At 38.5% G+C, this 47628-nt stretch carries 41 protein-coding genes and 1 pseudogene; 16 read left to right on the top strand and 26 right to left on the bottom strand.

Features of this window, described 5'->3' with window-relative positions:
* Window positions 1–472: 472 nt before the first annotated feature.
* From ltrA to VP98_RS15155, 5 genes are all read left to right on the top strand, one after another.
* Window positions 473–2293 (top strand): group II intron reverse transcriptase/maturase, encoded by a 1821-nt coding sequence (gene ltrA, locus VP98_RS15170; RefSeq protein ID WP_046176251.1) that lies wholly within the window; start codon window positions 473–475, stop codon window positions 2291–2293.
* Window positions 2294–2409: 116 nt separating this feature from the next.
* Window positions 2410–2868 carry a Y-family DNA polymerase gene (locus tag VP98_RS19290; protein WP_052712265.1) on the top strand — a complete coding sequence of 153 codons (459 nt, stop codon included), beginning with the start codon at window positions 2410–2412 and terminating at the stop codon, window positions 2866–2868.
* 24 nt (window positions 2869–2892) lie between these two features.
* Window positions 2893–3612, top strand: a complete 720-nt coding sequence (locus VP98_RS19285; RefSeq protein WP_156151411.1) for a DinB/UmuC family translesion DNA polymerase — start codon at window positions 2893–2895, stop codon at window positions 3610–3612.
* A 343-nt stretch (window positions 3613–3955) separates the two neighbouring features.
* Complete coding sequence (locus VP98_RS15160; protein ID WP_046176250.1) at window positions 3956–5344, top strand: aminotransferase-like domain-containing protein; 1389 nt, start codon at window positions 3956–3958, stop codon at window positions 5342–5344.
* A 117-nt stretch (window positions 5345–5461) separates the two neighbouring features.
* Complete coding sequence (locus VP98_RS15155; RefSeq protein WP_046176249.1) at window positions 5462–6766, top strand: MFS transporter; 1305 nt, start codon at window positions 5462–5464, stop codon at window positions 6764–6766.
* A gap of 126 nt (window positions 6767–6892) precedes the next feature.
* On the opposite strand, the gene VP98_RS15150 is transcribed toward VP98_RS15155, so the two are convergent.
* From VP98_RS15150 to VP98_RS15135, 4 genes are all read right to left on the bottom strand, one after another.
* On the bottom strand, window positions 6893–7576 hold the full coding sequence (locus VP98_RS15150; RefSeq protein ID WP_046176248.1) for a DUF4956 domain-containing protein: 684 nt from the start codon (window positions 7574–7576) through the stop codon (window positions 6893–6895).
* 41 nt (window positions 7577–7617) lie between these two features.
* Window positions 7618–8316, bottom strand: a complete 699-nt coding sequence (locus tag VP98_RS15145) for a polyphosphate polymerase domain-containing protein (RefSeq protein ID WP_046176247.1) — start codon at window positions 8314–8316, stop codon at window positions 7618–7620.
* 116 nt (window positions 8317–8432) lie between these two features.
* The gene (locus VP98_RS15140; RefSeq protein WP_231584195.1) at window positions 8433–9677 is read right to left on the bottom strand and encodes a sensor histidine kinase; all 1245 of its coding nucleotides are present in this window, start codon (window positions 9675–9677) and stop codon (window positions 8433–8435) included.
* 34 nt (window positions 9678–9711) lie between these two features.
* Window positions 9712–10398 (bottom strand): response regulator transcription factor, encoded by a 687-nt coding sequence (locus VP98_RS15135; RefSeq protein ID WP_046176245.1) that lies wholly within the window; start codon window positions 10396–10398, stop codon window positions 9712–9714.
* A gap of 197 nt (window positions 10399–10595) precedes the next feature.
* On the opposite strand from VP98_RS15135, the gene VP98_RS15130 reads away from it, so the two are divergent.
* The 5 genes from VP98_RS15130 (at window position 10596) to VP98_RS15100 (ending at window position 18802) form a co-directional block, all read left to right on the top strand.
* Window positions 10596–12677 carry a carbohydrate-binding domain-containing protein gene (locus VP98_RS15130; RefSeq protein WP_046176244.1) on the top strand — a complete coding sequence of 694 codons (2082 nt, stop codon included), beginning with the start codon at window positions 10596–10598 and terminating at the stop codon, window positions 12675–12677.
* Window positions 12678–15233: 2556 nt separating this feature from the next.
* Entirely contained in the window at window positions 15234–15728 is a 495-nt protein-coding gene (locus VP98_RS15115) for a ribbon-helix-helix protein, CopG family (RefSeq protein WP_046176241.1), read from the top strand.
* Between the two features lie 393 nt (window positions 15729–16121).
* Window positions 16122–16730 (top strand): RsfA family transcriptional regulator, encoded by a 609-nt coding sequence (locus tag VP98_RS15110; RefSeq protein ID WP_046176240.1) that lies wholly within the window; start codon window positions 16122–16124, stop codon window positions 16728–16730.
* A gap of 366 nt (window positions 16731–17096) precedes the next feature.
* Window positions 17097–17912 carry a hypothetical protein gene (locus VP98_RS15105; protein WP_046176239.1) on the top strand — a complete coding sequence of 272 codons (816 nt, stop codon included), beginning with the start codon at window positions 17097–17099 and terminating at the stop codon, window positions 17910–17912.
* A gap of 50 nt (window positions 17913–17962) precedes the next feature.
* Window positions 17963–18802 (top strand): hypothetical protein, encoded by an 840-nt coding sequence (locus VP98_RS15100; RefSeq protein WP_046176238.1) that lies wholly within the window; start codon window positions 17963–17965, stop codon window positions 18800–18802.
* 88 nt (window positions 18803–18890) lie between these two features.
* On the opposite strand, the gene VP98_RS15095 is transcribed toward VP98_RS15100, so the two are convergent.
* The 3 genes from VP98_RS15095 to VP98_RS15085 form a co-directional block, all read right to left on the bottom strand.
* Entirely contained in the window at window positions 18891–19487 is a 597-nt protein-coding gene (locus VP98_RS15095; RefSeq protein ID WP_046176237.1) for a hypothetical protein, read from the bottom strand.
* Between the two features lie 41 nt (window positions 19488–19528).
* The gene (locus VP98_RS15090; RefSeq protein ID WP_156151410.1) at window positions 19529–19972 is read right to left on the bottom strand and encodes a hypothetical protein; all 444 of its coding nucleotides are present in this window, start codon (window positions 19970–19972) and stop codon (window positions 19529–19531) included.
* A 715-nt stretch (window positions 19973–20687) separates the two neighbouring features.
* Window positions 20688–21122 (bottom strand): beta/alpha barrel domain-containing protein, encoded by a 435-nt coding sequence (locus VP98_RS15085; protein WP_269431508.1) that lies wholly within the window; start codon window positions 21120–21122, stop codon window positions 20688–20690.
* 449 nt (window positions 21123–21571) lie between these two features.
* Here VP98_RS15085 and VP98_RS15075 point away from each other — a divergent pair, with 449 nt between their 5' ends.
* A complete protein-coding gene (locus tag VP98_RS15075; RefSeq protein ID WP_046176233.1) occupies window positions 21572–22270 on the top strand; it encodes a hypothetical protein in 699 nt (232 codons plus the stop codon).
* 117 nt (window positions 22271–22387) lie between these two features.
* Here VP98_RS15075 and VP98_RS15070 read toward each other — a convergent pair whose 3' ends face one another.
* The 9 genes and pseudogenes from VP98_RS15070 to VP98_RS15030 form a co-directional block, all read right to left on the bottom strand.
* Window positions 22388–23116 carry a Fic family protein gene (locus tag VP98_RS15070; RefSeq protein WP_046176232.1) on the bottom strand — a complete coding sequence of 243 codons (729 nt, stop codon included), beginning with the start codon at window positions 23114–23116 and terminating at the stop codon, window positions 22388–22390.
* A 238-nt stretch (window positions 23117–23354) separates the two neighbouring features.
* Window positions 23355–23588, bottom strand: a complete 234-nt coding sequence (locus VP98_RS15065; protein ID WP_269431509.1) for an AbrB/MazE/SpoVT family DNA-binding domain-containing protein — start codon at window positions 23586–23588, stop codon at window positions 23355–23357.
* Between the two features lie 199 nt (window positions 23589–23787).
* Complete coding sequence (locus VP98_RS15060; RefSeq protein ID WP_046176230.1) at window positions 23788–24633, bottom strand: ArdC family protein; 846 nt, start codon at window positions 24631–24633, stop codon at window positions 23788–23790.
* A 105-nt stretch (window positions 24634–24738) separates the two neighbouring features.
* Complete coding sequence (locus VP98_RS15055) at window positions 24739–25386, bottom strand: JAB domain-containing protein (protein WP_231584193.1); 648 nt, start codon at window positions 25384–25386, stop codon at window positions 24739–24741.
* A 111-nt stretch (window positions 25387–25497) separates the two neighbouring features.
* On the bottom strand, window positions 25498–25863 hold the full coding sequence (locus tag VP98_RS15050) for a hypothetical protein (RefSeq protein WP_046176229.1): 366 nt from the start codon (window positions 25861–25863) through the stop codon (window positions 25498–25500).
* Between the two features lie 236 nt (window positions 25864–26099).
* Complete coding sequence (locus VP98_RS15045; RefSeq protein ID WP_046176228.1) at window positions 26100–26771, bottom strand: hypothetical protein; 672 nt, start codon at window positions 26769–26771, stop codon at window positions 26100–26102.
* A complete protein-coding gene (locus VP98_RS15040) occupies window positions 26740–27090 on the bottom strand; it encodes a hypothetical protein (RefSeq protein ID WP_046176227.1) in 351 nt (116 codons plus the stop codon). The genes VP98_RS15045 and VP98_RS15040 overlap by 32 nt, the downstream gene beginning before the upstream one ends.
* Window positions 27087–28208 (bottom strand): recombinase RecT, encoded by a 1122-nt coding sequence (locus VP98_RS15035; protein WP_046176226.1) that lies wholly within the window; start codon window positions 28206–28208, stop codon window positions 27087–27089. Before VP98_RS15035 ends, VP98_RS15040 begins: the two co-directional genes overlap by 4 nt.
* A 512-nt stretch (window positions 28209–28720) precedes the next feature.
* Window positions 28721–29872 (bottom strand): annotated as a pseudogene (locus VP98_RS15030) (IS3 family transposase).
* Between the two features lie 344 nt (window positions 29873–30216).
* Between VP98_RS15030 and VP98_RS15020 the strand changes: the two are divergent.
* Window positions 30217–30903 carry a hypothetical protein gene (locus tag VP98_RS15020; RefSeq protein WP_052712263.1) on the top strand — a complete coding sequence of 229 codons (687 nt, stop codon included), beginning with the start codon at window positions 30217–30219 and terminating at the stop codon, window positions 30901–30903.
* Between the two features lie 45 nt (window positions 30904–30948).
* Here the strand turns inward: VP98_RS15020 and VP98_RS15015 are convergent, their stop codons facing one another.
* From VP98_RS15015 to VP98_RS14985, 7 genes are all read right to left on the bottom strand, one after another.
* Window positions 30949–32205 (bottom strand): DNA cytosine methyltransferase, encoded by a 1257-nt coding sequence (locus tag VP98_RS15015; RefSeq protein ID WP_046176224.1) that lies wholly within the window; start codon window positions 32203–32205, stop codon window positions 30949–30951.
* A gap of 243 nt (window positions 32206–32448) precedes the next feature.
* Complete coding sequence (locus VP98_RS15010) at window positions 32449–33051, bottom strand: recombinase family protein (RefSeq protein ID WP_046176223.1); 603 nt, start codon at window positions 33049–33051, stop codon at window positions 32449–32451.
* A gap of 35 nt (window positions 33052–33086) precedes the next feature.
* Window positions 33087–33434, bottom strand: a complete 348-nt coding sequence (locus tag VP98_RS18630) for a helix-turn-helix domain-containing protein (RefSeq protein ID WP_231584196.1) — start codon at window positions 33432–33434, stop codon at window positions 33087–33089.
* 472 nt (window positions 33435–33906) lie between these two features.
* Window positions 33907–35847, bottom strand: coding sequence for a DrmB family protein (drmB, locus tag VP98_RS15000; protein WP_046176222.1), 1941 nt, complete (start codon window positions 35845–35847; stop codon window positions 33907–33909).
* Window positions 35844–39350 carry a helicase-related protein gene (locus VP98_RS14995; RefSeq protein WP_046176221.1) on the bottom strand — a complete coding sequence of 1169 codons (3507 nt, stop codon included), beginning with the start codon at window positions 39348–39350 and terminating at the stop codon, window positions 35844–35846. The genes drmB and VP98_RS14995 overlap by 4 nt, the downstream gene beginning before the upstream one ends.
* 15 nt (window positions 39351–39365) lie before the next feature.
* Window positions 39366–40886 carry a hypothetical protein gene (locus VP98_RS14990; protein ID WP_052712262.1) on the bottom strand — a complete coding sequence of 507 codons (1521 nt, stop codon included), beginning with the start codon at window positions 40884–40886 and terminating at the stop codon, window positions 39366–39368.
* Complete coding sequence (locus tag VP98_RS14985; RefSeq protein ID WP_046176219.1) at window positions 40883–41887, bottom strand: hypothetical protein; 1005 nt, start codon at window positions 41885–41887, stop codon at window positions 40883–40885. The genes VP98_RS14990 and VP98_RS14985 overlap by 4 nt, the downstream gene beginning before the upstream one ends.
* 469 nt (window positions 41888–42356) lie before the next feature.
* On the opposite strand from VP98_RS14985, the gene VP98_RS18990 reads away from it, so the two are divergent.
* Both VP98_RS18990 and VP98_RS14980 read left to right on the top strand, forming a co-directional pair.
* Window positions 42357–42500 (top strand): hypothetical protein, encoded by a 144-nt coding sequence (locus VP98_RS18990; protein WP_156151409.1) that lies wholly within the window; start codon window positions 42357–42359, stop codon window positions 42498–42500.
* A 106-nt stretch (window positions 42501–42606) separates the two neighbouring features.
* Window positions 42607–43017 carry a hypothetical protein gene (locus tag VP98_RS14980; protein ID WP_156151408.1) on the top strand — a complete coding sequence of 137 codons (411 nt, stop codon included), beginning with the start codon at window positions 42607–42609 and terminating at the stop codon, window positions 43015–43017.
* 343 nt (window positions 43018–43360) lie between these two features.
* Here VP98_RS14980 and VP98_RS14975 read toward each other — a convergent pair whose 3' ends face one another.
* Window positions 43361–43810: a DUF3846 domain-containing protein gene (locus tag VP98_RS14975; protein WP_156151407.1), complete on the bottom strand. Its 450-nt coding sequence runs from the start codon at window positions 43808–43810 to the stop codon at window positions 43361–43363.
* A gap of 268 nt (window positions 43811–44078) precedes the next feature.
* Between VP98_RS14975 and VP98_RS14970 the strand changes: the two genes are divergently transcribed.
* A complete protein-coding gene (locus VP98_RS14970; RefSeq protein WP_046176216.1) occupies window positions 44079–44501 on the top strand; it encodes a very short patch repair endonuclease in 423 nt (140 codons plus the stop codon).
* Between the two features lie 159 nt (window positions 44502–44660).
* On the opposite strand, the gene VP98_RS14965 is transcribed toward VP98_RS14970, so the two are convergent.
* Together VP98_RS14965 and VP98_RS14960 are read right to left on the bottom strand one after the other, a co-directional pair.
* Window positions 44661–45464, bottom strand: coding sequence for a TdeIII family type II restriction endonuclease (locus VP98_RS14965; RefSeq protein WP_046176215.1), 804 nt, complete (start codon window positions 45462–45464; stop codon window positions 44661–44663).
* Window positions 45465–45487: 23 nt separating this feature from the next.
* Window positions 45488–46162 (bottom strand): cold-shock protein, encoded by a 675-nt coding sequence (locus VP98_RS14960; RefSeq protein ID WP_046176214.1) that lies wholly within the window; start codon window positions 46160–46162, stop codon window positions 45488–45490.
* A 575-nt stretch (window positions 46163–46737) separates the two neighbouring features.
* On the opposite strand from VP98_RS14960, the gene VP98_RS18345 reads away from it, so the two are divergent.
* A complete protein-coding gene (locus VP98_RS18345) occupies window positions 46738–47493 on the top strand; it encodes a SinI family restriction endonuclease (RefSeq protein WP_052712261.1) in 756 nt (251 codons plus the stop codon).
* Window positions 47494–47628: the final 135 nt, after the last annotated feature.

Here is a 47628-nt window from a genome sequence, read left to right as displayed (position 1 = left end):
TTTCACTTGACGGTTACAGACCAGCAAGGTCATTTGTGACATGGTCAAGGCTAAACTGCTTTAAATCCAGTTTCTTAGCTTGATAAGGTGAGGTATACGGAATTGCAGAAATTATGTGATTAAAGGCTAATTGACGCGTATACGAAAGGTATTAGAAAAGTTAGAGGCGAAGACTTTTCTACTCTTTATAACTTTCCTGCGTACTAGATAGTACGTTAAAGAAACGAACGGAAACCTAAATCACAATAATAGTACTAATTTAACTAAATGGGGATTACCTAAGCTGGAATGCTTAATAAGCTATGTGCAATGCCGCAAGGTGAGAAATTTCAAGGGAAGGACTCCCAAGAAAGATGGCACTGAATATCCAGTATGGTAACGGAGTTATCGTAGTAATCTGAGCAAGGGAAAGCCTTGTACATGGTGAAGGATAACAGGCTATTTGATTGATAAAAGAATGGAGGTATGCGAAATGCAGAACGCCGATACAATTTTATCGATATTGGAGAAACAAACAATTAATAACAAGGATTTTGAATACAAACGCTTATATCGAAACTTATTTAATGCAGACCTTTTTGTTAGTGCCTATGGCAATATTCAATCTAAACCAGGAAATATGACACCTGGGGTAGATAACAAGACTATAGATGGGTTCAAAATGCAATGGATAGAAGATACAATAAATCTCCTCAAAGAAGAAAAATACTATCCGTTGCCTGCTAGAAGAGTATATATTCCAAAAAAGAATGGTGGAAAAAGACCGTTAGGTATTCCTACCTTCATGGATAAATTAGTACAAGAAGTACTGCGCATGATACTTGAAAAAATTTATGAGCCGACTTTCGATGCTAATTCTCATGGTTTTCGACCAAAACGTAGTTGCCATACAGCCCTTTACCAAATTAAAAAATCATGTAAAGGTACAAACTGGATTATAGAAGGTGACATCACAGGCTGCTTTGATAATATCGACCATGAAATACTCATGAAAATCCTTTCAAAAAGAATCAAGGATGGCAGGTTTTTGGAATTAATACGACGATTCTTAAAAGCAGGTTATTTTGAGTTTCAGAAAAAAAGAAATTCAATATCTGGAACCCCACAAGGCGGAATACTCAGCCCATTATTGGCTAATATCTATCTTAACGAACTAGATATATATATGAATAAAGTGTGCACACAATATAACAAGGGAGCAAGGCGAAAACAAAGTCTCGAATACCATAGGATGGTTTGTAATAGACACAATTACCTCAAACGAGGTAAGAAGAAAGAAGCAAAAAGATTGCATAGAAAGATACTCCAGACCAATCCTGCTGACAGCTTTGATACTAACTACATCCGGGTAAAGTATGTTCGTTATGCCGATGATTTTTTGGTATGTATCATAGGAAGCAAGAAACTAGCAGAAGAGATTAAGCTCAGAATCACAGAATACCTAAAAAATAATCTAAAACTGGAGTTAAACCAACAAAAAACGTTTATTACGAACCTTAAAAACGAAAAAGTTAAATTCCTTGGATACGAGATAACTAAAAGTCAGGAAAATTCCTTGCAAACACGTGATGTTACAGGTCGGAAAAAGAGACATATAAACGGGTCTATACAACTTCTGGTTCCATGGCAAGTAATTACAGATAAATTAAAGCCCTTCAAAAAAGGAAAAAAAGCCATAGGATTTCCAGCCAGAAGAAATTTACCTGTCCTTGATATCATACAAACCTATAATGCGGAAATTAGAGGTCTATATCAATACTACTGTCTCGCGACAAATGTATCTAGGGAGCTTGCCAGATTTCAATATTATCACTACTATAGCTTGGCCAAAACGATAGCTGGCAAGGAAAATATTAGCGTAAAAAAGGTACATGATAAATATGGCGTCGAGATAGAACGAAAAGACAGAACCGGAACAAGGAAAATCATTGGATACACGTACCCTACTTACAAAGGTAAACGTACTATCACCTATTACAATGGTGGATTAAAAAAAGTTGACCGGCCTATCTCCGATATGTCTGACACCTTTGGGAACCATTTTAAAAGCGGGCAATTATTACAGAAGCTTGCAAGTGATTGTTGTGAATTATGCGGAACAAAAACCGAAAGGTTAGAAGTGCACCATATTAAGAAGTTAAAAGATATAAAGCGTAAGTATTCAAAACATGGGAAAAGAGTACCGGATTGGGTATTGCTCATGAGCGTTATTAATAGAAAAACTCTTGTAGTTTGTGAAGAATGCCATAAGAAAATACACAATGGCACTTTGAAAAAAAAGTTTCCCAAATAAATAGCTGGAAAGCCGTATACATTGAAAAGTGTACGTACGGTTTGGAGGGGAGTTCACAGAAACCTGCTAACGAAATTTAGTAAGGCGCTGGGTGCTTACCCTACAGTGTAGAGGCGGTGCGCCGCAGGATCCACCCGCTGCATGCCTATGTCATTGTGATCGCCCATAAAGAACGGTCCGGCTCTGTTGTATTGGCTGCCTCACCGCGGGTAAAAAAAGAATTCGGCATTCAGACGGGATCACGGAATTATGAAATACCCAAAGATCCACGCTTACTCATTGTCGAACCTTCAATGGCGCTTTATCTAAAAGTAAATAAAATGATCCTGGATATTTTTCGCCGCTTTGTAGCCGAAGAAGATCTGCATTGCTATTCCATCGATGAAGCGTTTCTAGATGTAACGGCTTCAAAAAGGCTCTTTGGAGACAAATTCACGATTGCCCGAACCATTCAGCGTACAGTCTGGCAGGAGCTGCGCCTGGTTGTCACCATAGGGATTGGTGACAATCCCCTGCTTGCGAAGCTGGCTCTTGATAACGAAGGGAAAAATGCCCCTAATGGGATTTCGTACTGATCGTATGATGATGTCTCAACGAAGGTGTGGGCGATTGACCCGATAACAGATATGTGGGGAATTTCCAACGGCTACGCCAGGGCCCTTTACAATATCGGAATTGAATCGGTAAAAGACCTTGCCCACGCAGACAAGTGGAAACTCAAGCGGAAATTTGGTGTGCTTGGGGAGCAGCTCTATTATCATGCCTGGGGAATTGATTACAGTATTATTTCTGAAAAAGTGGGAGCACGTGAAAAATCCTTTTCCAAGGGGCAGATTCTGCTGCGGGATTACGAAAGGGAAGAGGAGCTTATCATTGTCATTAAAGAAATGACAGAGGATGTAGCGATGCGTCTGCGCCAGCATGGGACTGCTGCAGCGGGGATTGCGCTTGACATATCGTATAGCCGGGATATCGAGGAACGTGGCTTCAGGCATCAAATACTCCTTCCGAGGAGCACAAATAAGACAGCTGAGCTGTGTGAACACTTTGTGCGGCTGTTTAAACGGTATTGGGACGGGCAGCCGGTGCGCCAAATCCATGTCGTGTGCAGTAAATTGCAGCCTGCCGCACATGAACAAATGGATTTATTTACACGCCCTGAACTCGATGAAAGGCGCTACATTCTAGATGAAACCATCGATCAAATACGTGGCCGTTTTGGCAAAAAAGCGATTTTTCATGCGTACAGCCTGATGAAAGGCGGTACGTATCTTCAGCGAGCCGGGCATATTGGAGGGCATAAAGGAGTTTCTACTTAATTCCACATAAGGGTACTAGCATTTAGCTAGCACCTTCTTTTGGTCGTTACATATATACTTACATTTGCTGTTTAAACGCCTTGTTAAAAATTTATTGATAAAAAAACAATTCCTAGAAAAAATGATGTATCGTTATTAAGTAGCCGAGACACTTTTTTACTAGTCTTTAAAGAAACTGAGGGATTTTGTACTAAAGAGTGAAAAACTTGTGAAGAAATACACTTAAACGAACGGGCGGGTTTGTTCAATAAGAGTAATTAGCAACATCTATATACTACGCGAGAATCATAATTGCTTTTATAAATAAAGTAATCATATAATTTGTTTAAAAAAGGTGTTATCTATGCCGATTAATTCTTTTGAAAACTATCCGATGAGCTGGAAGCCATCCATTGATAAAACCAAAAAGCCAATTTATCAAGTACTCGCAAGGCATTTGGAACAAGATATTATAAACGGGGTTTTATTACCTGGAACAAAACTTCCTCCACAGCGAGAATTGGCCGATTATTTAGATTTAAATTTGAGTACCATTTCAAAAGCGTTTAAAGTGTGTGAGTTAAAGGGCTTATTAAGTGCAACTGTTGGAAGTGGCACATTTGTATCGTATGATGCGCTATCGAATGCGTATTTACTTGAAGATACAAAGCCGAAGCATTTAATTGAAATGGGAGCCACACTGCCAGATAATGGTTCTTACGAGCCACTATTACTCCAGCTAAAAAGTATGCTGCAGGAGACAGATTATGAAAAATGGTTTGGTTATGACCGGGCAGGCGAAAGCCTTTGGCAAAAGGATGCAGCGATAAAGCTAATCCGAAGAGGTGGATTTGAAACAACTGTTGATCACATTTTATTTGCAAATGGGGGTCAAAATGCGATTGCTGCCACACTGGCAAGTCTTTGTAAGCCTGGAGACCGCATTGTTGTTGACCAGCATACGTATCCAGGCCTGAAAACTGTTGCGGCGATGCTTAATGTTCAAATAGTACCGATAAAATCAGAGAACTATGAAATGAGTCCAACGTCTTTTGAATATGCGTGTAAAAATGAAAATATTAAAGGTATTTACTTGATTCCAGATTATCATAATCCGACAGCTTCCTTTATGTCGGTCGAGAATCGCAAGATGGTGGCAGCCATTGCCAAAAAGTATAATCAGTTCATTATTGAAGATGGGTCGTACCACCTTCTGAGCGAAAAACCAATGCCAGCAGTCGCATCGTTTGCACCGGAACAGGTTATCTACATCGCAAGTTTATCTAAATCATTAGCGCCGGGCTTACGACTAGCCTATGTAGTAGTGCCGAGTCAATTCAAGGAGCCCATTTCAAAGGCACTTTATAACTTAAATATAACAGTGTCTCCATTATTAGCTGAACTGACAGCGCGCACGATTGTATCAAATCAATTTGAAGCCTTAATTAAGGGTCATCGGGAACAAACCATTCGCAGAAACCAAGTCGTAAATCGATATTTGGGTGACTATACGTGTTTAGGTATTGAAACAGGTATCTTTCGCTGGCTGTTATTACCGGGCAGGATTACAGGTGCTGAATTTGAAAGGTTAGCTGCACAGCAGGGGGTGCAAGTTTACGCAGCTGAACGTTTTGTAGTTGGAAATAGTTGTCCAGAGCGGGCGGTAAGGGTTGCTGTCTGTGCACCAAAAACGCTCGAAGAGCTTGAGCAGGGACTGATGATCCTTAAACGTTTGCTGAACGATCTTACCTGATATTGTTTGCCATACAATTATAATATTGTATGGCTTTTTTGTGCGTGTTATGATGATTCAAATCTAGTTGAAGGAGTATAAGAAATAGGATTAGCTTTTAAAAAGGGAGGTTAAATGATGTTGCATAAAGAGAATGTAAAAGCAGTAGACGCTCAATCAGCTTGGCTACAAAGCTACATTGGCTCTTCAGAAAAACAACAACAATTATATAAAAGAACATTAATGGTTGTGATCATATCCCAAATTTTTGGAGGAGCAGGACTCGCAGCAGGAATAACAGTGGGAGCACTTCTAGCCCAGGACATGTTAGGGACAGATAGTGTAACCGGTATTCCAACGGCGTTGTTTACTTTAGGATCTGCAGCGGCCGCACTGATTGTGGGAAGACTTTCTCAGCGATTTGGACGCCGTTCTGGACTTGCGGCTGGATTTTTGGCTGGAGGGATCGGTGCCATTGGAGTAGTCGTTTCAGCATTAACAAATAGCATTTTGCTTTTATTTATTTCACTTCTTATCTATGGGGCTGGATCGGCTACAAACTTACAAGCACGATATGCAGGAACTGACTTGGCCAGCTCCACACAAAGGGCAAAGGCTGTGAGTATAGCCATGGTTTCCACTACATTCGGTGCTGTTGCAGGGCCAAACCTGGTGGGTGTAATGGGTGAGTTTGCTGTATCCATAGGAATTCCTGCTTTAGCGGGTCCATTTATATTAGCTGCTGCAGCTTATATACTTGCTGGTTTGGTTCTATTCATTTTCCTTCGTCCTGATCCCTATATAGTAGCAAAAGCTATAGCAGATGCTCAAAGAATAACCCGTAATGTACTTTCAGAGGAAAACTCTCATTTGGCATCGATAAACAAGCGAGGCATTTTTGCAGGAGCTGCAGTCATGATTCTAACTCAATTTGTGATGACTGCCATTATGACGATGACACCTATACATATGAGGCACCATGGACATGGTTTGAATGAAGCAGGACTTGTCATTGGATTTCATATAGGGGCCATGTTTTTACCTTCGTTAGTAACGGGTTATCTTGTTGATAAAATTGGCCGTGTTGTTATGGCTGTTGCTTCTGCCATTACACTGCTTGTTTCTGGCATTCTAGCCGCTATGGGCCCTGCTGATTCGATAGCAGTACTCATTGCAGCACTTGCTTTGCTTGGTCTTGGCTGGAATTTTGGTTTAATTAGTGGCACAGCCATTCTTGTAGACGCAACCCCGCTATCTACCCGGGCTAAAACACAGGGTTCTGTAGATGTTTGGATTGCTTTGTCAGGAGCATTGGGAGGCGGCTTATCTGGCATGGTTGTAGCACATTCTAGTTATGCAATCCTCTCGATTACTGGCGCTGCTCTTTCATTACTGCTCATTCCAATTGTTGTTTGGGCCTCTAACAATCAGAATAAAGTTTAATAAAATAAGGAAAGCTGAAAATCCAAGGTGTTTTTAGAGTAAAGTAGATTTGAGTCAATAATTTTTCGTGTCCAAATTATTGACTCAAATACACACCTTTTTTGAAACACTTATTTTTCTCTTTGATTACGCTGTAAAGTTTCCATCATAACTTAACATCACGGCGGACTTTACTCCAGCCATGTCTGAGATGCTGGTAATAAAATTCATATCGGTTTCCTTTACGCGCACTTCATAAGTAATTTCATAATCATATCCGTTGATGACGGATTTTGACTTAACAAAATATTTTTTTACACTGGCAGAAATAACATGATCCAGTGATTTTTCAATGGCATTGTCTTGATACTTTACGATTAATAAATAAGGATTCTCAATCTTGATCCGATTAATAAAGATAACTAATACCAATCCAATTAAAAGAGAACCGAATACGGCTAGAAGAATAAAGCCTGCTCCGCATAATATCCCCGCAACGATTGTCCAAAAAAGATACACAATATCCATAGGGTCTTTAATAGGCGTCCGAAACCGTACAATCGATAATGCGCCAACCATACCAAGCGACAGAAGAACATTTGAAGAAATCCCGATAATAATTAAAGCTGTGGCCATGGACATGACAATCAGTGAAATATTAAATGTATGTGAGTAAATAACACCCGAGAAGGTTTTTTTGTAAACAAAGTAAATAAACAGCCCAATGCTGAATGCTGCCAGCAAGCCGATCAGTGAATCGACAAGGGAAAAGCTGCTTGTATTCTCCAAAAACTTAGATTTAAAAATATCACTAAAATTAGTGGTTTCCATTTTTTATTCCTCCAATAATGTAAATTGCTTGATCGGGCAGGTTACCCGTACATTCTGCTGATTTGATATTTTGAATAAGCGCCTGCTTTCATGTCGCTTACTTGCAGCAGCTGCTTAATGACAGTGGGCAGAAACTCATCAAATTTGACTTCAAGGACCACAACGTCTGGATTGGTTTCCACCATCACAATATCCGAATTTAAAACATCGTTATTCCGAAGGCTCGTTTTAATGGAACTGTCAAAAGTGACCCGGACGTTGCCGTATTTGTATATAAATACTTCTCTCTCATAATCTACGACGGTAATGGGCTTTAATTGAAGCAGGTTCATTTGCCAGTAAAGGTCGCGGATCAAAGATCTTGCGTCATTTTCCATCCAGGAGATGTCCCCATGCCTGATTTGCTCATACTCTTCGGCGGTGATTGGGCATTTTTGTTTGTACGTCAGGTTATTGCGCTTGCTCTTTTTTTCTAAATTTAAGTAATCCGTATTGAAGTCATACAGCCTGACCCGGAATTTATCACGTTCAAATAATCCTTCTTTTTTTTGGATCAACACTTTATTATCAAGGTTGTCAAAATACACACTGCGGATTAAATAGGTCCCATTTTCCCCGGCGTGAGGATCCACTTCCATGTAATGCTTTAATTTATTGCGAAGAAGGTAGCAGTCTGCTTTTGACATCTCATGCTTTAATTCCCTTCGTCCCTTTACATTGTTCAAACTCATCGCTTCCATATGCCTGTTCTCCTTTGCTGTTCAACTTCCTTGAAGCCTATTATTCGAGAAGAACCTTAAACAAACCTTAAAATAGTTAATTAAAATAAAAAAAGAGATCACACATCGGTGATCTCCTACTTTGGAAGCTTAACTTTAAAGGTGGTTCCCTTGTTTTGATTCTTTATCACTTTAATACTCCCGTTGTGCTTGGTTACAATCCATTGGGCAATCGATAATCCCAGCCCCATACCGCCGGTTTCTCTGGATCTGGCCTTGTCTTCACGGTAAAACCGTTCAAAAATATAGGGAATATTCTCTTCTTTGATTCCCATTCCTGTATCACTGACTTCAACGATAACCTTATGATCTTCTCTGTATGTCTTCACACCAATACTGTCGCTTTCACTTGTGTATTTTAAAGCATTATCCAGTAAAATAACCAGCAGCTGATGAAGCCGTGTTTCATCAGCTTCTATAGTAGAAGGGCAATTTAAATTCAGCCAAAAATGCTTGTCCTGAGACTCGGCAATTTCCCTATAAGGAGCACATACCTTCTCCACAAAAGAATCCACTTCAACCGGCTGCTTCACAAGCTGCGTTTCCGCTGAATCAGCTCGTGCCAGGGTTAACAGGTCTGAAGTAAGTTTTGACAATCGCCTTGTTTCAGACAGGCTTAAGGCGATATTTTCAAATTTGTCTGCGATTCTTTCCTGCGGGGCAGTCAGCAGCAGTTCCAGCTTATTTTGAATGATTGTGAGCGGAGTCCTCAGTTCATGCGAAGCATTTTCAACAAATTCTGCCTGCTTATTCCATGATTGAATGATTGGCTTTATCATCTTCCCTGATAAAATAAAACTGGCTAAGATAGAGAGAACAATAAAGACGATTGAGCAGATCGTGATCAATCTTTCGAAATTAGAAATGATGGTCTGTTCGGCGTCCACATTGATCATAAGCTGTGTATAAGCAATGTCATCCCCCTCATTGTTATCCTTAAAAAGAAGATACCGGAAAGGATAAAGGTTATGAATGGTCGTCATCGTGATGTTGTCTATTGTTGTTTTGTCTAATGTATAGTCTTGAAGATAGTTTTCATAAAACAATGTTCCGAGTTCATTTTCATTTAGAATATTTCCATCACGATCCCAATGAATCGTGATGATTCTGGGATTGAGATTACCTCTTTGTCTTTCATTGAAGCCGGGCTCTTCTTTTCTCACAGCAGGCTTAAAGCCGGTAACAGTATCGTCCGTCATCCTTTCTTTAAGCAACAACAGCTCTTCGTCTGTTTTAGAGAATAAGGTGCTTTGAACCTCGCTGAAAATGATAATGCTAAAAATCGTAAAAATAACAGTAAAAGCCATCAAGTTGAATAGCATGAATTTTAGCTGCTGTTTTTTGAAAATGGTTTTATTAAACATTTCCTTCACCAGTGTCGGTCAGCATATACCCCAGGCCGCGAAATGTTTTGATATATTGATCATATCCAAACGTTTTAAGGCTTTTTCGTAAATTGCTGGCATACACTTCGACCACGGTGGTAGAAGTATCGGATTCAAAGCCCCAAATCCTATCAAAAATCTGCTCTTTTGTTAAAATTGTATTTTTATTGTTGATCAAATACTCCAGCAGGTCGAATTGTTTTCCGTTTAACTTAATTGGTTCCCCGCCCAATTCTGCCTTCTTGTTTTTAATATTTAATTTTAAGTCTTTAAAAGTAATAACATTCTCTTTCAGAAACCCGCCGGATCTCCTCACCATGGCCTCGAGACGCAGCAGCAGCTCTTCCCGGTGGAACGGCTTTACTAAATAGTCATCGGCACCAACTTTAAAGCCCTGAATTTTATCATCAATCCCATCCTTTGCTGTCAGCATAATGACAGGAGTCGTAATGTTTTGTTTTCTTAATGCCTTCAGTACGTCATAGCCGTTCATATGTGGCAGCATGATATCTAAAATAATGACATCGAAGATATTCTGCTCTGCAAGAAATAACCCTTCTTCGCCATCAAATGCCTGCTCCGTTTCGAATATTTCTTTCGTTGTTTCACAAATGGACTGGGAGAGATACTTGTCATCTTCAATAATTAATAATTTCATATTCTGTTCTCCTTTTTATCTATCTCCTGTTAAACAGATACGTTAGATTATAGAGTCAATTCAAACAAAAGCAACTATTTCTTTTTCTGCCCTTTTTTAAGGTTTGTTTAAGGTTCATTCTCAATAATGGGACTCACAAGACCATTACAAACTTAAAAAACATTAGCCAAAATGTTTATTTAAAAAAGGAGCTACCCATGAAGAAACGTGATTCTAAATTTATAAAAGTAACAGCTTCTCTTATGTGTACGGCAATTTTATTTGCCTGCAGCAATGGAGAAGACAAGGCGACTCCAACCAATGACTCACTCGCAAAAGCCGAGAGCTTAAGTACGATTGGCAATCAGGATATAGCCAGTGTAATCAGTGAGAAGGTAACCTACTCTGATGAGGATCTTTACAGCAAATGGGACAATGCCACATCCATTAAATTAGATGGGAGCAGCGCAAGCTTTGAGGGCGATGGCGGTGTGGTGATTGATGGAAATATCATCACGATCAGAACTTCTGGTGTGTACACGATCAGCGGGAAACTGGATGATGGACAAATTATCGTAGATGCAGAAGATGAAGGGGCTGTCAGGCTCATTTTGAATGGAGCAGAAATTAACTCTTCTTCCAGTTCACCTGTCTATGTAAAGAAAGCTGAAAAAACAATTGTGTCTCTTGAGGAAGGTACAGAAAACCTTTTAACAGATGGAGAAAAATATGTTTATGAGGATTCAGAGGAAGATGAACCGAGTGCTGCCTTGTTCAGTAAAGGCAACCTGACGATCAACGGCAGCGGGAAGTTAGTGATTCGCGGTAATTATAATGACGGGATTGCCTCTAAAGACGAACTGAAAATTACAGGCGGAACGATCGAGATTGAAGCTGTTGATGATGGAGTGATAGGCCGGGACCTTCTAGCCGTTAAAGAAGGAAATATCAGCATTAAAGCGGGCGGAGACGGTATGAAATCCACAAATGACGAAGATACTTCAAAGGCAGTCATTGCCATTGAAGGAGGGACCTTCAACATCACGGCAGCTAACGACGGAATCCAGGCGGAGACTTCGCTATTGGTCGCAGATGGAAATTTTACTGTTTCATCCGGCGGAGGAAGCCCGGAAAGCATAGCCACCAAGGAAGAAAGTAAGCAGGCTCCGGGAGAAACAAGTACAAGCACAGCTAGCTCTGCAACTGAGACAGAAAGCACGAAAGGATTGAAAGCGGCTGTGGAAGTGGCCATCGGAGGTGGAAGCTTTAACCTGAATTCATCTGATGATGCCATTCACAGCAATAATTCCATTACCATTACAGGTGGAGACATAAAAGTAGCCTCGGGTGACGATGGAATCCATGCGGATACCTCCATTCTCACGAAGGGCGGAAACATCAATATTACAAAAAGCTACGAGGGAATGGAAAGTAAAACCATTACGATTGCAGATGGCAAAATTCACGTAAAAGCGAGTGATGACGGTATCAACATCGGCGGCGGCAATGATGGTTCAGGCATGGATATGGCACAGACAGATGCTGAAGATAACCTCCTTTCCATCAATGGCGGCTATGTGTATGTTGACAGCGATGGCGATGGACTGGATTCCAATGGTTCTATCTCGATGACAGATGGGACGGTTATTGTTAGCGGACCAACCAATGGTGGAAACGGAACACTGGATTATGACCAAAGTTTTGAAATGAGCGGTGGCTTCTTGATCGGTGCTGGAAGCTCAGGAATGGCTCAGGCCATTTCTGAAGAATCTACACAAAATGGCATCATGATGACTTATTCGGAAACACAATCGGCAGGCACTCTCCTTCATCTTGAAGACAGCGAAGGAAATACAGTTGCGACCGTTGCACCGGAAAAAGATTATCAGTCGGTCGTGATCAGTTCACCTGAACTCACAAAAGATGCTTCTTATACTCTTTATACTGGAGGAACATCGACTGGGACGGAAAGTGATGGCCTTTTTGAAGATGGAGACTACCAAGACGGAACAAAAGTAGTCGAATTTACGATTTCCGATGCTGTTACATGGGTCAATGAATCAGGGGTTACAGAAGCGGGAAGCACTGGTGGAGGTCCTGGTGTTGAACCTGGGGTTGGCAGAGGCGAAGGAAAAGGCGGTATGTTTGCCGATTTGAATGAAGAAACAAGAGAGAAAGTTCAAAGTATCATGGAAAAAGAAAGAAGCGGCACTATTACCAGTGAGGAAGCCCAACAACAGTTGGCAGATCTGGGAGTGGAAATGCCTCAGGGACGGGGAATGCAGGAACAAAATCAGTAATAAGAGGATAAGGCAGGCAGGAAGTATTCATAAAAGAAAAAGGCCTCTCGATTCGAACTGCACCCCAATTGTTAGTCACACTTAACAATTGGGGTGCAGTTCTTTAATGGAAAAGTATTCATTTAAGTTGAAATTACAAGCTGTCCTGATTTATTTAGAGAGGAAGGCGACATTTTAAGAAAATACAAAGCAGGTTAATATCAGTTGTCCCCCCTTTTTTCGAAAATTTGTAAATTACTACAGAGAAAATGGAGAATAAGGTCTAACTTCTCGCACAGCCGGGACATTAAGGATCGCGGCTTCAGGCATCAAATACTCCTTCTGAGGAACACAAATAAGACAGTTGAGCTGTATGAACACTTTGTGCGGCTGTTTAAACAGTATTGGGATGGACAGCTGGTGCGCCAGATCCACTTTTACAGCTTGCCACACATGAACAAATGGATTTAATACCTGACCATTTTAGAAAAAAGCAATTTTTCATGCGTAAAGTCTGATGAAGGGCCATATGTATCTTCAACGAGCCGGGCATAAAGGCGCTTCTTCCTAATCTCCGATAAAATTTGAAGAGTTATTAAGCAGTATGCATTGAAAGCTGCTAGGAGTGCCATTCTTTTTATTTCAGTTTGGTTTTATAAATGCAGTATGGATGGTTAACAGGAACAGGGATATGAAAAAAGAGGAGATCATACATCATTTTACCAAATTATGTATTATGATAAAAATAACTGTCTAAAAAACAAAATATTTCTTATGTTTTTCAAATCATTTTTAAAGGAGAGGTCATCATGTCTAAAGTATTAAAATCAAAAAAAAGATATTGAACAATTTCTAATGGATTTTCCTCAGATTGCTTTTTACGATGAACAAGGAAACAAAAATTACTTTGTTTTGAAGACAGGCAGCGGAACGGGCAGTGGACGCTGATGTTCAATCAACACACCAGGACGTGGACCATCCATGGAGTGGGTGCAGCCTATTGCGACACAGATGAACAGCTGCTGGAACCAATAGAAATGATTTAGTTTATTTGGAAGAATCACAGCTGCGTCAAAATACAGAATCGGATCATAAAACAGCCTGATACACAAAAAAGCATTCTTGAATCATTTCACTTACCTGTGTATTCGCTTTTTTCTTCTGTTGTATTCGCCCTAACTGTGCTTGTATACAGAAAGCTTCGCTTGTCTTCGAATGTATGATAAACGAATATAAAAAGAAGAATGAAAAGGCGATAACCTGAACTGCTTGAGCCAACTCGCAAGAAACAAAAAAAGAAATAATCTTCAACGTTCTTGACTGCCCGCCTTATAAACAGCCTGTGCAATAATTTTACCACCTTAGGCCAAGCCCATTTATCCTCTTGCGGATCTTGAAATTACTGTTAATTTAAAAGCGACAAAAGAGCTTGCAGCATAGCATACATAAGTGAATACGCCAAAGAAGAAGATGTAGTCGTATTGAATACAAAAACTGCTATCAAACATACAGTCAAAGCAAAGGTGCTACAAAACGATTCACCATCAAACAATGGGAAGTGGACAGGGATCTGCCGTGTACCCGGTTCATAATCCAGTGCCGCCAACTTTTCAAGGTGCGAAGAAAGCATATATACCATTACAGACTTTCCGATCGGGAAAGCTCACTCCTTTAGAAGTGGGATGAGAGCAAGTTTGAAACAGGTATGTCTTTCAACAAGTCATAAAAAAGATGAAATGGTATATAGTAAAATGTTACCTTTTTTGGTCATTTTTATTTGTTTAGCAGTCCTTTTATGTCTTATTCAAGTCCCTTAAATTTAACGTGTCTGACCAATAAGGAAAATAAGGATGATCGACAAAGAGATGAACCGGTTTGCCAAGCCCATTTTGCGTTTCCATTTTTTGATAAACAGTCACTATTATTCTTTCCCTGCGAAGATGAGAAAGCAGGTTTCTAAAAGTCTTCTCAGAAATATTATTTCGATCAGCAAAATCACTTCGCTTGATGTAAAAGAAACCGCGCTAAGCAGCCACTCTACACATTCTCTCTATGGCATTGCGTGTACCTTCTTTTAGCCGCACATAAGTGTCTTCCCCATACGTGTTTTTTATCCCTTTTACTAGATTTTGTTTAATTTTATTTAACTCCTTTTCATCCTTGGTATAGACTGAATAACTCGTCATATGCTTAAACTCGCTTGAATTTATCGTCTTATTTATGCTCATGGTTTTGCCTCCTTATAAGAAAGACCATTGCCTAGGTATAAAAAGAAATCCAGTTTCACTTTCTATTTGTCCGCCCTAAGTCATTCACAACCTATTTTCACTTTCAGGTAACTTGTCAGATACCATTCCATACATATTGTAAAAGGTTTCGAATTCACAATTAAACGATACTTTATTTAATACTACACGTCTAACCAAACACAGAGTTTGTTCAGTGCCAATTTTAGTCCTAATTGATGTTCAATGATGATGATGTATTTGCTAGTGATTATTTTCGCATACATAAACGATTAGCTACCTTCATATGTATACAGTAAGTATACAAAATGGAAAAGGGTGAGGTAATAAAATGAGTTATTTGGAAAAATTCGCAAGAAACAAAAGAAGAAAAGAGCCTTCCACGGTCCTGACTGCCCGTCTTCCAGAAAGCCTTTATGAGCAATTTAAAGAGCACTGTGATGAGTTAGGTCTTTCTATTAGCGAAGCCATTTACCTTCTTGTTCAGCGGGAAATAACCGAAAATATGAAGTTTACAGAAGGTTCTCCCGAATACAATGATGAATATATGAAAAACAATCATGCGGTTGTAAAAAACACAGACCCTATCATAAAGCATACAGGTAGAGGAACCGTGAATACAAAGCGATTCACCGTAAAACAGTGGGAGGTTGAGGGAGAACTGCCATGTCCGATTTGCGGTTCTTGGGTCGGCTCCAGTAACTTTGCAAGGCACGCCAGACAGCATAATGCAACGACTAAGGAGATCTTTACAAATGAAGAATACCTCCAAGAAGTTCGTGATATGATGCAGCAAAAAAAATCCCTGGTTGCTGAAGGTGTGTAACCTGCCTGGAGTGAAAGTTTATGCATCTGATTTCTCTTCGCTTCTACCACAAATAATGTTAGTAGAATCTCTCTGTATTTATTATCTTTGATAATCTCGTTAACAAGGCTATCTGGAGGAAGGAATCGGCTTTGCTTTATAGCTGGGCTGTTCCTTTTTTCTTTTGCTTTTTAAAAGGGCTTTTATGGAGTGACGGTGAATGATAGGTAGCTATTATGAGCGACAATCAATGCCTATTCAGAATCGCTAAACCACCTTTTTACTTTCTTTTAATAATATGAAGTTAACCAGAATATAAATAGTATGCATCACACTTTTTACTCTTTTGTATAAAAGAGAGAGGTAGAGGTTATGTTATAGAAAGCTAAACTAAATACAGGGAGTGATTTTTAGATGAAAGTAAGACAGGATGCCTGGTCAGAGGAAAATGATTTGTTACTTGCGGAAACAGTACTGCGGCATGTTCGGGAGGGTAGTACACAGTTGAAAGCATTCGAAGAAGTAGGAGACAGCCTTGATCGAACGTCAGCAGCATGCGGCTTCCGCTGGAATGCCGTTATACGAAAACAGTATGAGCAGGCACTTAGGCTGGCCCGCAAACATCGAAAGCAGTCGTTCCGCCTTCTTCAAAACAAAGAAAAACCAAAAGAGCTGCATATTCTGTTAAAAAGTAATGAGCTATCAAAAAATACGAATGAAGATACTGGAAAAGAAAACCTCACAATGAGCAGCATAATTGCCTTCTTGGAAAACCTTCATACGTCTAGCCAGGATGTTGAAAGTCTTCAAAAAGAACTGGAAGCTGTCAAACATGCGAAAACAGATTTGGAAGTAAAATATGAAGAACTTGAAAAAAGAACGCTTACCATTGAGCAAGACTATAAAGCACTAGTGAAAATTATGGACCGAGCAAGAAAAATGGTGATATTCGGCGGGGAAGAAGAGAAAAGAAGTTCCTTCAAGATGGACCGGAACGGAAACTTAGAGAAAATTGCAGAATAAGAAAGCGCAGCTTTCCTAGTTGCGCTTTTTTTATAGAAAATAATTTTTAAAACTCTACTACATTTTCGGCGTGTATATAACTGCAGACGAGCAATACCAGCGGTAAAACTATAACCTGCTTTGTTACAAGACGCTCTTTAGAGACATTTATCGGAAAGGCAGTTTTTCAATTAGTCAAAAACAAACAAACTTTGCGCCAAATCAAATTTTGGCGTAACTTTATCAAGAAAATTTAAAATTATTTGCCTTAAGAAAACCATTTAAAAAGCAAAGATTGTGAAGTTAATGGTAATAAAGTATACTAGTCATTGTCTCGTCCAACCAAATAAGGGCATTTTTAACTTTGAAGAAAAAGGAGAATAAATTTTGCTAAAGAGATATGATCCCGCAAACCCAGAACTACTAAAATCTGCTGTGTGTTTCGCAGATATTTTAGGCTTCTCTCAATTAGTCCTTGAAGCTCAAGCACAGGGAAAAGGAAATGCCCTTTTAAAGCAACTTCACCGTATTTTGACGACTGAATATAAAAAGCTAAAACCCGACAAGGATTACGTAGGAATCCTTAAATCATTTACAGATAATATTGTAATTGGTTTTCCTATATATGACGATGGAGAGTCACAATTAGGCAGCATTTTTTTAGGGTTTGCTGATTTCCAAACTGCCTTATCTTTAAATGGTTTTTTTGTCCGTGGAGGCGTGTCAATTGGTGACTACTATGGTGATGATGAATTTGCCTATGGACCATCAATCATTGAAGCACATGATTTAGAAGCAAATAGAGCAATTCATCCACGAATAATATTAAGCGCTGATGCAGTGCGAATGGTTAAATCTCATTTACAATACTATGCAGATCCCCGCCATTCACCCCAATCTAAAGATGTTTTAATTGATTCTACAGATGGAGAATGGTTTATAAATTACCTGGAATCTTTTATGTCTGACGTTCGGGATTATGGTGATTACGCTATAGCGCTATCTGGATTAAGTAAACATAAAAAAGCTATAACAGACAATTTGGCAAAATATCAAGGTAATCAACGAATTTTTTCTAAATATCAATGGGCTGCAGAGTATCATAACTACTTTTGTAATTTTAACTTTAAATCACAGTTTTTAAGAACTCACAATCTTTTAATACCACAACACACAAATGGTAATTTTTCAACAATAGCATAATATATCAATAGAGTATGCCAAGGAAATCCCTTCCTTGGTTTTTTTAAAATATGAATTATAAACTTATCAAACCAATTAAGTATCATTATATTTCCAAAGTCTGGGTTTCCATTATAGAAAAGAGGTCGGTCCTGATAGCAAGTGTAAAAAAATACTTAGAAGAACATCCTAATTTTAGCGCAATTATGTGGACTATCATTTTTTTATTGGGTATTCCCTCTATCAGCTTTTTAATTTATAACCTTTTAAAATATCTTAACCTTATTAGTGGATTTTTAGTTTTTTTATTAATTGTTCTTTTAGCAAGCTTTCTTTTAGAGATGATAAGAATTTCACTTTACACTACATTGACACATGCCTTTGCAGTTCTTGGAAGTGCATTTATTAGTATTGCTCAGCTCATGTTTTGGATCGTATGGTCTTTGATAGCAGCACAATGGCTAATTACAGTATTTTTTGGTAATAAGCAGACAAACACATTAGCTCAGCTTTCTTTATTAGCCGTTTCCTCAGTGATCTGTATGGTTATCTATATCATAGTTATTCAAATTGTACTTAGAACTCTGATGAAAAAAGTATATTTTCGTTTTAATAATATTCTAAATAATCGTACAGACCAAGGACCAATAAAGTATTTATTAGATCCGAAAACGCGTGGCTCTAAAGAAATATCTGATCTTCAAAAAGCGCGATCATTGCTTGAAAAAATAGCCACCTTTACTTTGTTTTTCTATGCGATTTTATCTGGGTTAGTAAACACTAAAATCAAAAATATTGTAGATGTAATAAGTGATCCTTATGCCCTTCATGTATTTGTTCTTTCCTTAGCTATTTATTCATACACTGCAATTTTTAATATTCCTGGTTTAGATAATGATCATAACGAATGATAAGTAAGATCAATAAAATTTTAATTTAGACTAAATCTTAGTCTTGGTATCTAATAAAGCAAAATATTTATACTACTTGTGTATTTTATTATTTAAAGGAAGGAGGCAGAGAAGGGACCTTAGTCTTTAAATATGTATCCCAATACCAAAATAAGTAATTGGGTTTCAGTGATGAAAATTGGACGATTTTTGCTTTTCTTCTCTCATGATAGGTAGTATCGCTTTCAGATATACCGAATACCTCAAGAATTGTTTTAGGATACGTATCTATAAAAAGGCCATCTGGAATGAAACCATTCCATCGGTGGTCAACATCTTTATGAAAGGGACGAGTTACTCGGCGCTGGTGTGTAGAAAGATGATTATAGAGTATTCTTTCATAAGTACTTTCTACAGGTGCCCCATAGTTACTAATTGGAACCAATGCAAAACTAGTAAACTCAGGCATAGCATTATATCCATCTCTTGTAACGAATCCGCCCGCGAAATATGGACCAGAAACCTTGTTCACCATTTCAAAAGCACGATCAAACCACATGGATTGAACTTGGATTTGACATTCGCGATTTTTCTCTGGATTTAATAGAGTCAGCAAAACTTTATCATCTTGCCGATCAATACCATCCGTATCTAAATAGAGGATAGTAAACGCTGCACTCTGAAAACTATGCTTCTTTTCAATCATATAAACCTGTCCCGGGGAAGCACCCTGATACAGCAAGTGATCTAAACGTATATTTTTGTTTTTATATTTTTTAAAACAAAACGGATTAGTTGTTTGTATACAGTACTTGCATTGTATGATGGATAATTTGTTTTCCCACTATAAATAATTGAGTTATTCCAAGCTTCAGTTACTATACGCTTTAGAAGCCGATTCATTGTGACTTTCTTTGTTGAAATACTTAAACTTGCATCACTGTTATTATAATTGCTAGGTTTATTTATATTATTAGTTTTTAAACGATTATTCTTTTGATTGAGACTTTTATAATCTAAACTATCCATTTTCAAATCAATTGTTCCATCTTCCTTCTCCTGAAAACCATTTGTTGAACTGCCACCCATAGATAGTGACGTCTCTCTTCTAAAGTAACAATCTGAATTATGTGTTTCTGCTTCACCAGGGAATGATTGTATAAAATATGTATCTGTTTCTTCTCGAAACACAATTTCATTCTTACTTTTGGCTCAGAGCACCCACATCCTACACGTAGTTGTTTTGCCCGGTACTGTTCTCGAAGAGGCTGAAGTACCTTTTTTTTCTCAATCGAGCTTGCAGAAGCAAAAAATCATGTGCTAGATATTGTGACGATCCATCTATAAATTCCACCTTAAAAAAACCTTCCATATAAAATCATCCTCTATATAAAAAATAATAAGCGACTGTACCACAATCAAAGCAATTACTTCAAATTTTTATTTCATTATAATACCAAATTATTCAACCTTATAAACTTTTCGCAAAATGAAAATTTGGCGCAAAGTTTATTTCTAATTAATCTATATATTGAGTGTCCGCTTCCTCTAAATATCATCGTTTTCATTTAGAAATAAGCTTTGTAGTTAATCATATTTAATTATTCCAATTTTTATTAACTACAGCTATCTTTTCTAACCAGGACTGACAAATATGGAATACCTGTAAGAAAGCCCTGTTTTATGATATCCATTAATACGGACTCTAACATAACTTTTTCCTGAATTCTGCTGCTCAGCTCAAGGCACCTATTAGTACAATCGGCAAACCTTTTCTGGTTTTTTATTAGTAGGTGGTTTATTATATTGTTTATATTTGAATTCTGCATATAGTGATTATTGTTGTTTTTGATTTAGATTGGCCGCTTAAACATTATTTCTTTAATGAGGTTCTTAAATGCCTTACTTAAAAAGTGCTTATCACAAAAGTATACCTAATCAAATTTCCACCTATGATTATCTGTTCGCAGGTGGAAATTTGAAAGCATGATATATCTTTCATAAGCGTTTTATCCGAGGTTTTTTGTTTTTCTGATTTGGGGCTGAATGAAGAACATAGCCCCATCTGAAGCATGTAACTGCTTTTCTGATTTGTTTTTCTAAGCATGTGGTGGACTTCCTTCGCCACAGCAATGATTTTTTTTAGATCTATACCGGTTTCTATACTCATTTTCTCAAATCCGTGTACAAGACCTTCTGTCGCAATGTTACCGGTTGCCCCTAGTGCATACGGACAGCCGCCAAACACTGCAACGGAGCTGTCAAAGTGAATCACTACTCCCTGCTGCAAGGCCGCAACTGCATTAGCAAAGGCCATGCCGCACGTGTCATGAAGGTGCATGGAAGTTGTTTATCAAGAAGTTACTGCAGCTCATTATTAAAAGAATCCAGAAAAGCAGATAAGCGGTTGACTCTTCTCTTAATAACCTAACAAAAGTGTATATTTATATAAGTACACCTATATAAAAGTATACCTATACAAACATACACTTTTGCATAGGTATACTTTTGCTTATTATTGATTGCCTCTTATATAAATTTAATTTATTCATTAACCATTTTGTAATACTTAAGAACAAATCGGAGGTGTTTTTCTATGAGGACCAACTTGATGTATAGAAGTCAGTTGCTTTTCCTTTCAACAAACTCCCCAATATTTATTATTTATATTAAAGAAATATTAAGAATACAGAAAATTATGGAAATGAGGGCACTTAGATGGTACTATTCAGAGGTTGCAGCGTATTGGAAAAAACTGTTTCTCCAAAAAGATCAAAGGAGGCTTTTTTTATGTTGAATAAGCATTCAGATTGGAGTTCTGACATTGCACAAAAAAAGTACCTGGATGAGGAATATTTTGATCAGAACTACAGACAGTCTATAGCCGTATTTGTATCTGAATACCAGCAGCATAACCTAACTGATCATACGTCAGGCGTGATTAAAGAGTCTTTAACAAAAGCAACAACAACACTTGGGGCATCTGAATACTTTGAAAAGCGATTTTTCAATGATGTCTTAAAAGACCTCCGTCCTATCACTCGGAAAAGAAAATTTGTTCAGGAAACGTTTGCGCTGCAGTTCACTGGAGAATCTCAAGACTTTAAGGATAGACTGGCTGTTTTGTACAAGCCCTTTACCAAATATATAGCGGAAGCAGCCGCTCAGCTTAGCCATTATGAACCCGTCATAGAATGTGTATCCGCAGTGTTTGAGGATGCCAAGGAAAATGCAGTTGCAGGGACGGTTCATAAAGTATTAATTGCGGCTAATAAAGGTGATGATTTGGACAAAGACCATGAACAAGCAGCAGCAGAATACAAGTTTAATGAGCCGGACATTATTGCGGTTGAGCTTTCCTATTATATTGAATTATTAGACACATCAGCAGCAGGCAGCATAAGCAAACAAAAGCGGCGAGATTTCCTAAATAAGTTCGCCAGTCATTTATATGAAGCGCGTACTTTGTTGGAGATTTTAGAAGACTGATCCTCTTTCCATCTAACATAATACAAAAAAAGCCCTGCTTTCAAAACAAAGCAGCGCTTTTTTGTCTTTTGGAACGTCATATTGTTTCTGTGCATCTGAACAGCTGTTTCCCCAAGATTAATTTACCGCAGACAAATACAAATCTAGCGTGTGATTCACTTCCTGCTCTACCAATTGGATAAAGTCTTGAAAATCGTTTGTAGTGTGCGCCTTGTCTAATGCGCTATAGTAAGCTAGGCGATTCTCCGCTTTAATGACGATTGGAGGAAATCCTGACTTCATTAAATCCAGGTTTAACAACAGCCTTGACGTGCGGCCATTCCCATCAATAAATGGGTGAATCCCGACAAAGATGGCATGCAATTTGGCAGCCCGTTCGACCGGATGAAGCTGCTGTGCTTCTCCTTCATGCCATGCAGTAAGCTGCTTCATCTTCTCTTTTAAAGAAAACGGCTCAGGCGGAGTGTGTTCTGCCCCTGAAATAAACACTTGCTGATTACGGTACACACCTGCGTACTCCTCATCAATTCCCTTTGAAACAAGACGGTGAATATTTTTAATTTGCCATTCAGACAGTGGCTCATCCTTAGTGACAATTTCCTCAACGTACTTGATGGCTTCCCGGTGATTAATGACTTCAAGATGTTCCCGTATGGTTTTGCCGCCTACCGCAATGCCTTCAAGAACGACCTTTGTTTCCTTTAATGTAAGTGTGTTTCCTTCAATTGCATTGGAATGATATATCCATTCAAGCAGCAATTTTTCTTTTAAGCTCTTTAGTGTATAAGCAGGCAAAGGGCTTTTCGCATCTAACTGTTGCTTTTTTTCGTTAATTGCTTGAAACACCACAGCCGCCTCCTCTCTACTTTCATTCTATCTCATTGTGTGAAACGTATGTTTATTAGTCAGTATATACAGGGTTGTACGAGGCACATTTCTGTCTTTTAAGGACGAATATTTAGGAACAACAAAAGTGTATATGAGCAAAAGTATACTTTTGCTCATATACACTTTTGACTAAGTATACTTATCAACAACTTTATGAAAGTCTTCTATTGATTTGATCGACTGTTTGGCCTTTTGATTACCTATCAGCCAGATTGCGAAGCGTGTTATCGTACTGATTAAACATCTCTTTCATTCCCTCAAGGAAATCTTGATCGATATCGTTATCAAACCCTTCTATATTGACAGGCGGCCGCTTTTTAAAGATCACTTTTCTATTTTCGCTGAGATTGAATACAACAGATTCCCCTTGTTTTACTTTTAAATGCTCCACTACTTCCTGTGGCAACGTAACACCTAAGCTGTTTCCGATCTTAATGATTTACCGTTCCACTTCTTTCACCACCGTTTATATTTTATTCTTCACCTCTAATTAGAGATCAAAAACTGAATTAATAAGTTATATACCACTACTGTTATAACAATAATATATTGTTCTTGCCGCTCCGCAAGTTTAAGAATCTACAGCCAACTCGCAGAACGGCACATAACCAATTTAAAATACTTTTTCTTTATCCTTCTTTGTAAAGACCTTTTCCAAGGCCGGATTGGATATAATCTGCTGCTTTTTGAGCCTGGGCTGCCGCATAAACAATCAGCTTGGAATCTTCCTTCAATGCCCGAAGCCAGGACTGTATATAGCTGGCACTGTTTTCGATCGTCGCATTTTCAATACCTGCTACTCCGCACAGCATGGCCGCGCCGATTTCCGCAACCAGCTCTTCTTTGGAATAAACCTCATCTCCAAATGATACGCTGCTTTGAGTGATCCCTTTGCGGGCAAGCCGCTTTTGATGGCCGGTGCTGTGAATTAATTCGTGAAGCAGGACAGAATAATACTCTTCTGCTTCCCTGTAGTCTTCCAGCGGCGGCACGCTTACACGATCCAATTTGGGGAAGTAAACAGCACGTCCCGATTGATGGTGGATAACAGGTGAATCGGCGTATCCATCCACGATCTGCTGGGCCGATTCAATTGGATTATGGTCAAATGTTTCCTTATCCCGTTTGCTTTGAAGGCCCTCTGCCTGCTTGATCACATGAAACACTTTGTAATAGCGAAGAAGCGGAATCTGTTCTTTCTCGCCGGTCTCTTCATTTTCACGCTCTGTCCATTTCCAGAACACGACGATATGTCCTTTTTCACCTTTACGGACTTTGCCCCCAGCTTCCCTGATCTGCTTAAATGTTGCATATTCGCCCGGCTCCAAAAGAAGAGAATTAATGCCCCGGTACGGTTTTTGGCTCACCCAGTTGACCGTCGCACCGTTTTTCCATGGACGACGCCAGGGCACAACTCCTTTTTCCAGCTGTTCAATAATTCGGTCGGTAACCATCCGGTAAATCGTTTCGCTCATTTTAAACGCTCCTCTGTTCGAGATTTTAAAACACAAAAAGCCAAATCCGAAAATGGATTTGGCTTTTATGAAACACTCTTTGGATTTTTATAACGAGAAGGCTGTTTACAGATAGCCTTTTTCTTTCATCGAAAAGTACTTTTGCGGGCAGACCACGATATGGTCCAGCAGGTCGATCCCGATCATTTTGCCGCCTTCCGCCAGACGCCTGGTGACATCAATGTCTTCACGGCTTGGCGAAGGATCAAAGGAAGGGTGATTGTGCGAACATACAATGCTTGCAGCTGAATGCTGTATCGCAAAGCGAAAGACCTCCCTTGAATGCACGATCGATGCGTTCAGGCTTCCTTTGAAGACAGCCCGCTCGTAAATGACCTGATTTTTTGTATTTAAATACAGCACATAGAAGACTTCCTGCTTTTCATACCCGATTTTTGTGCGCAGGTAGCTGTAGGCATCTTCCGGACTGCGAACCGTAAAACGCTGCTCAGCCGATACAAAGCTCCACTTCCGGCCGACCTGAAATCCGGCCATGACCCGTTGAGCCTGCGTAAGGGTCAGCCCTTCTGCACACCATTCCCGCTCTGTCAGATCCGCCAGATCCTGAATTCCTTTAGCCGAAAGGCGGCCGCACAGCTCCGGGGTGGCTTTCGGACCGATTAAGACCGCCAGCAGATGCTGCAAGTCCACTCCCTGTCCAGAACCATACATGGAAAGAACTTCACGCGCTGTTTCAATATATGTTTTTCTCAATGTTTTATCCTTTCCATGAGTCCCCGCGCCGCAGCGGCACGAGGAATCATGCCACCGCTTTTTATGACCGGGGTGGAAGGCTTATTTTAGATATGGTATACTGTGTTTAACTTAAGATTTTTTCTGTTTAGACGAAAAGCGCTTCGTCTCTTTTTTTTGCCCAAATTGGCGCAGCACGTCTTCATTCCAGCCGATTTTCTTCAAATTCGCTGCTGAAATCGTCATCACTGCCCATGGGTTGATTCCTTCAAGCGCCAGCTGAGTGGCCATTTCTTTCAGGCCGGATTCATGAAATTCCCATGAAACCGCTGTATTGTAGTTCCATACTTTTTCGCCCGTTTCAATGGCGCCATTCTGGTCCACAAACCGTTTTAACTCCGCTTTCAGGGTCTTTAAAGAGGCTTCCATGCGCTCAATTTCCATAGCCAGCTCTGAAGCTTCCTGCCTGGACCTGATTTTCGGGACAGCCATCAGCATAACCTTCCACCATCCCCGCCTATCAGGCTTTTGCCGCTTTCCGCTGCATCTTGAAAGCAGATAAATGCCTTCTCAGCGCGTTTTTTCTTCAAGCTTAATAAGAAACAGGCCGTTTTGGGTGATTGATAAAATTTCCTGTTAATGCTTGCTAACACAATGATTCCTCCTTTGAGAGAATGCCGGCAGCATCCCATTTTTTTAGCACTCTTTTGCACACCAATCATAGCGGCTGCATATTATTCTTTCTCCATTGGTGAATAGGGATATTTCAATGGATCGCCTATATGGAGCGCCAATGCTTCCAGGCGGTTAATTTGCCTGGGCCGTTCAGAGAGAGAATAGATATCCAGCACTTCTTTCAGGAACGGTGCACCAATCTCTTTCTCCCTTTTCCCAATCGCTTCTACCGCTTTCCCATAGGTTCTGCCAGCAATGCTTATTACGAGCAGCTGATAGGCAAACCGCTTTTCATTCTGCAGAAACTGATTCCATGCTTTCCAGACGAGTTCCCTCAGTTTTTTATAGGATGGATAGTCGAACTTGCGGATACCCATCCAATCCGGTTTTTTATCCAGACCCATCATTCTACACTGGCTGCTGGTTAGTTTCTCAGCGGGATGCAGTTTGTAGGTGCTGCGGCTTTTTTTACGGTACCGGTCGATGACTTCATTTTCCGATACACCTTCCAGAAGAGCCATGAACCGGAAAACACCGCCTGACTCGCCACAATACCAGCATTTAAAAATTTGCTCCTGTGTGTTTAAGGAAAGGTAATACTTTTTCCGCTTCCTGGGCTGGTCGTCTTCGCGGCAGAACGGACACTTGGCGAGTGTCTGCTTTTTACCGAGTGACCGGGGCTGGAATGTCAGTTTATGTTCAGAAGCGACATCCAAAATATTCGGCAGCATGCCACTCATCCTCTCCTATCTGCTGTATGATGTCTGGGACCGTACCCGGCACCGGAATTTGAATCCAATGCGGCTGAAGTACAATGGATGCAGATTTTACAGTGACCTTCGTGCGCTGCTTCCACCACCGCCACATGTAATAACAAGCGACTGCTTCTTTAATACAGGTTCTCTGCTGTTTTGTACTGCCGGAAACTGAATGCGTCACAAGAAGGCCGTCTCTTTCAGGACGAACCATTGCGAGATACAGGCCGTTCTTCCGTTCAGATGGCATTGCGCATATCAGCATCTCACCGTCTGTAAATGCAGCGGTAATCATGATGCTGATCCGGCTTTTACCTGGTTCACTGATGTTAAAAAGAGATAGCCGTTTTCCTCCCGGGTATCCATAAGAAAAGGTTCTTCTTCTGGAATCTGCCGGGTCAGTTCAACCGATTGTTCTCCTTTTGCGAGAACCAGCTTCTCTTCTTTCGACCCCTGATCCACTACCTGCAGTTTGACATACGGGATGCCGCTTGGTGAGATACCGGAATTGTAGTGTTTTAGCACAAAGCCTTTTGAATCTGTTTCTTCAGAAGAGCTTGAACAGCTTTCCTCTTTTGAACTGCTTTTGGATTCTTTACCTGGCGGCGGATTTTCCGCTGTTACTTGACCATGAACGTGCTGCCCGGATGCAAGCAAATTCATTTCATGATCCTTTTGATGGTCCAGCACAGTATCTGCTTTTTCACTTTTCAACTCTGCTTCCCCGGCTGTGTGAAGGCCGCCCAGCGGAAACTGTTTTCTTAAAACCAACACTTCTGCGGCTTTAATAATCATGGCAGCGGGGAACTCATCCCAGTCAGATGAACTTTCCTTTTCACTCCTCTGTTGGGCGCATGTGTTGGCTTTCAGACATTCTTCAAAATTCACAAATACAGCACAGGGACAGAACCGCTTATGATTTATAACCGCATAAGCGCCGATAATCTTGCCCCGCTTCTGGCCAAATACATGCCGCACGTACCCTTCAGACGGAATGATTTCAAACTCATCCCTTTCTCTTACTTCTGCTGCACAAGGCGGCCCGATATAATCAGGATGCTGGGCGGCTGTACGAAGCAGTCCGTCATGCGTGGTAATAAAATCGGTACGCGTTCCCTCTCTTGTTTCGTATTTTTGAAACAGAACATCACCAAGCAGCGGATTCAGCCCGAATGTTTCGCAGACTTCCATGAAATGCCTGGCTTCTTCTTTTGTTCCGCCGTTTGGCCCAACAAGCCGGCTCCAGATCAATGACTTCTGTTCTTGAGAAAAAACGATTCCTTTTTCCATTTTGATAAACACCCTTTCCAAGAAATTTTTATATAAAAAAAGCGCACTGCTCTCTTTGAGCAAATACGCTTCTTTTAACGGGATCATGAGCATGTAAACGCAAAAAAAACCGGTTTGATTCATGCGGAATCCACCGGTTTTAAGGTCTGCTCTATAAAGGCATAGTGAAGTAAGGTCATATGCCTGCTTTTAAAAAATCCAATAATCGCTTTAGGATGGCTGAGCCACCGGCCTGCTATTTCCCTGATCTATGCAGTGCATAGTAAGAATAGCGGCAAATACTTTAGGTCGATTCTCCCTTGGCAAGAGGAAGGGTATATCGACTTTCACATTACTGTGACGAATAAGTAAAGCTATGAAATTAGAATAACAAACCTTCGGAATATTTTCAAATTCCTTCCTACCTTAATTATAAACTAGCTCGGTTTAGCGACCTCTACCCTGTCAAGATGGTGTCCTCATTCTGAGAAGGTCTGTTTCCCCTTTTAAAAATCAGTTACTCCAAGGCATTAAACACTTAAATACTCATACCCTCTGAAAAACTGTTAAATAAAAAATTTAAATTTCTTGACCGGATTTTTGACCAACAAAATCTTGGATTTGAGTCAATAATTTGGACACAAAAAAATTAAGCCTTAAGCTGCTTTTCTAATTTCATCCTCAATGGCTTGAGGTGTCTGATAACCAATACTGCTATGGATTCTGTTTCGGTTATACCAGCCTTCTATAAACTGGAATATAGCCAGATTTGCAGCTCGATAGTCTGTGTATTGCGTATGATATACTTCTTCTTTCTTTAGTATGGCGTGAAATGATTCTATACAGGCATTGTCATAAGGACAGCCTTTCTGGCTGAAAGACTGCTGAATATCGTGTTTTTGAACATACTGAGTAAACTCACTGCTGGTATATTGTAAGCCAAGATCAGTATGGAGAATTAAGCCCTTTTGGGGCTTTTGAGAAAAACAGGTGTTTTGAAGTGCTTCAATCACCAATTCTGATGTCATAGAACGAGAAAAAGAATAGCCAACGATTTTTTTCGAATGCAGATCCAATACAGAGGCCAGATAGCACCAGCCGTCTTTTAACGTAGGAATATACGTAATATCCGCCACCCATTTCTCATTGACCGTGCAGGTAGAGAAGTCTCGTTTTAAAAGATTATCCAGCTGCACAACCTTTTCTTTTGAGGGGCAGGGACGGTATTTTCTCTTGATAATCGAACGAATGGCCTGCCTTTCTCATTAGGCGCTGGACACGCTTTAGGCTTAAATAAAACCCGTTGTTTAATAAGATTTTATGAATTTTCGGAGCGCCGTAACGCGCCTTACTTTCCAGGTGAATCCGTTGGATCTCCTTCGTGAGTTCCTGGTTTTCATGTTCACGCTTTGACATCGTTTTTTCAAGGGAATCATAGTAGCTGCTTCTTGGCACGGCCAGTACTTCGCACATCTTCTGAACAGGGTATTGATCCTTGTGTTCTTCGATAAAATGGGTTAGCTCTGCTTCAGTTACTTTTTCGCGAATATGGCCATAGCCTTTTTTAGGATTTCTACCTCCTGTTTTAACCGAAGGTTTTCTTTCTGAATCTCGGCTAACTCTTTTGGTGTCAGTGCCTCTTTCTCTGAACCGATAGGGGTAAAGTCTTTCACCCATTTATAAATCGTTACTTCTGATACGCCATATTCGCTGTTTAATTCTTTAACTGAGCTGCCAGAATGATACAAATCCACAATCGTTTTCTTAAAATCAAGGTTGTATTTTTTGCCTGCAGGTTTACGTTCCAATTCGGACACATCCTCTCAAAAATAATTGTAAGGACTTAATTAAACTGTGTCCATGAAACTATACTAACTCCACATCTACGAAGTAGATGAGATGGGTTTCGCCCAATTAATATTTTATTAATCTTCTTTTTTTACCGAGAGAACTCCATACTCTTATTAAAAATAAAAAAAAGAAAATAATCCAAAACATCATTAATACTAAGAAATTTGAATTTTTTCTATGACAACGTAACTTAACAGATAACCAATGACTCCGCTTATTAAGTTACTTTCTAGACTTCTTTTAATTAGTTATTCACTAAATTACTCCTTCGGTGTAAAATTTAGCTAAATAAAAATAAGGAGTGATTAATATTTCCAACTTTCAAGCAGACCTTTATGAAACAATTAGTAAACTACGGGTTCAAGATCCTACACTAGACGAGTATAAATTATGGGAAAAAGCCTTAGAGATCGAACTTCCTGATTACTTAGCCAGCAAGCCTAACAATGCGCATCTTCTTAAGGATAAATTTGAAGAATTTGAAAGGAATCTCTATCCTTACTTAGAGAATATAAAGCTTACTGCACTATCTCGAAGAAATAATCTCTATGAGTTGCTTGGAGCGCCTACTCTTAGTGCATCTAATGCTATCACTCGTGGAATTAATACAAAGTTAGGGCTGTTTTGGGAAGAAATAGCTAATTTGTCTTCTAATGTTTTTTCTTTGGAAAAAGAACTAGGTATTAAGCTACAAGGTGTAGATGTCATTACATATGTAAATAACAATCTTTACTTTACACAATTGAAAACACAGAAAAATACTTTAACTGGCTCTCAAGCTCCTCGTCTTACAATAGAATTATCACGTTATGAAAATTCATTATTAGCCGCATGTATAGAAACAAATTGTGGTTGGACATATAGTGGTCCAATTAAACGTGTTGTTGGTCATGACTATTGGAGTTTAACAGATGTGGCTTATAACGATATCCTAGCCCATTTAAAAGTTCTACTAGATAATGTTGAAGAGTTTTTAATAGAAGACTAAAAAAAAGAGAGAATAGGGAAGATAATTGTCCCTATTCTCTCCATATTAAATTTCTAAATCTAATATTACTTGTTCTTCAAAATCTTTACTTTCAAAATTAATAACTTCCTCTTTTTTCTGCTGTTTTTTAACTATTGATGATTTTCCTAATTGTGTTAAAAAAAAGTTATTAAATTCAAAATCAGTTGTATTTTTATATCTTGAATAGGGCACTAATAAGTTTCTTTCTTCATGGAAATTAAGAATATTTTTTGCCGCTATATATCCTAATCCTACCGGAACCGCATTTCCTATTTGCTTATAAACTTCTCTTATTCCGCCTTCAAAAATCCAATGATCAGGAAATTGTTGAATTCTTGCATACTCTTTTATTGATAAAGGTCTAAGATCGGTTGGATGACATAACATTGTAGCAGGCATGGACGGAGAAGTAACTAAGGTAGGTGATGGTTCACTCATATTCAACCTTCTAAAGAAACCTGTCTTTCCTCCACCCAATTCGTATGAATTACCCATAGCTTCCTTCGCTACCCCTTCAGGAAGATCCTTCCAATACTGCCCTTGTTTTAGCATACTTAGGTATTTTTTAGCCTTTTCTCCTAAAGGAATATAATCTTTTTCCGTTGCCGGTTCTAAATCTCCTATAACTTTATCTATGGAAACCCATGGAAGAGTGTCCCTTATAGTTCCATTTTCACTATGAGTAGGTCTTGGTAACGGGATTCTTTCCTTACCTTTATAACCGAAAATTATCATTCTTTCTCGTTTTTGAGGTACTCCATAGTTAGCAGCGTTAAATAAAGTAAAACTTATCGTGTATCCATACTTTTTAAATTCATTTTGCAAAAAGTACATTACACTTCCTTTAACATCTTTTATATCCTCATACTCTTTAAATTCTACTGGCACTTCATTTAGTTTTGCAGAAATCAATCCTCTAACATTTTCCATAATAAAGTATTGAGGTTCGATCTCCTCTACGATATTTAAATACCTGATGATAGTATTTCCTCTAAAATCAGCTAGTCCTCGTTGTTTACCTGCAGAGCTAAAAGATTGGCATGGCGGGCCACCAGCAATTAAAAAAACTTCTCCTTTTTTTAAGTTCGCTTTCTCTAATATCTCCTCTGAAGTAACTGCCGTTATGTCCTTATGGATAACTGGAATATTTGTATTTCTTTCTATTGTACTTTTAGCCCATTTATCCTTTTCAACACAAACCTTTATTTCTATTCCAGCTTTCTCTATTCCTAAATCCAGCCCCATAGCTCCTGAAAATAGAGAAATCGCGTTATAATTCATAAATTCACCACTTTATTTAATGTTTATTCCAGGGTGAGTTGTTTATCTTTTCAGTCTCGGAAATAAACTCCCCACAACCTATTATATCAAAATAAGCCCCCTAGCCCAGCTTACTTTATTTTATTCAAAAAGATATTTGTATTTCAATATCTTCTTTTATACCACTAATTCATATTTCCGCTTTACTATCACTTGTGATACGGTTCACCTTAATTAATCCTAAACATTGCTATCGAGTCAGAATCAAGTTTTAATCATCTGGTTCTTTAGTTTTTTATATTCCGCATAAATTGTAGACCGAGGAACACCAGTTAATTTTGAAATATCGGAAATAGTCATTCCCTTTTCTTCTCTGGCCTCAAATAGTTTTATGGCTTGCTTAATGTTCTGTTCAGGCTGTCCTTTACGTCCCATCTTTTTACCGTTTTTTATAGCCCGTTTTCTCCCTTCTCCTGTTCGAGAAACGATCATATCTCGTTCAAACTGCGCAAAGCTGCCAAGAGTATTAAACAGCAGCATCTGAAACGGATCATCTTTTGCATCGGCTTTAAATGTCATATTGTGATCGATGAAAGTAATACTGATTTCCTTCTCTATTAACCCACTGACAATCTTATTCAAATCCAAAATGCTTCTGGCCAAACGATCAATCTTGGTTACATAAATATGATCACCAGAACGGGCATGCTTTAAAAGTGCTTGGATTTGTTCTCGCGCTGCCATTTTTGTTCCGGTTACTTTTTCAATAAATAAGTGATCTTTTTGTACTCCAGCTGCCTCTAGCCGTTCAACTTGAGTGTCTAAATCCTGACCAATTGTACTCACTCTTGCGTAACCAAGCTCCACCTTTTACACCCTTTCTTTTTAGAGTATGAACACTATTATTCGTTAATGATTTCCCAAAGCTGCTGGAGCTTTTGCAGATCCTCTTCACTCGCATCCAAAAGATCGTTTAAAAAATAATTGGTTCTTGGCTCTTGAATAATTAAGTCACTCTTATGATACATATATCGATCCCGTCCTATAAGCCAGTCTGTAGTTACACCATAAAAGTCTGCTAATATTTTAAGTCTTGTTATGGTAGGATTTCTTTGTCCTGTTTCATACCCTGATAAAACAGATGTAGGTAATTTCAACACTTTGCAAACTGCGGTCTGAGATAAACCTTTTTCTTTCCTAACAGCTCTTAGTCTTTTACCAAATTCAGAATGAAAATTTTCAGCTTTTATAAAAAGCAGCTACCTTCTTATTTTGATCCCCTAGAGTATATCCACTTTTAAATTTGGCCATTCTAAGTTTCAACTCCTTTTTGTTAATCGCATTCAAATTTAATTCAGTTCTTAACTGGAAACTATTCTTGAAATACAAAGGTGTTTCAACCATTCTTAACATCCATATTATACCACCAAAAATCTTTATTTTAACGATATTCTAGACATTGTTTTTAGACTGATTTTTAGACTGTATATTTCAGACAAATTGTAGGTTTTCTTTAAAATATGAAGAGCATCTAAAACTTTTTAAATTTTAGATGCTCTCTTTTTAAATATTACTTATATAGATTTCTCCTATAATATCACATTATAATTCAATCCTAAATTCAAACAGCAACTGGTATAACTGCTTCACATAAACATTGTAAGAACATACTTAAAAATAAGATGAGGCTTACAGGCTAGACAGTATCTTATTCTATTCACATTATGCTTCTGACCTGAGAATAACATTCAAATCTTTAAAAAAACCTATTTCTTCGTCCATTAAAAATGTACGATCCAACAATAAGTTGTTATGCTCACAGGAGGTTTCGGGCAAATGCGAACAACTATGGCAGGCTGCTCCATTTAACTTATCCAAGCCTTGTCCTTCTTTTGTGCCAATTTCAGTGCATACTGGATCCGAGCTGCACCATAACGCTTTGTTAAGGGCTGCGTACAAATTCGGCACAAAGTTTTTCATCCTTCCCATTCGCACGACTCCGCCAAACGTTCCTTCGGAATCCCCAGAGGACGTATATATAAGCACCCCGGACTGTTCAGGGTCTAAGTATAACCTTTCTTTAAGTGACGTTGTATTATAACCACATTTTAAGGCTAATTGATCAATTAAAAGGTGTGACAGGGTGTGAAGTAGGATAGACCGCGGCTTTAACTCCATACCTTGGTCATTTGTTGCTTTTTTATACCTTTTAAGGTATTTCTTAAAATAATTTCGGACTGCTGCCCGGTTTTCCCAATCGTTTAATTTTTCTATATCCAGCGTGAAAAAGATCCCCTCGCCAAACACTTTAAAAGCTGGAAGCCAGTTGTTTTCAGGAGATTCATAAGACTTAAAAAGCAGCTCTCGCCCATTTCTCAGTGCTTGGATATGCTTAGCATCAGTAGAAAAAGGCTTGGAACGGGTGAAGCCTGCTAGAACTATTGTTTCTTTTAATTTAGTAACGCGGTGCAACAGGCCAAAATAAGAAGAAATAATTTCTTCAACTTCTTCCCTTGCCCCATTTACTTGGTCCCATTCTTTTAAAACTTTCAAGTCCTCTCTATCAATTTCATGAATCAGGGTATCGTATTCTTTTTTTCGAAGTTCCAGCTCCACGCTTTGATTCTTTTCTTGACTTTCCTTGTAATCGGATCCTGACTTTAAATACAAGATGGCTTGTTCGATATCCTCATCTGTATAATCTACAATTTTCGGAGGGGCAATTAACCTAATTAATTTTATTTTTCCCTTCAACGTATCATGGGTATCAAGAATCTCATTAGTGATTTTGTATTTTTCGAACATGTTGATGATTTCGTCTACCTCCTTGTTTTCACCAGGCAAATAAATAGCGCTTATGGTGTTTGAATAGTAGACGTTTATTGAATTCTTAAGAGCTGCTATTGGATAAACGTTGCAATTTTCTTTTTCTTCCAGAGATCCCATCCATGGCCGTGTACCTGGGCATGTATAGTAATTCTCTGCTGTTCCTCCTTTAGGCTGGTTTAATGAACGGCTTAATTCGCTGACTCCATTATCGTCTCCACTGGTATGACGCCTGCTCATAATGCCCTTCAAGCTTCGCTCTGCCTTGCATTCACAAACCACTTTAAGCGAATCGAGCGTGGAGCCACCTGTGGATCTTAATGACATATCCTTCTCACAGGTTGCGTGCTCATTTCGGTGAACCCATTCTCTCCAAGGGAAATCTGAGATGTGCCCCTGTTCACAGATGATTACAAATGGAACTTGGATCATTTTAATGGCTCTTTGACACTTTTTGCAGTCAATTTTATTTGTTTTTAATGATAATGACCGTTGATATAAATTGCGGCAATGCGGGCAGTAATGCCAGGTTGGATACCTCAGTAAAGGGATATAGAGATTCATATAATCTTGGGGCGCACTGCTTCCTTTATATTGCGCGCTGTAACTAGCCCTGAAATCTGGGGGGGCTAGCAGTTTATTGACCCCGAGTAGAGATTGCAACCTCGGCTCAAAAACCAAGTATTCTCCAAACGAGTTTAAAGGAACACCATCCTTATCATGGTACCATTTGTCTAAAGACCCAACCAAAGCCGTCTCCCCATCTTGACTGACGACAAGAGACCCTGGCCCGAATGTGGTAATCAATTGGCTTCTTCTAAGCGGTATATCTCTCATATAAATAACCCTTCCCAGCTGCCTGCGTCTTCTTTTTTGTCTTCACCTTCGTAAAGCATTGAAATCATGCCTCGGCACTCGACATCCACATTCCTCATCGTATTTATCATGGCTTCCGGTTTTGGATGCGTATATTGCGGGATATGCGATCCTGCAGGGTACATGAAGCCAGCTGCGTCCCCCTCTACTTGCCAAGTGGTGTAGTTGCCATGCTTCAAGCTTTCCATCAGCCCCTTGAAATGAGTTTTAACCGACTCTACTTGTTCTGGATCTATCAATTCGGTACGTTGGATGATCCTCTCATAGAAAGGAACGATTCTTGGAACCAAATGTTTTTTAATGTATGCAGGATCCGGGGAGCGGGCAACATCTGACGTTAGTGCTTGCCGCAAAAACCCCACTATTATTGCTTTGAGTCCTCTGTCTAGGCAAGAATCGGAAAAAGGGGTAACACTGGTTGGCTCTACTTGAGCATATAGTTTTTGATGGTATTCTTGAAAATGCTCGAAATGGGATTTATCTCGTGACCTTGTATTTGAGTATAAAGTAAAGATGACTCCCGGCCGTTCCCACCATCTTCTGCCTACACGCCCGCTGACCTGGATATATTGGGCAGTCATTTTTGGCTGGCCGACAATAGCCATGGCAGAGAGCCTGTCAATGTCGATGCCTACTTCAATAATGTTTGAAGCCAAGCACAAGTCCAATGCTTCCTGCTTATTTTGATTAGGATCAAATTTCACTTTCAAATCATCGATTGTTTTAGAAATTTCATCGCTTTGCTTTCTTGAAGTCAACTCGAGAACCCTGCCAACATTGCGGACAGAGTTTTGTGTCCCTTTCCTCTGGGTCATAGAAGTCATATATTGTGGAATATCCGTCTGCGTTAATGTCAAGGCTGCTCCTAAATCACGAAGGCTATTATAAAATGCCAAAAGGGTCCAAAACGGATCACGTTCTTTCCTTTCAATTTCAGCTGCGGATTGAATAATGGCTGAAAATGTTATAACTTGGCTCATCATAATTTTAATAGAATTTGTATAAACACCAACGTATTTTCTTCCCGGCATAAGCTCTCCGTCTTTTTCATCCCGTGCAGGTTTAGCGAAATAAGAATCGTCATGATCCAGGCCTGGACTAGGAAAAAGGCGTGCTTTATCTTCTTCTCTCCCGAATAGGGCTAAAATTTGTTCTTCAAATTGGGAAATGGTTGCTGTTGCTGCGATAATTTTAGGTTTTATTCTTTGTTTGCCTCTTTCCTTTGTGCACAGCTCTTCGATTAAAATCTCAAAAAGGCCTGATAAAGACCCCAGCGGACCTGATATGAGATGAAGTTCATCTTGAATGATTAATGTCGGGGGGCTTGCGAAGCGTTCTCCCTCCGTATCAATTCCAAAAAGCTTACGAGCTTCGGGTTGCCACACAAGCTGGACAAACTTATCAACTGTTCCAATTAAAAAAGTTGGCCTTTTCTTGTAGATAGTTTCATCTACTATATAAATAGGAAGTTCGTCGTGAAAGGTACACTGTATGTCAGGACAGTAGATTTTCAAGCTGTTTTTTTCATTTTTATAACCAAGGTGAATTTTATTATTCTTCCTCTGGCCGTTTTCACTAGAATAATGTCCTAGTTTGGCGCCACACCAAGGGCAGTTGCTGATTACAAAGTTCTTGGCATCACGTTTGTTTTTTGTTAAGTGAAGAAGCTGTATATTAGCTTCTGAATTCTTGTTTGGTGTTGTTTTTCCGCCTACCCATATGCCAATGGAATAGGGAACTGAGCCTAATTCTGTTTCATTATTCTTGCGAAGGTATTCTAATGCGCAGATTAACCTTGATGATCGCTGAAATTGATCAGCAGTCAACAGCCTTAATGTGTAACGCATAATGACGTCTACGCCAGCGTCTGAAGGATCATTTAGTCTCCGTAGCAACATTTGAAAGGCTGCTACCCCTAAATAAGCTTCGGTTTTTCCTCCACCTGTCGGGAAAAAAATTAAATCGACAATCTCTCTTGAATCGTCCGTTTCCTCTACAAAAGAACTAATAGACATTAGAAAAAAAGCGATTTGGAATCCACGCCAAGTATTTTTTGAGCCCCTAATGTTTTCTTCTGTCTTTATTATTTCTTTATATTTTTGGTCAAACGAAATTTCAACTTTTCCTCCTTTTTCATGAATGATTCCAGACCTTTTGGTTGTTCCATTTTCTTGTTGAAGCAAAATAGCCAAATTTGCTAAACGGAATGCCCGCATTGTTTTTTCTTTATCTAATAATAAAAGACCATGTTTCATTCTAGTTAGGCTAGACCGGCATAAAGAAATATGTTTCTCCGCAGCTGGCTGAAGGGCAATAGGCAGTTGTTCGATTTCACTTTCTTTTTTGTCTATCCACTTTTTGTATCCTTCTAACAAGGGTTGAAGAATTTCCTTTGGATTGTTTTGAGATGATAGGCCGGCAAGATCGCTCATTTTAATTTGTAAGGGGCAGCCATCTTCTAAATGAATGTCAGGAGTCATGCTTTGCGTTTCAAATTCTGGAAGAAAAGTAGATCTGATCGATTGGACGGCTGAATGCTGCGCCCAAGTTGCAGCACAATTATGGCCAAATGCAAACGTCCCTTGATTTCGATACAGCAGTTCTGTAGAAGCTTCTTTCAGGCTGAGCTTTCGTTTGAGTTGGTAGGGTTTCGGATAAGTTGAAAACTCGTAACCTTCTCCTGTTTCTATTTCAAGTTCTGATTGAAAAAGTGTCAATTGGTTCTTTGGAAATGAAAGGTCAGAAGAGCGGTTTGTAATACTGATTGTAATGATATGAAATCCTTGTATCTTGCGGATTCGAGCCTGTAATTGTATGGAAAGGTGGCTGATTTTTTCATTTTTCGAGTTTTTGAAGTCTAGGTTTGTTGCAAAGTTTTTCTCTGAAAGCAAATCGCTTACTTTAATCGTTATACAGCCCTCTATGGATTCCCGCATCCACCATGTTTTTGAATGTTCTTCCAATTTAAGCCTTACTTTGTGGGGAGTATAAATACCGCCGCGAACCGTGACGTTTAAGCTTGGAACTGTCTCATCTAAACAAAAGGTTAATCCCATTGTGGAGGTTTTGCGATCATCTCCTTGAGGAAGTAAATCTGTATCCCCATCTGCATCTACTGGCACAGTTCGCTCTGTTTCTTCTGTTTCTAGGATAGAAGGCAACACTTCTAAGATCTCTGGCTCACTTCCTTCTTCACCATCAAATGTAATAGGAAAAAGCTGGCCGCTCACATAACGCTGAGATGGTGTTTGGCGTTGAAGAATTTCTTCTTTCTCATTTCCAACCCTCCAATAGTAAGGCTGGTAAAGCTCTTCTTTCTTTTCAAAAACAGTGTGCCCTTGAATCTTAAATTCCATAAAGTTTTCTTTAATCCGCATAGGACCTATCATCTCCTCTTTTACCGAGGCTATTACATGGTCACGATTCTTAAGCGATTCTTCTAGTATTGAACTTTTAGTTGCCATATTGGTTCCCTCCTTCTAGTTAGTGGCATTAATAGGCTTCATCAAATCATGATAAAAGATAGAATACTTTCTATTGTCAATGGAGACGACTCTTTCAATATTGAAAGATGCTCCATTAAAGGTCTTGGAGTTAAATGTATAATATCCTTGTTCATTCAACCTTTCGAATACGTCCTCTTTCAATTCATCCATTAAGCTACGTGTAATAATCCTCCCTGCTTGCCTATGGGCATTCTGAGTTTTCTTCATAGCTTGATGTATTTTCCCAATTTCGTTTTTTTTATACTTTAATGCCTCTAATAATAAAGGTAGCTCTTTTGGGCAAATGCTTTCCTCCGTACACCAATTGCGGACAGATACGCTGGAAGCTGTTTTCATTTTATATTTCTGGCTGAGAATGTCGCTTACACGTTGGGGGCCTAATTTTCCAACATGGGTGCGCAACCTTTTTTTCCAATGTTCCTGTAGCTTCCGGTATTGGACAGCCTTGTCTTTCAGTAGCTCTTTGTCTGCAACTTCTGCAATCAGTTTTGTATCCCGATCGTTTCGGATAATAAGATAATCATCTTCTTCTAAATCTTTGAAATTGATTTGTTTTACAAAATCATTCTTATCGTGGGGTGATAAAATACGAACATTGGATTCTCTGGAAATGAACAAGAAACGATCATCCTCTATAAATACGATGCTAGCCATTATATGTGGATGTTCTTCCTCTTTGCCCATATTTTTTTGCTCCTGTATTATTCTTTCAACCACTTGTTGGGCAGCATTTTCTTCTTTTATCTCAAGGATTTTTTTGTCAACTAGTGTGTTTTCAAAAATGATTCCTTTTTGAATAGTATTTACCACCTGTTTTTGTGGCAATTGAGAAAAATTGCTTGTCACTTGGTTTTTATTCAGAAAGAAATCATAAGCAACAAAGGTGGTTTGAAAAGCCTTAAGTACCCGACTGGAATAAGATCCAAAGAAATTACTGCTACCTAAAAACAGCGCTTCATCAAATGTTCTCTTTGTTTTTCTATAGCCATTTTCTGTGTAAAAGCTCACATCCAATACAGGATTTACCTTGACCAAGATGAGATCCCTTTCTGAGTATGGCAAAGATCGTTTCGTCACAATTGAAAAATTCTTACTATTGTTAGGGTTAGCATTTAGGTGGGCGCAGATAAAATCAAACAAAGCGTTATCTTTGTTTTCCATCAAAGCATGCATCGTTTTTGCAAGGGGCTTTAGGAAATTATTAAATACATCAGGATAACCCATTTTCGTTTGTCGAAACTTATTTAGCAATAGATCAGAGGTATCCTGATCGAGTGAATCGGAATAAGGCCTAGTACTTTGGCAGAGATTGAAAAGGATTCTGTTAATATAACTGTGTAAATCTAACAAGGTTTCTTCTTCAGCAAAATCACTTGCCAAGCTTAATTTGAAATTCTGTAATTGTTCCGCTAATTCAGTTATTGTTTTATGTTCAATATGCCGATAAGTATTTTTTTTTTCTTCGAGGTTATATAAAAACGTGATGTCATTCATCCTATTCCTTCCCTCCATGCAATCAGCTCCACCCCATCTGGAATTATGCAATCGCATTCATTATTTATAAAATCCACAAGGTTTTCGGTAAGATAATCAATATTCCTACCTTGTATGATCGACTTAGTGATCTCAAATGTGACTTCATGCAATCGGTCTTCATGGTCAGAACGACTGATTATACTCAGGAATGGGTTTTTCTTAAAGTTTCTCTCCTGTTTTTTGAAACTGGTGGCATCTGAATATAGCACGGGTGTGTTCGATGAAAGGTTGTCCTCCGCTTTTCTTGTTAGGGAAGACATAAATTTTCCATTACTGTAGCTGCTATTGTTGTTAAGCCCTTCTACAAAAAGAAAATTGCTAATAGAACCCTTAACCTCACCAGAACAAAAAATAGTTTCGTTCATTTGGCTAATTAATTGATTTTTTTTCCCCACTAAGTAGAATGCTTCTATTGGCGAAAAAGCCGTTTTATTTAACTTCTCTGTCGTATATAGAAGGCTAAGTAAAGGGCTGTCTACTCCTATTTTTTCACTTTCTCCTAAGACCCTGGTACGTTTTATTTTTTCATACTTTTCATTTAAAAGAAAAATTCTCTGCTGCCATTGACGCTCTGGGATTCCTTGATGAAAATTTCGGTCTTGAATGTACAACATCATTTCAGTTTTATCCATTGGGCTTTTGCCAACTGATACCACGGATACCTTTCTTTCCAAATCACCGTTTTTATAAATGATCCTGTCTCCTTTTTTCAATTTCAGTACGTGGTCTCGTAATGAATCATTGTTGTCATTGGATGAATAAATACCGTCAGTAATTCCCATCGCTGCAAATAAAGAAAAATATTCATCACGTGGGACTGTAATAGCAATATTAACCCTTTTTCCCTTTTCGGTATTTGCTTTGACTAGATAAGCTCCTAGAGTAAAGGCAAGCTTAATCCAAGTTGGAAGAGAATCAGGTTTTTCTGCATTCCAGATCTTCAAATTATATAAATTCATTTGCGTCCCTCAATTCTTATCCAATAGCTCTATTTTCCTGTGATTCAATTATATACCATTATTTTTCTGTTTTCCTGTAAAATTCAATTCTTTATAGATAAACCCATAAACCGAAGTGTTCAAAATAAGACAATTCTTTTCCCGAACGTAGAAACTAATCAGCCCATGTCAGAAAGGCCTTATTCTGTGACCTTTCTTTTACTTTAAAGTAAAGCGTTCTTCTACGCGGTCTGTCAGCTGTTCAATGACCAAGACCAAGCTTTTAATGATGGCAATCAGCTCTTTTTTGACAGTTTTCCAGTGACATACACATCCTCAATGGCCATTTTGAGGTGCATGTGGTGCTATATTAAAAAAATGTTAAGAATGCAGAATATTATGTAAATTAAAACCGGAATATTGGTACTATTTTAATACTGCTGAATCATGTAAAGAGTTTGTTTACTCAAAATAAGTAGGAGGTTTTTTTATGTATGATGAACATTTGGATTGGGATTTTGCCAGCGTTGATAAGAAGTATTTGGATGAAGAATGGTTCGACCAGAGATACACACAAACTGTAGCCGCATTTGTTTCGGAATACCAGCAACACGGCATCTCCAAAACACGATGACCAATATCGATCATTTTTCCAATTAACCCCAAAAACACACGATACCTCGAGATACTTTTCCAAGCGTTTTTTCGATGATGTTTTAAGAGGAATGAACGATAACACATTGAAGGAAAAATTTGTTCAGCAATTGTTTTTTCTTCAATTCAAAAGAAAACCTGCAGATCTTGAGACTCGCCTAACTGTTCTATATAACCACTATACAAAGTACACAGCAGAAGCAGCGGCGCAGCTCAGCACATATGGCTTTGTTATGGAGTATGTCACCGGGGTTTTTGAGGAAGCTAAATCGAATGCAAATTCAAAATATCAAAAAAAAGTGGTAAGTCCTTCAAATAAAAGTGATGATCCGAATAAAAATTATGAAACAGTTTCCGAAGTGTACAAGTTCAACGACCCGGATATTATTGCAATTGAACTTTCCTGCTATGTGGAGTTATTGAAATGGACGGAAACAAGAATAATAAGCAAACGAAAGCAGAGGAAGCTCTTAAACTGTTTTGCCGGTCATTTATAGGAAGCACGAGCTCTGCTGGAAATCTTGGAGGGATCATAATCCTTTCCGTTCTCCGGTAGTTTCAGAGGTCGCCAGTCCCGGTTAAAATACCTATTCATAAACTGTGCAGGTGCCGCCATACATTATTCATAAATAGGTATCTATTTCATCAAAACATTTATAATTTCAAGGTTGAATTTTTTTAGCATACGAAAAAAAGAATTATCTGTATAATTCATTTTAAAAATTTTTAATTTGTACACGTATTATCAACTCATCCAGCTGTGTATTATAAAAAAGGCCTTCCTCTCTGTTTAACCTACTTCTATTTACAACTTCAGAAATTAGTTTTCTCTTAATATCATTATTTCAATAGCCCAGTCAATTTAATATTCAATGAATTTTTTAGTTTTTCAATGTCACCTAAACTTAAGCCCGCTAAATCTACACTATCCTCTTTGTAATCATTGCGAGCGAAAATAAGCTTTCCGCAAAGTTTAAGCTTATATCCGTCTTCCGTAATTATCTCAAATACGGGATTTCCGGATTTCAACATTCCGTGATCATCTACTATCACAGCAATATCGTCATTATAATCAACAATATCGATGCCTTCACACTCAAGTATTTTATTGAGAGCTTCGGATTGATTTGAACCGCGTTCACTTGGGATTTCTAATATTTCAGCTTCGTATTCCATCCTTTTTGTGTTAAAGCCAACTGTGTAGATTCGCATTTGAGGGGTAAAAATGTTCATTAGTGTCAATCCTCTTTTTTCATAATAATCAATCGCCTCGTTTTTCCATTCTGGCACAGCTGCACCATTTACTTTTTGAAATCGGACGTAAAGATACGGAGTTCTCGCTTCGTCATATCGAGATTCTTCATCTATTTTAGACCTAGTGTACGTGACCTTAATCTGTCTGTCCAGATAAGTGTAGACAATCCATTCAAAATATCTTCCAAAGGAATCACTAACTTAATAATGTTCATTTCATTTCCTTAACCAATTTGAGAGCAATTTAATCTTCTTCCTTATGTTTAACGGGTATAGATAATTATAAAAAGGATGGGTGAAAAAAATGGAGAAAAACACTTCTACTAAAAACACCAATCATATGAAAAATATTCGTTCGCAATCTAAACTCGAAAATAAAGTGTCGAAAGCTTTGTGGCAAAAGGGTGTCAGATTCCGAAAAAACGCTAAACTTTTCGGCACACCTGATATTTCCATCAGTAAGTACAAGACTGTAATTTTTATTGATTCTTGTTTCTGGCATAGTTGCCCCGTACACGGGAAGATCCCAAAAACTAATGAAGACTTTTGGGTTAAAAAATTAGGAAGAAATATGAAACGAGATCTTGATGTGAACCGCTATTACCAAGAAGAGGGATGGTGCCTGCTAAGAATTTGGGAGCACGAATTAAATCAAGATTTTGATTCAGCAATCGACAAGATCTTAGATTTTATCAATGTTTCAAAAGAAAAAAACGGCTACCAATAGCACTTTTGTTAACGGCAGTAACCCTTGGGAAAGTTAACGCACCAAGCCCTTCATAAACAGTTAAATTGGAACTTGTACAACCTAAAAAAGTAAGAAAACCCAAAGAGATCGGGCCTTCTTACCGCTAGCTTAAATCAAAAAATCATACAAGAAATTTGTTTACAAATCAAAATATTCTTGGCGAATTCTTTGAGACGAACGCTGGCCGACTTGCCGAAACACATCTAAAAGTTCAGAATATGTATTTTCATCATTTCCGATCTTATTCCAAAGCGTTGCACCGATTAAAACATATTCGTCGTCTGCCATATTAAATAATTTATTTGGAATGCTGTGACCAGCTGCGCTGTAAGGGTATCCTTCACCACCAGGATTGTAAGGAAGGGCAAAATAAGCCTTACAATCTGGATCGCCCAATCTTAAAAGCAAGAGGTTACGTTTGGCTTCTGCTGTCTGATCCAAATTTGGCTTCACTGTTTTAAATGAATAATACTCTTCCCCCCCATCTGGACGACGAATATAAAGATCCGATTTCACTGAAACATCTTCATATCTTGGATTTTCCAAAGCAGCAAGCTTTCCAATTTCTTCAGTTAAGTTAGGTGCCGGGCGTTCCCCTTTTTTAGCCCGGGCTCGTTGACTCTTGATAATTGTATCAATCGATTCAGTTTTAAAAGTGTTAATAGTTAATGCTTTATCATACTGATTCTGTGCAAAAGCCCCTGATCCCTCGGCAATGATTTTACCTAGTTGTTCGAAAATACCCTGGCCAAGTGTAGTGACGAAAGAACGCTCAAATTTAGCTCCTTTCCATACTTCAATCGGTACTACAGCAAGCCCGAAAGGATTTCGCTGAGCAACTTCAGCTTCTAAGAAAGGTTCTGTAACCGTCCTTCTTTCAATTAAACGATCCATCACGCCTTGAATATGTACACGTACTCTTTCCTTGGTTTCTGCATTCATGGTCTAACCTCCAAAAATAACTCTTATAACAATCTAGTGAAATTCCTTAAGTCAAACAAATAACTATCCTTGGCATTTTGGTCATCATTTACCCTATTTTGATATGGGTGCAAGGGAACCTTCCCTTTTTCAATTTCCAGTGCCAAATTGTGGAATGTAACTTCCCATACTCCTTCAAGTGGCTCGACAGAAAGACCGTTCCATTCTGTCTGTTCCCATTTTACATACCAATAAATAATTGCACGAGGATACATTTGCTTATATCTTGTATAATCTTTTCTGTTAAAGGTAACAGTGTAGGTTGGCTCGTAATTATATTTATTCGCTGTGAAAAAAGGAGTCTTTTGAGTTTTCAGATCAGAAATTTCTTGAGTTTGCGGGTTAAATAAATCTATAGAAGTGGGATTGGATATCTTGTCAGGATGAATAATTAAATTCCGCCCAATCTTCGGCACGATTTCCCTTACAAATGCCTCTTCCAATTGTTCTCCTTCTCGACACCATGCAAATTTGTCTTCTGTATGATGCTTTACTGCATTTCTTTGGATAACAACTACATTGGTTGCTGCCCACCCTCTGGCTCCTTCTTTTATACTAAATTCTACAGTGTCGTTTGCTTCGAGTTTTTTGAATTTCACTCCAGGATACAAAGACAGCGCCGATTTGGTCATTTTGGCTGGAAATGAATACCCAACCATCTTTAAAAAACTTTACTCTTCCCCTATATTTTTGCTCCATTTTGCAAATCCCCCGTAAAATTAGATTAAGTCTTTGCGAATCATTTTTGGAAATTTATTAAAAAGATAAAAAAATAGAACTTCTTTCACCCAGTGTAGGAGAAGCCTCGTTCGATAGTTCTGTTTTCTTGTGGTTCAAGTATATACCATTCTTTTTACACTTCCTATAAAATTCATTTATTTTCAAACCCATAAATCAAAATTTTTAAAACGAGATAATTCTTTTCCATATGTAGAAACTAATTATAAAATGCCAGAAAGACCATATAATATACCGCTAAAGATTGCTTAATTCCTATGTATTTATTTAAATTTTAATTAATAAGTCCTAAATAACAGAATTAATTGTGAATAAAGTATGATAAAGTGTAAATGGGGTAATAATCCTGTATATTATTAATGATTGGGAGGCTTCATAGTGGAAACATATGTAAATAATAAAGACAGCGAGGGCTTATCTTTACTGATAAAGTTACACTTCCTGCATTTTATAGATGCAATTTCTGTATGTTCAATTGTAAAAAGGAGAGGAAATCATGGCTAACGTTAATCTGTTTGATTTCGAAGCTACCAATAAAGAGTACAAAAACAAGTACTCATCATGTAAAAATCATTATAAATTTGATTTTTCTAATTTAGACTTAGTCTTTCAAATAGCAATAAATAAGCCTAAACTTGAATTGTTCCCTACATACAATTTACCTGCTAACAATAGTAATATAGATAGCTATCTTACAAGATGGATTGATTCTTACGTTAATTCAATTAAAAATTTACCAAGTATGCGATTGGCCTCTAAAAAACAAACACCATCTGACCCAGGCTTAAAAGAAATGGTGCAAACCTTATTATCCCTTAGTAATTCCAAAGCTGATGAAGCGGAAAAATACCATAATTTATTTATGAGTGCCGAAAATGTACAGGGAAATTTATTGGAAGAGTATATCAACACTAAGGCAAAAAATTTCGGATGGATATGGTGTGCTGGAAATATTCTTCGAGCAATCGATTTTTGCAAAATACAATCTGATGGAACTACTGTTTTGTTACAAATTAAAAGTAAATTCAATACTGAGAACAGTTCAAGTTCTAAGGTAAGAAAGGGTACTGCCATTGAGAAATGGCATCGGTTAGGAAAAAAATCTTTTCAAGGAGAAGTATCTCCTGTTTTTAATTGGCAAGACTTAAATAAAATTATGGCAATTGATAAGAAAAGCCAATTTTCAGAAGAAGATTATCAAAGATTTCTGAGAAAAGTAGTCTCTAATAATCCGGCTATTATCAAAAGTTAATAGAAGAAAAGAACATTGTTTAATTTTTATTTTTTCGACAAGCTTATTTAAAAAATTTACTCTTTCCTAATATTTTTGTTTCATTTTACAAACCCTTTCTGAATTTTCTTTCAAATAAAAAACCAAAACTTCTCT

Origin of the sequence: Domibacillus indicus (assembly GCF_000970685.1) — a bacterium.
Taxonomy (GTDB): domain Bacteria; phylum Bacillota; class Bacilli; order Bacillales; family Domibacillaceae; genus Domibacillus; species Domibacillus indicus.
This window is presented reverse-complemented; position numbering and strand designations above follow the sequence as displayed.

What these genes read in the sequence shown, in the direction of transcription:
- ltrA (WP_046176251.1), top strand. Translation starts at nt 473, where the DNA reads ATGCAGAACGCCGATACAATTTTATCGATATTGGAGAAACAAACAATT.
- VP98_RS15160 (WP_046176250.1), top strand. Translation starts at nt 3,956, where the DNA reads ATGCCGATTAATTCTTTTGAAAACTATCCGATGAGCTGGAAGCCATCC.
- VP98_RS15155 (WP_046176249.1), top strand. Translation starts at nt 5,462, where the DNA reads ATGTTGCATAAAGAGAATGTAAAAGCAGTAGACGCTCAATCAGCTTGG.
- VP98_RS15150 (WP_046176248.1), bottom strand. Translation starts at nt 7,576, where the DNA reads ATGGAAACCACTAATTTTAGTGATATTTTTAAATCTAAGTTTTTGGAG.
- VP98_RS15145 (WP_046176247.1), bottom strand. Translation starts at nt 8,316, where the DNA reads ATGGAAGCGATGAGTTTGAACAATGTAAAGGGACGAAGGGAATTAAAG.
- VP98_RS15140 (WP_231584195.1), bottom strand. Translation starts at nt 9,677, where the DNA reads ATGCTATTCAACTTGATGGCTTTTACTGTTATTTTTACGATTTTTAGC.
- VP98_RS15135 (WP_046176245.1), bottom strand. Translation starts at nt 10,398, where the DNA reads ATGAAATTATTAATTATTGAAGATGACAAGTATCTCTCCCAGTCCATT.
- VP98_RS15130 (WP_046176244.1), top strand. Translation starts at nt 10,596, where the DNA reads ATGAAGAAACGTGATTCTAAATTTATAAAAGTAACAGCTTCTCTTATG.
- VP98_RS15115 (WP_046176241.1), top strand. Translation starts at nt 15,234, where the DNA reads ATGAGTTATTTGGAAAAATTCGCAAGAAACAAAAGAAGAAAAGAGCCT.
- VP98_RS15110 (WP_046176240.1), top strand. Translation starts at nt 16,122, where the DNA reads ATGAAAGTAAGACAGGATGCCTGGTCAGAGGAAAATGATTTGTTACTT.
- VP98_RS15100 (WP_046176238.1), top strand. Translation starts at nt 17,963, where the DNA reads ATGAATTATAAACTTATCAAACCAATTAAGTATCATTATATTTCCAAA.
- VP98_RS15095 (WP_046176237.1), bottom strand. Translation starts at nt 19,487, where the DNA reads ATGATTGAAAAGAAGCATAGTTTTCAGAGTGCAGCGTTTACTATCCTC.
- VP98_RS15085 (WP_269431508.1), bottom strand. Translation starts at nt 21,122, where the DNA reads ATGCACCTTCATGACACGTGCGGCATGGCCTTTGCTAATGCAGTTGCG.
- VP98_RS15075 (WP_046176233.1), top strand. Translation starts at nt 21,572, where the DNA reads ATGTTGAATAAGCATTCAGATTGGAGTTCTGACATTGCACAAAAAAAG.
- VP98_RS15060 (WP_046176230.1), bottom strand. Translation starts at nt 24,633, where the DNA reads ATGAGCGAAACGATTTACCGGATGGTTACCGACCGAATTATTGAACAG.
- VP98_RS15050 (WP_046176229.1), bottom strand. Translation starts at nt 25,863, where the DNA reads ATGCTGATGGCTGTCCCGAAAATCAGGTCCAGGCAGGAAGCTTCAGAG.
- VP98_RS15045 (WP_046176228.1), bottom strand. Translation starts at nt 26,771, where the DNA reads ATGCTGCCGAATATTTTGGATGTCGCTTCTGAACATAAACTGACATTC.
- VP98_RS15040 (WP_046176227.1), bottom strand. Translation starts at nt 27,090, where the DNA reads ATGATTACCGCTGCATTTACAGACGGTGAGATGCTGATATGCGCAATG.
- VP98_RS15035 (WP_046176226.1), bottom strand. Translation starts at nt 28,208, where the DNA reads ATGAATCAAACCGGTTTTTTTTGCGTTTACATGCTCATGATCCCGTTA.
- VP98_RS15015 (WP_046176224.1), bottom strand. Translation starts at nt 32,205, where the DNA reads ATGAATTATAACGCGATTTCTCTATTTTCAGGAGCTATGGGGCTGGAT.
- drmB (WP_046176222.1), bottom strand. Translation starts at nt 35,847, where the DNA reads ATGAGAGATATACCGCTTAGAAGAAGCCAATTGATTACCACATTCGGG.
- VP98_RS14995 (WP_046176221.1), bottom strand. Translation starts at nt 39,350, where the DNA reads ATGGCAACTAAAAGTTCAATACTAGAAGAATCGCTTAAGAATCGTGAC.
- VP98_RS14990 (WP_052712262.1), bottom strand. Translation starts at nt 40,886, where the DNA reads ATGAATGACATCACGTTTTTATATAACCTCGAAGAAAAAAAAAATACT.
- VP98_RS14985 (WP_046176219.1), bottom strand. Translation starts at nt 41,887, where the DNA reads ATGAATTTATATAATTTGAAGATCTGGAATGCAGAAAAACCTGATTCT.
- VP98_RS18990 (WP_156151409.1), top strand. Translation starts at nt 42,357, where the DNA reads ATGTATGATGAACATTTGGATTGGGATTTTGCCAGCGTTGATAAGAAG.
- VP98_RS14970 (WP_046176216.1), top strand. Translation starts at nt 44,079, where the DNA reads ATGGAGAAAAACACTTCTACTAAAAACACCAATCATATGAAAAATATT.
- VP98_RS14965 (WP_046176215.1), bottom strand. Translation starts at nt 45,464, where the DNA reads ATGAATGCAGAAACCAAGGAAAGAGTACGTGTACATATTCAAGGCGTG.
- VP98_RS14960 (WP_046176214.1), bottom strand. Translation starts at nt 46,162, where the DNA reads ATGGTTGGGTATTCATTTCCAGCCAAAATGACCAAATCGGCGCTGTCT.
- VP98_RS18345 (WP_052712261.1), top strand. Translation starts at nt 46,738, where the DNA reads ATGGCTAACGTTAATCTGTTTGATTTCGAAGCTACCAATAAAGAGTAC.